The 56,053-nt window shown below is 71.4% G+C and carries 43 protein-coding genes and 2 pseudogenes; 19 read left to right on the top strand and 26 right to left on the bottom strand.

Annotated elements, in window-relative coordinates:
* Positions 1–396 precede the first annotated feature (396 nt).
* Positions 397–846 carry a PTS glucose transporter subunit IIA gene (locus ACFU5K_RS17375; RefSeq protein ID WP_384062100.1) on the top strand — a complete coding sequence of 150 codons (450 nt, stop codon included), beginning with the start codon at positions 397–399 and terminating at the stop codon, positions 844–846.
* Positions 847–922: 76 nt separating this feature from the next.
* Positions 923–2,593, top strand: coding sequence for a phosphoenolpyruvate--protein phosphotransferase (gene ptsP / locus ACFU5K_RS17370; RefSeq protein ID WP_384062097.1), 1,671 nt, complete (start codon positions 923–925; stop codon positions 2,591–2,593).
* A gap of 93 nt (positions 2,594–2,686) precedes the next feature.
* On the opposite strand, the gene ACFU5K_RS17365 is transcribed toward ptsP, so the two are convergent.
* The gene (locus tag ACFU5K_RS17365; protein ID WP_384062094.1) at positions 2,687–3,601 is read right to left on the bottom strand and encodes a hypothetical protein; all 915 of its coding nucleotides are present in this window, start codon (positions 3,599–3,601) and stop codon (positions 2,687–2,689) included.
* A 78-nt stretch (positions 3,602–3,679) separates the two neighbouring features.
* On the bottom strand, positions 3,680–5,656 hold the full coding sequence (locus tag ACFU5K_RS17360) for an acetoacetate--CoA ligase (protein ID WP_384062093.1): 1,977 nt from the start codon (positions 5,654–5,656) through the stop codon (positions 3,680–3,682).
* A gap of 223 nt (positions 5,657–5,879) precedes the next feature.
* Between ACFU5K_RS17360 and ACFU5K_RS17355 the strand changes: the two genes are divergently transcribed.
* Positions 5,880–8,249: a glycoside hydrolase family 31 protein gene (locus ACFU5K_RS17355; RefSeq protein WP_384062090.1), complete on the top strand. Its 2,370-nt coding sequence runs from the start codon at positions 5,880–5,882 to the stop codon at positions 8,247–8,249.
* Between the two features lie 72 nt (positions 8,250–8,321).
* Here the strand turns inward: ACFU5K_RS17355 and ACFU5K_RS17350 are convergent, their stop codons facing one another.
* Positions 8,322–8,819 carry an NUDIX domain-containing protein gene (locus ACFU5K_RS17350; RefSeq protein WP_384062087.1) on the bottom strand — a complete coding sequence of 166 codons (498 nt, stop codon included), beginning with the start codon at positions 8,817–8,819 and terminating at the stop codon, positions 8,322–8,324.
* Between the two features lie 60 nt (positions 8,820–8,879).
* Here ACFU5K_RS17350 and ACFU5K_RS17345 point away from each other — a divergent pair, with 60 nt between their 5' ends.
* Together ACFU5K_RS17345 and ACFU5K_RS17340 are read left to right on the top strand one after the other, a co-directional pair.
* On the top strand, positions 8,880–9,686 hold the full coding sequence (locus ACFU5K_RS17345; RefSeq protein WP_384062085.1) for a M15 family metallopeptidase: 807 nt from the start codon (positions 8,880–8,882) through the stop codon (positions 9,684–9,686).
* A gap of 123 nt (positions 9,687–9,809) precedes the next feature.
* Entirely contained in the window at positions 9,810–10,157 is a 348-nt protein-coding gene (locus ACFU5K_RS17340) for an Mpo1-like protein (RefSeq protein ID WP_384062082.1), read from the top strand.
* Between the two features lie 142 nt (positions 10,158–10,299).
* On the opposite strand, the gene ACFU5K_RS17335 is transcribed toward ACFU5K_RS17340, so the two are convergent.
* The 4 genes from ACFU5K_RS17335 to ACFU5K_RS17320 are packed head-to-tail and all read right to left on the bottom strand — an operon-like array spanning position 10,300 to position 14,559.
* A complete protein-coding gene (locus ACFU5K_RS17335; RefSeq protein WP_384062079.1) occupies positions 10,300–10,905 on the bottom strand; it encodes an ATP/GTP-binding protein in 606 nt (201 codons plus the stop codon).
* Complete coding sequence (locus tag ACFU5K_RS17330; RefSeq protein WP_384062076.1) at positions 10,886–11,323, bottom strand: DUF742 domain-containing protein; 438 nt, start codon at positions 11,321–11,323, stop codon at positions 10,886–10,888. The genes ACFU5K_RS17335 and ACFU5K_RS17330 overlap by 20 nt, the downstream gene beginning before the upstream one ends.
* A 9-nt stretch (positions 11,324–11,332) precedes the next feature.
* Positions 11,333–11,776, bottom strand: coding sequence for a roadblock/LC7 domain-containing protein (locus ACFU5K_RS17325; RefSeq protein ID WP_384062074.1), 444 nt, complete (start codon positions 11,774–11,776; stop codon positions 11,333–11,335).
* A complete protein-coding gene (locus tag ACFU5K_RS17320) occupies positions 11,773–14,559 on the bottom strand; it encodes a nitrate- and nitrite sensing domain-containing protein (protein WP_384062072.1) in 2,787 nt (928 codons plus the stop codon). The genes ACFU5K_RS17325 and ACFU5K_RS17320 overlap by 4 nt, the downstream gene beginning before the upstream one ends.
* A 508-nt stretch (positions 14,560–15,067) precedes the next feature.
* Here ACFU5K_RS17320 and ACFU5K_RS17315 point away from each other — a divergent pair.
* The gene (locus ACFU5K_RS17315; RefSeq protein WP_384062069.1) at positions 15,068–15,532 is read left to right on the top strand and encodes a hypothetical protein; all 465 of its coding nucleotides are present in this window, start codon (positions 15,068–15,070) and stop codon (positions 15,530–15,532) included.
* Positions 15,533–15,550: 18 nt separating this feature from the next.
* On the opposite strand, the gene ACFU5K_RS17310 is transcribed toward ACFU5K_RS17315, so the two are convergent.
* The 6 genes from ACFU5K_RS17310 to ACFU5K_RS17285 form a co-directional block, all read right to left on the bottom strand.
* Positions 15,551–20,290, bottom strand: a complete 4,740-nt coding sequence (locus tag ACFU5K_RS17310) for a hypothetical protein (RefSeq protein WP_384062066.1) — start codon at positions 20,288–20,290, stop codon at positions 15,551–15,553.
* A gap of 66 nt (positions 20,291–20,356) precedes the next feature.
* Entirely contained in the window at positions 20,357–21,268 is a 912-nt protein-coding gene (locus ACFU5K_RS17305; RefSeq protein ID WP_384062063.1) for a hypothetical protein, read from the bottom strand.
* A 67-nt stretch (positions 21,269–21,335) separates the two neighbouring features.
* On the bottom strand, positions 21,336–22,862 hold the full coding sequence (locus tag ACFU5K_RS17300; protein ID WP_384062061.1) for a hypothetical protein: 1,527 nt from the start codon (positions 22,860–22,862) through the stop codon (positions 21,336–21,338).
* A gap of 119 nt (positions 22,863–22,981) precedes the next feature.
* Entirely contained in the window at positions 22,982–26,593 is a 3,612-nt protein-coding gene (locus ACFU5K_RS17295) for a hydantoinase B/oxoprolinase family protein (protein ID WP_384062058.1), read from the bottom strand.
* Positions 26,594–26,714: 121 nt separating this feature from the next.
* On the bottom strand, positions 26,715–28,133 hold the full coding sequence (locus ACFU5K_RS17290; protein ID WP_384062055.1) for a HEAT repeat domain-containing protein: 1,419 nt from the start codon (positions 28,131–28,133) through the stop codon (positions 26,715–26,717).
* A gap of 244 nt (positions 28,134–28,377) precedes the next feature.
* Entirely contained in the window at positions 28,378–28,770 is a 393-nt protein-coding gene (locus ACFU5K_RS17285; protein ID WP_384062052.1) for an ankyrin repeat domain-containing protein, read from the bottom strand.
* A 288-nt stretch (positions 28,771–29,058) separates the two neighbouring features.
* Here ACFU5K_RS17285 and ACFU5K_RS17280 point away from each other — a divergent pair, with 288 nt between their 5' ends.
* Positions 29,059–29,253, top strand: a complete 195-nt coding sequence (locus ACFU5K_RS17280) for a hypothetical protein (RefSeq protein WP_277335051.1) — start codon at positions 29,059–29,061, stop codon at positions 29,251–29,253.
* A 37-nt stretch (positions 29,254–29,290) separates the two neighbouring features.
* Positions 29,291–30,922 (top strand): hypothetical protein, encoded by a 1,632-nt coding sequence (locus ACFU5K_RS17275; protein WP_384062049.1) that lies wholly within the window; start codon positions 29,291–29,293, stop codon positions 30,920–30,922.
* 11 nt (positions 30,923–30,933) lie between these two features.
* On the opposite strand, the gene ACFU5K_RS17270 is transcribed toward ACFU5K_RS17275, so the two are convergent.
* Complete coding sequence (locus tag ACFU5K_RS17270) at positions 30,934–32,433, bottom strand: PLP-dependent aminotransferase family protein (protein WP_384062047.1); 1,500 nt, start codon at positions 32,431–32,433, stop codon at positions 30,934–30,936.
* 100 nt (positions 32,434–32,533) lie between these two features.
* Between ACFU5K_RS17270 and ACFU5K_RS17265 the strand changes: the two genes are divergently transcribed.
* The 4 genes from ACFU5K_RS17265 to ACFU5K_RS17250 all read left to right on the top strand — a co-directional run bounded on the left by ACFU5K_RS17265 (position 32,534) and on the right by ACFU5K_RS17250 (position 36,012).
* Positions 32,534–33,202, top strand: coding sequence for a YitT family protein (locus ACFU5K_RS17265; protein WP_384062044.1), 669 nt, complete (start codon positions 32,534–32,536; stop codon positions 33,200–33,202).
* A complete protein-coding gene (locus ACFU5K_RS17260) occupies positions 33,199–33,963 on the top strand; it encodes a glycerophosphodiester phosphodiesterase (protein ID WP_384062041.1) in 765 nt (254 codons plus the stop codon). Before ACFU5K_RS17265 ends, ACFU5K_RS17260 begins: the two co-directional genes overlap by 4 nt.
* A 46-nt stretch (positions 33,964–34,009) precedes the next feature.
* Positions 34,010–35,374, top strand: a complete 1,365-nt coding sequence (locus tag ACFU5K_RS17255) for an MFS transporter (RefSeq protein WP_384062038.1) — start codon at positions 34,010–34,012, stop codon at positions 35,372–35,374.
* A gap of 263 nt (positions 35,375–35,637) precedes the next feature.
* Positions 35,638–36,012: an RNA polymerase-binding protein RbpA gene (locus tag ACFU5K_RS17250; protein ID WP_266363297.1), complete on the top strand. Its 375-nt coding sequence runs from the start codon at positions 35,638–35,640 to the stop codon at positions 36,010–36,012.
* A 154-nt stretch (positions 36,013–36,166) separates the two neighbouring features.
* Here ACFU5K_RS17250 and fxsA read toward each other — a convergent pair whose 3' ends face one another.
* The 4 genes from fxsA to ACFU5K_RS17230 all read right to left on the bottom strand — a co-directional run bounded on the left by fxsA (position 36,167) and on the right by ACFU5K_RS17230 (position 40,369).
* Positions 36,167–36,760: an FxsA family membrane protein gene (gene fxsA / locus ACFU5K_RS17245; RefSeq protein WP_384062035.1), complete on the bottom strand. Its 594-nt coding sequence runs from the start codon at positions 36,758–36,760 to the stop codon at positions 36,167–36,169.
* A gap of 79 nt (positions 36,761–36,839) precedes the next feature.
* On the bottom strand, positions 36,840–37,607 hold the full coding sequence (locus ACFU5K_RS17240) for a polyprenol monophosphomannose synthase (RefSeq protein ID WP_384062033.1): 768 nt from the start codon (positions 37,605–37,607) through the stop codon (positions 36,840–36,842).
* 536 nt (positions 37,608–38,143) lie between these two features.
* Positions 38,144–39,784 (bottom strand): amidohydrolase, encoded by a 1,641-nt coding sequence (locus ACFU5K_RS17235; protein ID WP_384062030.1) that lies wholly within the window; start codon positions 39,782–39,784, stop codon positions 38,144–38,146.
* A gap of 144 nt (positions 39,785–39,928) precedes the next feature.
* Positions 39,929–40,369 (bottom strand): Lrp/AsnC family transcriptional regulator, encoded by a 441-nt coding sequence (locus ACFU5K_RS17230; protein ID WP_384062027.1) that lies wholly within the window; start codon positions 40,367–40,369, stop codon positions 39,929–39,931.
* A 202-nt stretch (positions 40,370–40,571) separates the two neighbouring features.
* On the opposite strand from ACFU5K_RS17230, the gene ACFU5K_RS17225 reads away from it, so the two are divergent.
* Positions 40,572–40,982, top strand: a complete 411-nt coding sequence (locus tag ACFU5K_RS17225) for a hypothetical protein (RefSeq protein WP_384062025.1) — start codon at positions 40,572–40,574, stop codon at positions 40,980–40,982.
* 412 nt (positions 40,983–41,394) lie between these two features.
* Here the strand turns inward: ACFU5K_RS17225 and ACFU5K_RS17220 are convergent, their stop codons facing one another.
* Positions 41,395–42,567 (bottom strand): acyl-CoA dehydrogenase family protein, encoded by a 1,173-nt coding sequence (locus tag ACFU5K_RS17220; RefSeq protein WP_384062022.1) that lies wholly within the window; start codon positions 42,565–42,567, stop codon positions 41,395–41,397.
* Between the two features lie 230 nt (positions 42,568–42,797).
* Here ACFU5K_RS17220 and ACFU5K_RS17215 point away from each other — a divergent pair, with 230 nt between their 5' ends.
* On the top strand, positions 42,798–43,574 hold the full coding sequence (locus ACFU5K_RS17215) for a glycosyl hydrolase family 18 protein (protein ID WP_384062102.1): 777 nt from the start codon (positions 42,798–42,800) through the stop codon (positions 43,572–43,574).
* 197 nt (positions 43,575–43,771) lie between these two features.
* Here the strand turns inward: ACFU5K_RS17215 and ACFU5K_RS17210 are convergent, their stop codons facing one another.
* Together ACFU5K_RS17210 and ACFU5K_RS17205 are read right to left on the bottom strand one after the other, a co-directional pair.
* Positions 43,772–44,704, bottom strand: a complete 933-nt coding sequence (locus tag ACFU5K_RS17210) for a M56 family metallopeptidase (protein WP_384062019.1) — start codon at positions 44,702–44,704, stop codon at positions 43,772–43,774.
* A 3-nt stretch (positions 44,705–44,707) separates the two neighbouring features.
* Positions 44,708–45,109: a BlaI/MecI/CopY family transcriptional regulator gene (locus tag ACFU5K_RS17205; protein WP_384062016.1), complete on the bottom strand. Its 402-nt coding sequence runs from the start codon at positions 45,107–45,109 to the stop codon at positions 44,708–44,710.
* Between the two features lie 275 nt (positions 45,110–45,384).
* Between ACFU5K_RS17205 and ACFU5K_RS17200 the strand changes: the two genes are divergently transcribed.
* From ACFU5K_RS17200 to ACFU5K_RS17185, 4 genes are all read left to right on the top strand, one after another.
* The gene (locus ACFU5K_RS17200; RefSeq protein WP_384062013.1) at positions 45,385–46,770 is read left to right on the top strand and encodes an LCP family protein; all 1,386 of its coding nucleotides are present in this window, start codon (positions 45,385–45,387) and stop codon (positions 46,768–46,770) included.
* A 262-nt stretch (positions 46,771–47,032) separates the two neighbouring features.
* Positions 47,033–47,239 carry a nucleotidyltransferase domain-containing protein gene (locus ACFU5K_RS17195; protein WP_384062010.1) on the top strand — a complete coding sequence of 69 codons (207 nt, stop codon included), beginning with the start codon at positions 47,033–47,035 and terminating at the stop codon, positions 47,237–47,239.
* A gap of 129 nt (positions 47,240–47,368) precedes the next feature.
* A complete protein-coding gene (locus tag ACFU5K_RS17190) occupies positions 47,369–47,656 on the top strand; it encodes a hypothetical protein (RefSeq protein WP_384062007.1) in 288 nt (95 codons plus the stop codon).
* An 822-nt stretch (positions 47,657–48,478) separates the two neighbouring features.
* Positions 48,479–52,195, top strand: a complete 3,717-nt coding sequence (locus ACFU5K_RS17185) for a S8 family serine peptidase (protein ID WP_384062004.1) — start codon at positions 48,479–48,481, stop codon at positions 52,193–52,195.
* 216 nt (positions 52,196–52,411) lie between these two features.
* Here the strand turns inward: ACFU5K_RS17185 and ACFU5K_RS17180 are convergent.
* The 3 genes and pseudogenes from ACFU5K_RS17180 to ACFU5K_RS17170 form a co-directional block, all read right to left on the bottom strand.
* Positions 52,412–52,567, bottom strand: a pseudogene (locus tag ACFU5K_RS17180) (transposase); the annotation flags it as partial.
* 77 nt (positions 52,568–52,644) lie between these two features.
* Positions 52,645–53,166, bottom strand: coding sequence for a GNAT family N-acetyltransferase (locus tag ACFU5K_RS17175; protein WP_384062001.1), 522 nt, complete (start codon positions 53,164–53,166; stop codon positions 52,645–52,647).
* 146 nt (positions 53,167–53,312) lie between these two features.
* Positions 53,313–53,645: a hypothetical protein gene (locus tag ACFU5K_RS17170; RefSeq protein WP_384061999.1), complete on the bottom strand. Its 333-nt coding sequence runs from the start codon at positions 53,643–53,645 to the stop codon at positions 53,313–53,315.
* A gap of 78 nt (positions 53,646–53,723) precedes the next feature.
* Between ACFU5K_RS17170 and ACFU5K_RS17165 the strand changes: the two genes are divergently transcribed.
* Positions 53,724–54,782 carry an IS630 family transposase gene (locus ACFU5K_RS17165; protein ID WP_384061996.1) on the top strand — a complete coding sequence of 353 codons (1,059 nt, stop codon included), beginning with the start codon at positions 53,724–53,726 and terminating at the stop codon, positions 54,780–54,782.
* A 193-nt stretch (positions 54,783–54,975) separates the two neighbouring features.
* On the opposite strand, the pseudogene ACFU5K_RS17160 reads toward ACFU5K_RS17165, so the two are convergent.
* Positions 54,976–55,441 (bottom strand): annotated as a pseudogene (locus tag ACFU5K_RS17160) (transposase); the annotation flags it as partial.
* 114 nt (positions 55,442–55,555) lie between these two features.
* Positions 55,556–55,786, bottom strand: coding sequence for a hypothetical protein (locus ACFU5K_RS17155; protein WP_384061993.1), 231 nt, complete (start codon positions 55,784–55,786; stop codon positions 55,556–55,558).
* Positions 55,787–56,053: the final 267 nt, after the last annotated feature.

Raw genomic sequence — 56,053 nt, 5'->3', positions numbered from 1 at the left:
CGTGTCCGATTCCCGGTCGAAGCGGGTTACTACTTGTTCCGCTTTCCAGTTCTTCGCTTTCGCGTTTCCCTTTCCGGCGAGTCCGACTCTATCAGGCCTTTTCCCTCTCCCTTGACCACGGTCTCGCAGGCATGCGAAAACACGATCACGGTTTGAGTCTGGGTTCTGGAGTCGCTGCCGACCCCGGACGTGAAGTCTTGGTGGGGTCAAGGCAGGGGTACGACAGTACAGGCCGCTGTGAGGCGAGGCAAATCGTTTCCTGAGCGCCCCCAGGCCGGTCAACCGGTAGCTGTCGGGCGGAACCGGGACTTCATATGACTTACGCTGCTGATCAGTACGCCGTCCTCCATCAGCCATGGCGGCGACCTACGGATCCCCACCCCCTGGAGGCCCTCCATGACCACCGTGACGTCCCCTCTCGCCGGCCGCGTTATCGGGCTCACCGCGGTTCCCGACCCCGTGTTCTCCGGCGCGATGGTCGGGCCCGGTACCGCCATCGATCCCGTGCGCGAGCCTTCCGAGGCCGTCTCGCCGGTCGATGGAATCGTCGTCTCCCTTCACCCGCACGCGTTCGTCGTCGTCGATGACGAAGGCCATGGCGTGCTGACCCACCTGGGGATCGACACCGTGCAGCTCAACGGCCAGGGCTTCGAGCTCCTCGTCAACAAGGGGGACACGGTCACACGCGGTCAGGGCATCGTGCGCTGGGACCCGGCAGGGGTGGAGGCCGCCGGCAAATCCGCGATCTGCCCGGTCGTCGCCCTGGAGGCCACGGCCGAATCCCTTTCCGAGGTCCGCGATGACGGCGACGTGAAGATCGGCGACACGCTTTTCGGCTGGCAGTGACAACCCCATAGCAATAGCAAGGCCAGTTGGGCGACCACTGCGGTGGCACGACCACCGCACGACCGGAGACGGTGAGATGGAGACAACGCTGCGAGGCGTCGGCGTGAGCCACGGTGTGGCGATCGGCGAAGTCAGGCATATGGGTACGGCGGTTCTCGAGCCCCCGGCCAAGCAGATTCCGGCGGAAGAGGCCGAGCGCGAGCAGGGACGTGCCCGCCAGGCCGTCGAAGCTGTCGCGGCCGACCTCAACGCGCGCGGCAATCTGGCGGGCGGCGAGGCACAGCACGTGCTCGAGGCCCAGGCCATGATGGCGCAGGACCCCGAACTCATCGCCGATGTCGAGCGCCGTATCGCCGTCGGCAGCACCGCCGAGCGCGGTGTGTACGACGCGTTCGCGGCGTACAGGGCTCTGCTGGCCAACGCCGGGGAGTACCTGGCGGGGCGCGTCGCCGACCTGGACGACGTGCGGAACCGGATCGTTGCCCGGCTGCTCGGTGTGCCGATGCCTGGTGTGCCGGACAGCGACGAGCCGTACGTGTTGATCGCGCGTGACCTGGCTCCGGCGGACACGGCCCTGCTCGACCCCACGCTCGTGCTCGGTTTCGTCACCGAGGAGGGTGGGCCCACCAGTCACAGTGCCATTCTCGCGCGAGCGCTCGGGGTTCCGGCCGTCGTGGCCCTTCCCGGGGCCGGCGAGATCGCCGAGGGCACGGTCGTCGCCGTCGACGGCAGCACGGGTGAGATCTTCGTCGAGCCGAGCCCGGAGAAGCGCGCCGAGATGGAGAGCGCCTCCGCCGCGCGCAAAGCGGCTCTGTCGGCGGTGACCGGCCCCGGTGCGACCTCGGACGGTCACAAGGTGCCCCTGCTCGCCAATGTCGGCGGTCCCGCCGACGTGCCCGCAGCGGTCGAGGCCGGTGCCGAGGGCGTCGGGCTGTTCCGGACGGAGTTCCTGTTCCTGGACGACAGCAAGCAGGCTCCTTCCGAGGAGAAGCAGGTCGAGGCGTACCGTGCGGTGCTGGAGGCGTTCCCCGAGGGACGCGTCGTCGTGCGGGTCCTGGACGCGGGCGCGGACAAGCCGCTGGAATTCCTGACTCCGGCCGACGAGCCGAACCCCGCGTTGGGTGTGCGTGGTCTGCGCAGCCTGCTGGACCACCCCGATGTGCTGCGGACCCAGTTGACCGCCCTCGCGCGGGCGGCAGACGGGCTTCCCGTCTATCTGGAGGTCATGGCGCCGATGGTCGCCGACCGTGCGGACGCCAAGGCGTTCGCCGACGCGTGCCGCGAGGCGGGTCTACAGGCGAAGTTCGGGGCGATGGTGGAGATTCCGTCCGCCGCGCTCAGGGCACGCTCGATCCTGCAGGAGGTGGAGTTCCTGTCGCTGGGTACCAACGACCTGGCGCAGTACACCTTCGCAGCCGACCGACAGGTGGGCGCCGTCTCCCGGCTGCAGGACCCGTGGCAGCCGGCGCTGCTCGACCTGGTGGCCCTGTCCGCAGACGCCGCCAGGGCGGAGGGCAAGAGCTGCGGTGTCTGCGGTGAAGCCGCTTCGGACCCTCTGCTGGCATGTGTGCTGACCGGTCTGGGTGTCACCTCCCTGTCGATGGGTGCCGCGTCCATCCCCTACGTACGGGCGACGCTTTCGAAGCACACGCTCGCGCAGTGCGAGCGTGCGGCGTCGGCCGCACGCGCCGCGGACTCCGCCGAAGAGGCGCGCCTCGCGGCGCAGGCGGTGCTGTCGGGCGAGTGACGTGCGCCGGCTCGCTGGGGCGGGCCGGGTCGTGAAGGGGTTCCCACCGTGGGCGGTGGGAACCCCTTCGTGCTTCATTCAGCGGTGCTTCATTCAGCGGTGCGCCTCGGGTTCGTCGGCGCCGAGGTCGAATCCCGCGCAGTACTCGACGCCCGACTCGGGCGGGACCGGCTCGCCGGTGTCGGCGTCGGTGCAGTAGGCGCTGAAGACCTCGCCGGCCGTGAGCGGAAGGAGGCTGCCGCGCTGCAGACGCCACCCGTGCACCCGGTCCGGGGTGTCGGGCGCGGTGGTGCGCAGGACGACGCCGCCCGGTGTCTCGAGAGCCACGCCGACGGCGAGCACGGTGACGAACTCAGCTCCCTCGGACGCCTCGATGCCGGCCGGACCATCGGTGTCCCGCGAGGTGCGGAGCACGGCGAGGAGTTGTTCCGACTGCGCCGGCGTACTGCATACGACGTGGTGGGTGCCCGGGCCCGCGGTGTCCAGGAGCCGCATGAGGAGGTGTGACGCCCGGTCGAAGGCGGCTCTGCCGATGTCCTGCCCGCAGTCGGCGCAGTCCCCCAGGTCGGCCAGCAGCATCGTGGCGTACTCCCAGGTCGCCCGGCGGACGGCCCGTGAGACCAGGACGGGGATCAGGGTGTCCATGTGCTGGCCGGTGTACTCCACGGTGGGGCCGGCCGCGGCGATCTCGGCGGTGAAGCGGCTACGGCTCGCGTGCGCGTCGGGTTCGAGGCCGGATTCGGTGCAGAAGTCGGCGTAGTCCTCGGGGTCGAAGAGGGCGACGGTGGTGTGCTTCCCCTGCGCCGCGAGTGACCGGAGGAGCCCTTCGATCTGCCGCAGGTAGACCGCGTGGTCGTCGAAGGTGAAGCTCCGGTAGCGGCACATCGCCGCGAAGTCCTCGGGGTCGACCAGGAGGCCGACGGTACTGGGTGCTTCGCGGCGGAGCGCTCGTCGCATGGACGTGTCGGAGCGTTGCCGGATGCGCTTGATCTGCTTGGTGTGCGCCATGAGTCCCCCTGTGCGCTGTCGATCGATGCTCACTCAGCGTAGTCAGGGGGACTGACAACGGGATGCGCCGTCGTCGGATCAGCGGCGTCCGCGGGCCAGCTCCTCGTAGAAGTGGAGCAGTTCGAGGTTGTCGATGGAGCCCGGGTTCACCGCCTTGGACAGCTCCGTGCCCTGGAGCAGCCGCTTGACCGGCACCTCGATGCGCTTGCCGGTGAGGGTGTGCGGGATGCCGGGGACTTCGATGACCTCGTCCGGCACATGGCGCGGGGAGAGGTTCTCGCGGATGGTGCGCTTGATGCTGTCGCGGAGGCCGTCGTCGAGCGTGGCGCCTTCGGCGAGGTGGACGAACAGGGGCATCCAGTAGCCCCCGTCCGGTTCCTCGATGCCGATGACGAGCGACTCGCGGATCTCGGGGAGCCGTTCGACCGCCTCGTAGATGTCCGCGGAACCCATGCGCACCCCCTGCCTGTTGAGGGTGGAGTCCGAGCGGCCGTGGATGACGACCGAGCCCCGGTCGGTGAGGGTGATCCAGTCCCCGTGGCGCCAGACGCCGGGGTACGTGTCGAAGTAGCTGTCGTGGTAGCGGCTGCCGTCGGGGTCGTTCCAGAAGCGGACCGGCATGGAGGGCATGGGTGCGGTGACGACGAGTTCGCCCACCTCGTCCGTCAGCGGCTCACCGTCGGGGTCCCAGGACTGGAGGTCGGTGCCGAGACAGGGCGCCTGCAGTTCGCCGATGTGGACGGGCAGGGTGGGCACCGCGCCGGCGAAGCAGCTGCAGACGTCCGTCCCGCCGCTCACCGAGGCGATCCACAGGTCCTCCGCGACCTCGTCGTGGAGCCAGCGGAAGCCGTCGGGTGGCAGCGGGGAGCCCGTGGTGGCGACGCACTGCACGCGGCTGAGGTCCTGGTCACGGCCGGGGTGGATGCCTGCCTTCCGGCAGGCCATGACGTAGGCGGCGGAGGTGCCGAAGAGGGTCGCGCCGGTCTGTTCGGCGACGCGCCACTGGGCGCCGACGTCCGGGAAGCCCGGGCTGCCGTCGTAGAGCACGACGGTGGTGCCGGTGAGCAGGCCGGAGACGAGGAAGTTCCACATCATCCAGCCGGTGGAGGTGTACCAGAAGAACCGGTCGTCGGGGCCGAGGTCGCAGTGCAGGCCGATCTGCTTGAAGTGTTCGAGGAGGATGCCCCCCTGGGACTGGACGATCGCCTTCGGGAGTCCGGTCGTGCCCGAGGAGTAGAGGACCCAGAGCGGGTGCTCGAAGGCGACCTGCTCGTAGACGGGTTCGGTGTCGGCAGCTGTGAGGGCCGACCATTCGAGGGCGCCGTCCGGCGCGTCCGTGCCGAGCAGTGGGATGTGGACGACCGCGCGCAGCGTGGGCAGTTCGCCACGGAGCTCGGCCACGGTGGCGGTGCGGTCGTGTTCCTTGCCGCCGTAGCGGTAGCCGTCGACGGTGAACAGGACGACGGGTTCGACCTGCTGGAAGCGGTCCAGGACGCTGCGGGCGCCGAAGTCGGGGGCGCACGAGGTCCAGACGCCTCCGACGGCGGCGGTGGCCAGGAACGCGACGACGGCCTGGGGGATGTTGGGCAGGTATCCGCTGACCCGGTCCCCGGGGCGGACGCCGAGGCCGCGCAGTTCCGCCGCGAGCGAGCCCACCTGGCGCCGGAGTTCGTGCCAGCCGACGGACACCTGGGTGTGGGTCTCGTCGACGTACAGCAGGGCGGGAGCGTCGGCGCGGAGCGGGTCGTCGGCGGTGCGCAAGGCGTGTTCCGCGTAGTTGAGGGTGGCACCGGGGAACCACTGTGCGCCGGGCATGGTGCGGTCGCCTAGGACGGCGTCGTAGGGGCTGGAGAAGCGCACGTCGAACCAGTCGGCGACGGCTTGCCAGAAGGTGTCGAGCTCCTCGACCGACCAGCGGTGCAGTGCCGCGTATCCGCCGTCGGCGGGAGCGCCGTAGCGTTCGGCCGCCCATCGCTGGAAACGGGTGACGGCGGCGGCCTCGATGCGCTCGGGCTCGGGCTGCCAGAGGGGGGCGTCGCCGGCTGCTGAGGTCATGGAGGCTCCCTGGCCTTTCGGGGTGTACGCGGGGTGTGCGTGCGTCGCGCGCGCACGGGCTGGGGTGTGCGCGTGAACGGCACTAACGGACGATGCCATGTGATCGTCTTGCGCACCAGGGTCCCCCGGCCATGGTTGCGTGTCCGGCTGTGTGGTGGGGCCACAGGTGAACGGAAGCTGAACGGTGCGCTCTTGTGTGCCGGCTGATGGCAGGGTGACCCGCATGGATGGTCGTGACCTGGTGCGCTCGGTGAGATTGGTCGGTTCCGTGCGGGGGATGCGTGTGGTGCGCTCCGCGTGGCGCCGTCGGCGCGCGGACGCGCGGGCGCTGGCGCCTCGCGGTGCGGAGCGGGCCCGTGTGCCCGGCCTCCTGATGAGTGCGGAGCCCGGGCCGGGCGGTGGTGTGGTGCGGTTCGCTCGCTCGGAGCTGCGGGTCCGGGTGGCGGTGGGCGGTGCGGTGTTCTGGTCGTGGGACGGCGCGGGGCCGCTGCCGTCGTACGCGCTGCCGGGTGACGAGCCGGAGCCGGATGGGCGGGCGCGGCTGGAGCCGGACAAGGACGGTGGCTGGCAGGTGGTGTCGGAGCGTCTGACCGTCGCGGTGTCACGGCACGGCGCGGTGGAACTGCGGACCCCGGGTGGTGTGGTGCTCCGCCGTGACCTGCCGCCGCGCTGGTGGGAGCCTGTGGCGGGGGGCCCGGCCCGGTGGGTGCAGCGGGCCGAGGTGCCCGCCGACGCGCGCTTCTTCGGACTGGGCGGCCGGGCCTGCGGTCCGAGGCTGAGGGAAGGCACGTACCGCCTGTGGAACACCGATCCCGGCGGCCGTTTCGGTCCCGGGGACGACCCGCTGTACCTCACGATGCCGGTGCAGGTGGTGGTCTCGGACGCGGGAACCCATCTGGCGTTCCACGACAACTCCTGGTCGGGCCGGGTGACACTCCGGGAGGGCGAGGAGGGGGCGGGCTCCGGGCACGACCGGCCGGGCATGTGCGAGGTGCGGATGGAGGGCGGTCCGCTCCGCTGCTGGGTGGTCGTGGGGACGCCTGCCAGGGTGCTGCGGGGGTGGACGGCGCTGACGGGTGCTCCTGCGCTGCCGCCTTCGTGGGCGCTGGGGCCGCAGCACGCGAGGTGGGGGTTCGGCGGCGAGCAGGAGGTACGGCGGATCGTGGCGGGGTACCGCGAGCGGGGCCTGCCCCTGTCGGTGCTGCATCTGGACATCGACCACTACGACGCGCACCAGGTCTTCACCGTCGACCGGGAGCGGTTCCCGGGGCTGCCGACGCTGGCGAAGGAGCTGTTGGAGGACGGTGTCCGCCTGGTGTCGATCGTCGATCCGGCTGTGCGGGCTTCGCCGGGGAACGCCGTGTTCGACAGCGGCTCGGAGGTCGGCACGCAGGGCGCGTTCGTGCGTGATCCGGCGGGGCGCCCGGTGCTCGGTGAGGTGTGGCCGGGTGAGTGCGTGTATCCGGACTTCACCGATCCGCTGGTGCGGGAGTGGTGGGGCGGGCTGTACGAGGAGCGGCTCGGCCAGGGGTTCTCCGGGGTGTGGCACGACATGAACGAGCCGGTGTCCTTCTCGGACTTCGGGGATCCGTCGCTGCCGCGTTCGGCGCGGCATGCGCTGGAGGGGCGGGGCGGGGACCACCGGGAGGCGCACAATGTGTACGCCCTGACCATGGCGAGGGCCGGGTACGAGGGGCTGCGCCGGCTGCGGCCCGAGGAGCGGCCGTTCCTGTTCTCGCGCTCGGGGTGGGCGGGGATGCAGCGGTACGGCGGTACGTGGTCCGGTGACGTGGCCACGGGGTGGCCTGGTCTTCGGGCTTCGCTGGCGCTGGTTCTGGGGCTCGGTCTCTGCGGGGTCCCGTATTCGGGACCCGACGTCGGCGGCTTCGACGGGTCGCCGTCGCCCGAGCTGTATCTGCGCTGGTTCCAGCTGGGCGCGTATCTGCCGCTGTTCCGTACCCATGCTGCCTTGGACGCGGGGCGCCGGGAGCCGTGGGAGTTCGGGCCGGAGGTGCTCGGCCATGCCAGGGCTGCGCTGGAGGAGCGGGATCGGCTGCACCCGTACTTCGTGACGCTGGCGCACACGGCCCGGCTGACGGGCGCTCCGTATGTGCGGCCCTTGTGGTGGAGCGCGTCGGGGGACCGCGCGCTGCGTGACTGCGAGGACGCGTTCCTGCTGGGCTACGCGCTGCTGGTGGCGCCGGTGTTCGAGGAGGGGGCGGTCCGCCGGACTGTCCGGCTGCCGCCGGGCCGGTGGTACGACACGGCGACCGGGCGGGCGTACGAGGGGCCGGGCCAGATGGTGGTGGACGCGCCGCTCTCACGTGTCCCGGTGCTGGCGCGGGCCGGCGCGGTGATGCCGGTGCGGGGCGCGGACGGGAAGCTGGAACTGGAGGTGTGGGCTCCGTCCCCGGGGCGCACCGGCCGGGGCGTGGTGGTGCGGGACGTGGGCGACGGGTGGGAGCGGGCCGAGGTCGAGCGGTACACGAGTCGGGTCGTGGCCGGCCGCGTGGTCGTCGAACGGGACGGCGAGGAGGACGCGGTGGAGTATCCGGTCCGCGTGCGGGGCCTGCCGGACGCCTCCCCGCGGTGACGACCCGCTAGTCGCCGACAGCCGGCTCACCGGTGGCGACCGTCTCGCTGCCGGCAGCCGGCCGTCGGCGCACTACCGGTATCGGCCGGCGAACCAGGCGCGCACGGCTTCGGTGTGCAGCGGGAAGGCGAGTTCCCCCGGTGCGTGGAGCACGTCGTATCCGGTGGTCTCGTCGGTCGGCACGGAGGGCGGGAGCTCTTCGGCCGGGCGGGCCGGGAGCAGCCCGAAGACGAGCAGGTGGCCGCCCGGCGAGCTGAGGGCGTCGGCGAGGCGTACGTCCGCCTCGTCGGCCGGGATGCCGGTCTCCTCCCGCAGTTCGCGGACGACGGCGTGGCGCCAGTCCTCGGTCCGGTCGATGAAACCGCCGGGAAGCGCGATGCCGCCCACGTGCGGGGGGATGGTGCGGGTGATGACGACGAGGCCGGTGCCGTGCGGCGCGGTGACCGGCAGAAGCGCGACGGCTACGGGAAGCGGATTGCGGTAGGCGGTGTGGCCGCAGGCCGTACAGGTGCGGGGCCAGGTGCCGGCGGCGTACGGGACTCCGCAGTTGCCGCAGTGTGAGTCCTTCACGGGCGGACTGTATCCGATCACTCTTCTCCTGCGGCCCCGAAGCTGATAGACGATGTGCCCATGACAGAAATCTCTCGTGTTGTCCGTGCCCTGACCGCTGCGGGCTCCGCCCTGCTCGCTGTGGCGGCGGCCGCCCCCGTGGCGGCGGCCGCCCCCGAACCCAAGGCTCCTTCGGAGTTTGTCGACCTCCGCTCCGTCGATCCGACGATCATCACGGAGATGCGTTACACCACCGCGCACAACTTCATGGGCGAGCCGGTGGACGGCTACCGGCAGCCCGTCTGCATCCTGACCCGCCCCGCGGCCCGCGCGCTTCGAACAGCCCAGCGGAGCCTGCTGCGCCAGGGGTACTCGCTCAAGGTCTACGACTGCTACCGGCCGCAGCGCGCGGTGGACCACTTCGTGCGCTGGGCGAAGGATCTCGACGACCAGGAGATGAAGGGTGAGTTCTATCCGCAGGTGGACAAGACGCGCCTGTTCACGGACGGTTACATCGCGGAGAAGTCCGGTCACAGCCGGGGCGGTACGGTCGACCTCACCCTCGTGAAGCTGCCCGCGCTGCCGACCAGGCCGTACGAGCCGGGCGAGGACCTGGCACCCTGCTCCGGCCCGAAGGCCGAACGCTTCCCAGACAACTCGGTGGACATGGGCACGGGCTACGACTGCTTCGACACCCTGTCGCACACGGACGACCCGCGGATCCTCGGCGCGCAGCGCGCGAACCGGCAGTACCTGCGGAGCACGCTCACCGGCCTGGGCTTCGTGAACCTGGCCGAGGAGTGGTGGCACTTCACCTACAAGCCCGAGGTCTTCCCGGACACCTACTTCGACTTCCCGGTGGCCAGGCGTTCCGTCGCGGGCCACTGACTGCCGCCCTCGCGCGGGGAAACGGGCGACCGGGACCACCCCCGTGGGCTCCGGCCGCCCGTTCATGTTGACGGACGCGGAACTGCCGTATCCGGTTGCCGTCCGAGCCGTTACGGTGCATCCATGCCTCAGCAGACATTCGGATCGTACGAAGAGTTCTGGCCCTATTACGTCGCCATGCACTCCAGGGCCGCGACCCGGTGGGTCCATCTGACCGGGACGCTGACCGGCCTGGCGATCGCCGCCTACGGTCTGGCCCGGGGCCGGAAGCGGTACGCGATGGCGCTGCCGCTGATCGGGTACGGCACGGCGTGGCCGGCGCACTTCCTCATCGAGAAGAACAATCCGGCGACGTTCGGGCACCCTGCGTGGTCCCTCCGGGGCGACGCGCAGATGATCGGGATGATGCTGGCCGGCCGTGACGCGGAACTGGCGGAGACCGCGTCGAAGTGGCTCGCCGAGAACGCCTGACGACCCACCCGGCGCCCAGGGTTGACGGCCCGTCACCTCGGGTGAAGACTCCTTCCACGCCCGCTGCGGGGCCGACCCGCACGCGCGGCCCGTACCCCGGTCGGCGGGGGTACGGGCCGCGTTCCGTGCGGTCGTCCGGGCGTCACGTCCTGGCGGGTTCCCTGAGCCGGTCGGCGCGGGCCAGGGCGTTCTCGACGACCGCGACCAGCACGTCCCGTACGGACAACCGGTCACGCGCGTCGCAGAGCAGCACGGGCACCTCGGGGTCGAGGTCCAGCGCCGCCCGCACCGTCTCGGTGGGGAACTGCCCGGCACCGTCGAACAGGTTGACGGCCACCGTGAACGGAATGCCGCGGCGCTCGAAGTAGTCGACCGCGGCGAAGCAGTCCTCCAGCCTGCGGGTGTCGACGAGGACCACCGCCCCCAGGGCTCCCAGGGCCAGCTCGTCCCACAGGAACCAGAAACGGTCCTGCCCCGGCGTGCCGAAGAGGTAGAGGACCAGGTCCTCGCGCAGTGTGATGCGGCCGAAATCCATGGCCACGGTGGTGGTGTTCTTGCTCTCGACCCCGGCGACGTCGTCGACGGGGCGGCCCGCCTCGCTCAGCCGCTCCTCCGTGCGCAGTGGTCTGATCTCGCTGACCGCCCCCACGAGGGTCGTCTTGCCCACACCGAAGCCGCCCGCTACCAGTATTTTCAGGGTGACGGGCTCGACGGGCCGCTTCTTGCGGCTAGAGCGCCCGAAGGCCATTGATCACCTCGCGGAGAATGTTCACGTCCGGCAGCTCAGCCGGTGGAACGGGACGGGTGACGTGCACCAGTTCGTCCTCGACGAGGTCACCGACCAGGACCCTGACCACCCCGACGGGGAGGTCGAGGCCGGAGGCGAGTTCGGCGATGGACTGGGGCATGTCGCTGCACAGTTCGACGATCTCCACGTGCTCCGGGGAGAGCGTCTGGTCCCGGCCGGGATCGTCGGCCGCCGGTTCGGGGACGACGATCGCGATCAGGTCGAGACGGTGACGGGTGGCACTGCTGGTACGCCCCCGGGTCATCGCGTAGGGCCGGACCACCGGCCCCGCTTCGGCGTCGTACCAGCGCGAGGCGCCCGCTCCGGCGCTTGGGGGCGGTGTTCCGGACGCGGCGTACCGGGAGGAGTCGGCGCTCATGCCCTGCCCTCACCCTCCGGCGGGCATACCGGTGGTCCGGGGGGCATTGGCCAGGTGGGCGCCGACGCGCTTGACCATGAGGGTCATCTCGTACGCGACCTGGCCGACGTCCGAGTCCGCGTCGGCCAGGACGGCGAGACAGCTGCCGTCGCCGGCGGCCGTGACGAACAGGAAGGCCTCGTCGAGCTCGACGACGGTCTGCCGTACCCGGCCCGCCTCGAAGTGGCGGCCGACGCCCTTGGCGAGGCTGTGGAACCCGGAGGCGACGGCCGCCAGATGCTCGCTGTCCTCTCGGGTGAGGTCCTGTGACGTGCCGGTGGCGAGACCGTCGCTGGAGAGGACCAGCGCCTTGCGGATGCTCGCGACGCGCTCGACGAGCTCGTCGAGGAGCCAGTTGAGCTCGCCGGATCCCTGGCGTGCGGCGTTGTGTGCTGCGGCGTTCGGTGCGGTCATCGACCGTCCCCTCCCGGAGTGGTTCCTGGTGCTGTCTCACCGTGGCCGGTCACGTCCTCGGCGTTCTGCCGACGCCCGCGCTGCCAGCCGCGTTGGAGCGAAGCCATGCGATTGCGTACTTCGTCCGCGTCACGTTCGAGGTCGTCGTCGGTTTCGGCGGAAACGATGCCGGGAGCCCGCGCCGCGGAGTCCTCCCGGAGCTGTGGGGCGAGGCTGGCCTGCCGGATCCTCCGTGGGAGCCCGCCCACGGTGTCCGGGGCGGCCGGCCTCGATGCGGTCGTCCCGGGCCGCCCCTGAACGCCCGCGTCCGCGGGGCCGCTCCCCCGGGCACCCGGGACGGTGGTGAACGCGTCGGGGGCCACGGGGTGGGAACAGCCGCCGTCGCCGACTCTGCGGCCCTGGTCCGTGACGAGCGTCGGGGGCTTGCGGCGGGGAAGCGGGACAGGGCCCGATGGCCGCATCGGCCGGACGTCGGCGGAGCGTTGCCCGGCGGGGTCGGACGCCATCTGGTGCTGCTCGCCCTCGGCGGCCCGGCGCAGATCACGGGCCCGGAAGATGCCGCCCCGCTCGCTCTCGGTGTCCTCCAGATCGGACACACCGTCCAGGACGGGGCCGAGTGCCGGATCGAGCGCCCGGTCGAGCGCCGGGTCGTCGGTGAGTTCGAGCGCGCCCACCGGGCCGTCGAGCTCGATGGGGCCGTCGAGGACCGCGGGGTCCGTGAGCCCCGCGGGCACCGGGGCCAGTCCGGCCGGCCTGCCCGGGATGTTCTCGTCGGCGATCCCGTCCCTGCGGGCTTTGTCGCTGCCGGGCACGCGGGAACCGGCCCGGCCACCGCCGATCGCCTTCTCCGCCCGGCGGTCGAGGCGAAAACCCGCGCCACGGGTGTCCGGGGCGTCGGTCAGCAACTGGGACGGGATGAAGACCACGGCGGTGGTGCCCCCGTACGGCGATGTCTGGAGCGACACCCTGACGTTCTGGCGCTGCGCGAGGCGACTGACCACGAAGAGGCCGAGCCTGTCGGTGTCGGACAGTTCGAATTCGGGCGTCTCGGCGAGCCGCAGGTTGGCGTCCAGGAGGACTTCAGGTGCCATCCCGAGCCCCCGGTCGTGGATCTCCAGCGTGAAGCCGTTGGCGACCCGTTCGCCGTGCACCTGCACAGCGGTGTGCGGGGGCGAGAACACCGTGGCGTTCTCCAGCAGTTCCGCGACGAGGTGGGTCAGGTCGGCGACGGCGGGACCGCCCACGCCGATGCGGGGAAGGCGCCTGACCTCGATCCGTTCGTAGTCCTCCACCTCCGCGACCGCGGCCCGCACCACGTCCATCAGCTGGATGGGCTTGCGCCACTGCCGGGACGGTGCCACCCCGGAGAGGATCACGAGGCCTTCCGCGTGGCGGCGCATGCGGGTGGTGAGGTGGTCGAGGCGGAAGAGGTCGGCGAGTTCGTCGCCGTTCTCCGTACGCCGCTCCATGGTGTCCAGGAGCGTCAGCTGACGGTGCAGGAGCACCTGGTTGCGGCGGGCGAGGTTGACGAAGACCTCGGAGACACCGCGTCGCATGTCCGCCTGCTTGACCGCGGCCTCGACGGCGGCCCGCTGGAGGGTGTTGAGCGCCTGCCCGACCTGGCCTATCTCGTCACGCTCGTAACTGAGGTGCGGGGCCTCCGTCTCGACGTCGACGTGTTCGCCGGCGGCCAGCCGCCGCATCACGCTGGGCAGTCGCACTCCGGACACCTCGTGGGCGTCCTTGCGGAGCCGGGAGAGGTCGCGCACCAGATCGCGTCCCACCCGCACGGAGACGAAGACGGAGACGAGCAGGGCGACGAACCCGAGGACACCGGCGACGCCGGCCCTGATCAGGACGCGGTAGCCGGCGGGCCCGGCGCGGTCCTGGAAGCGGTCGGACATCTCCGTACCGTCGTTGGCCAACTGCTCCAGGGCCGGCGAAGCGGCCTCCTGCCAGCGTTCGGCGTCGACGGCACCCGGCTTGGTGAAGGGGCCCGCGGCAATGAGCTTCTGCTCCGCGCTGCGCAGGGGCTCGGAGTCGGGGCTGCTCCAGTACTGCTCCATACGCGCGCGCTCGCTCTCCGGCAGGAGTTCGAGGTTGACGTCGTAGAGGAGGGTACGGCTGGCAGCGAGGTCGGAGACTACACGCAGTTCGGGGGCGCCGAGCCGCCCGGCGACGAGGCCCGACGCGACCAGGGCGTCCTCGCGGGAAAGCATCTCGCGGGCACGGGACACGCCGACCAGGGCGCGGACCTGCTTGTCCATCGAGACGTTCTCCATCTGGTGGAGACCGTTCAGGAAGCGGTAGCAGGGGTCGACGAGGCCGTTGTAGAAGTCGAGCGCCCTGGTGCGGTCGATGGTGCGCTTCTCCACCGATCCGCGCAGCGCGTCCAGCCCGTCGACCTCACCGAGGATCGACTCCAGCCGTGCCTCGGATTCGGGGCTCAGTTCGTCGCGGACGTCACCGCTCTGCGCGCTCAGCCGGACATCGGCCACGATCCGGTCCGTCGCCGCGCGCTGACGGCGCAGCAGGGGGAGGGCGTCGGAGGCCCGCGGGTCGGCGAGGTAGACGAGGGTCTGCCGGCGTTCGTCCTGGAGGGCGCGGATGGTGTCCTCGAGAGGGTGCCCGACCTTCTCAACGATGGCGCTCGCGCCCATCAGCTCGTCGGCCTCACGGCCGGTGACGTAGGTGGCGAAGACCCACAGGCCCGTAAGGGAGGCGAGCGGCACCAGGAGCAACGCCACGATCTTCCTGCGGATGGACTTCCCGCGAAAGCGCATGGCCTCCCCCAGCTCGGCCCCGCGTGACGCGGGTGGTTGTGTCAGTGTTCCGGTTGGTGCGGTGTTCCCTGGCTCGCCGGTTGTCCTGTGTTGCCTGTCGCAGTCCGCCGAGCGTGTGCCGGTGTTCCGTCAACAAACGGCGCGAGCCTACTACTGACCTACGGGTAACTCGAAGACGTGTCCGGGCGACTTCCCGCCGCTCAGGCCTGATTTACTCACCGGTTGTCCCGGTATTCCGGGTGAAGAACTTCACGAAAGCGACAGAGAAGCCCTGGCCGGAGACGGTGCATCCGCACAGGGCAGTTGGCTGGAATTCTCCCTTACGTGACCTTTCGGGGCCGGATGGGGCGCACGGCGGGAATCTTCATGTCCCGGCGTTCGTCCAGATGTACGGGGCAGAAGGACCTCACGGGGGTACGTGCGACAGGCAAGAGGCTGCGTCCGAGTAGAACGGGCGCCGACCGGGCAGCCACCCCTGAGTCGGACTGTGGTGGGGAGTTGAAGGTCCTTGGATACGGAAGAGCGCCGGGGGGCAGCGCGGCCGGAACAGCCCGGGACGGCGTCCGGGGAGGCGGGCGGCACGGTCCCGCGGCAGCTGTGGATCGAGGAACCCGCGATACGGCGGAGGATGCCGGATCCGGTGCGTACGGCGGCCGTGCGCGCGGTCCTGATCATGTCGTTGACGGTCATTCAGGCCATGGTGGCCTTCCTGTGCACCCTGGCGGGATCCTGGCTCGCCTTCCCGATGGTGCTGACCGGTGTGGCGGGCACGGTGGTCGCGACGTGGTCGGTGCTGGACGTCTGGGTGACCCGGCAGGTGTGGAACCAGCGCCACGGAGTGGTCTCCGTGCCCGCCAGCACGGCCCGCCGTATGCGCCGGGAGCGCCGGGCGGCCAGGCGCTCGGCCAGGTCGCGGATGCGCGGGGAAGACCGGATACGGCGCCGGGGCGAAGGCCGGCTCTCCCGGGCCTGACCGGCGCCCCGGTCACCGCTACGGCTTCTCGGCCGCCTCGGTGGGACGCGCCGGTGCGCCGGTCATCTCGGAGCGCATCTCCGGAACGGCCGATCCGGCGGCCGCCTGGCCGCTCCCGCTCCGCTTGAACATGCGGGTGGCCGTGATCTCACCGTGGACGGTCTCGCCCTGGGGGTCCTGCTGAGGAAGTCCGGGCCTCAGGTGTTCCTCCACGCTGATGTACTTCAGCCCCGCCCGCAGGTCCGCGTCGTTGCGGAGCCGGATGACGAGCGGGAACTCTGCGAGCGCCGTGGTGTCGAACAGCCCCGTCGTGTAAAGCAGCTGGACCCCCAGCGCGTCCGAGACCGCGCGCTGCAGCTCCAGCAGGTACGTCGCGTTCGCGCGCCCGATGGGGTTGTCGAGGAACAGCGTGCCCGCGTGGCGGTGCCGGTCGCGGCCCCTGTCGTTGCTGCGCAGGGCCGCCATCGTGCAGTACAGCGCGATCGCGGCGGTGAGGAGCTGTCCGCCGGAGAAGACGTCGCCCATCTGCCCGACCGGAACTCGCTCGGCGCGCAGCACCGCGTCCGGCTTGAGGATCTCCACGGCGATGCCCTTGGGCTGCAGCGCCGCCTGCACACCGCGCAGCAGGAGGGACATGCCGTCCCTGCGCAGGTCGGAGTTCTTCTTGAGAGCCGCGTGTGTGGCCTCGTCGATGACCTCGCCGAGCCTCTCGGTCAGCGTGGCCTGGTCGGGTTCCTCGAAGCGGATCCGCAGGAATTCCTGCCCGGACCACTCCCCCAGCCCTTCGGGGAGCTGGGACAGTCGCTGGGCGGAGCGGAGTGTCGTGAGGGCGGAGTCGACGAGGCCCCGGAGCCGGTCGACGATGGAGTCCCGGTTGCGCTCCAGCTGGGCCAGCTCGTCGGTGAGGACGCGCAGCCGGGGTGCGAAGGCCGCCGCCCACCTCTCGGCGTGGTCGGGCAGCGCGGCCGCCGGGAGTTCCCGGATCTGCTGCCGTGCCGGCGTGCGGACCTGCTCGTAGCGTGTGGAGTTGGCGTGCCGCACGAGGATGTCGCTCGCCTCCCGTACGGCTGTCTCAGCGGCGGAGAGGTCGGTTGTGCAGCCGCGCAGGGAACGGCGGGCCTCCGCGGCGGACTGCCTGGCCTCCTCCAGCGTCCCGGCGTACGGGTCGGGCGATCCGGTCTCGTCGTCCGCGCCATGGTCCCTGAGCAGGTCGCGCAGGAGCGCGGCCGTCTCGTCGAAGCCGCCGGCCGAGTCCTCGGCGGTGCGGTGCGCGCTCAGCAGTCCGGCGTGGACGCCTCGCGCGGTGTCCAGCGCCTCGGTGGCGGAGGCCAGTTCGGCAGTGGCCGTGCGCAGCAGGGTCTGGGCCTGTTCCGCGTCGGCGGGGACCATGCCGTCGGGGAGCTCGGTGTGGCGGGACGTCTCGTCGGCGGGGGCGAGGCGCTCGGCCTCACCGCGCAGCCGGCCGAGCTGCTCGCTGGCCGTGGACGCCCGGGTCTCCAGGAGCTGTACGTGGGATTCGGCGCGGGCTGCGGCCGCCTGCCGCGAGGGCCCGTCGGCCCCGTCGGTGCCTTCGAGGAGCTGGGCGGCGCGGGTGCGCACCTTGTTGGTGAGGCGGTCGAGTTCGGCCAGGGCGGCGCTCTCGTCGCTTTCGGCCCGTGCCTGTTCGGCACGCAGGTCGGCGCCGACACCCACCTTCTCGTAGAGCTGCGAGGCGGCGCGGTAGGCCTCGCGCAGCGCGGGAAGGGAAGTGCGGGCGGCCGGGGCCGCCGGCTCGGGGAGGGTTTCCGGGACGCCCGCGATCTCGGCACGCTCGGCGCGCAGGGCGCGCGCGGTGCGGTGGGCGTCGTCCGCGGCGCGCTGGGCCGCCCTGCGGTCCTCGTCTGCGGCGCGGGCCCGCTCCAGGAGGGTGGTGGCGCGCGCCTCGGACTCGGCTGCCTCGTCGGTCAGTTCACGCAGCCGGGCCTGCCAGCCTGCCCGGTCGCGGAGGCGGTGGGCGAGACCGGCGAGCGCGTCTGCGGCGCGGCGGGCCCGCTGGGCGGCTTCCTGCCGCTCGTCGCGGACGCGTGCGGCGTCGGCGGCGGCCTCGTCGGCCTCGGCCCGGACGGTGCGGGCCTCGGCGAGCGTGGCTTCGGCCGTCTGTGCGGTGGACCGGGCGGTGTGTGCGGCCTCGCTGAGCTCACCGAGCATGCCGGGCGGGCAGTCGGCCCGCCAGGAGCCGATGCGGGCAGCGAGGGCGCGATCGGCGGTGAGCCGCGCCGCGAGCGTCCTGATGTCCTCGTCCCGTGCGGCGGCGCGGGCCCTGAGTGCCTGGCGCTCCTCGTCGGCGGCGTGTTCGTCGTGCATCGCCGGGTTCGGCGGCACCAGGAACACGTCGTCGGCCGCGGAACCGCCGGGCGCCGGGACGGGAGCCAGGAGGGCCGCGGTCGTACCGACGGCCACGGCCGACCGGGGCAGCAGGGCGGCGGCGGCGAGCACTTCCCGGGCGCGGGTGTGGGCGTCCGGGGCCGTGATGACGACACCGTCGACCAGTTCGGGGCGCGCGGCCAGCACCGAGGCGTGGTCGGCGGGGTCGACCGCCTGCGCGAGGTAGCGCCAGCCCGGCAGCGCCGGGATGCCGTGCTCACCAAGGTATTCGACGGTTGCGAGCACGTCGGGTCCTGGGGGCAGCAGCCCGCCGTCGCCGAGGGCGCCGAGGATGCGTGAGTCGTCGGCCGCGGCGGTGCGGAGGTCGAAGAGCCTGCGCTCGGCCGCGAAGACGCCTTGGTCGAGGAGGTCCCGCAGTTCGTCGGCGCTGTTGTCGAACTCCTCGGCCGTCAGGTGCCGCACGTCACCACCGGTGGACTCGTGCGCGCCGTGACCGCTCTCCTGTGCACCGGCGGCAGTGAGGGTGCGCGGGACACCGGTGCCGGTGACGGCCGGCAGTCCCAGCAGGTCACCGAGGCGGGGGTCGCCCGCGATCGACTCGGCTGCCCTGCGTTCTGCCTCGTAGGACTGCTCGGCGGCCTGTGCGCCGTCGGCGGCTCGGGCCGCGGCGAGTTCGGCGCGGCTCTCCGCTGCCGCCGCCTCGCGTGCGTGGTCACCGGTGGCGCGGGCGGCCTCCCGTGCGCTGTCCCACGCGGCGACTGCGGCCTTCTCGGCGTCGTTCGCGGCAAGGGCGGCACGGGCCGGGTCGGCGTCCGGCGCGGTGTCGTCGAGCCAGCCGGCCCGTACGGCCTCGGCGGTCTCCTGCTCGACCTCGGCGAGCCGCTGGCGCAGGTGTCCGGCCTCGCTGCGGGCCCGCTGGGCCTCGGTGGCGGCGGTGGTGGCGTCCCGGTGTGCCGTCTCGCCGGTGGCCTGGAGGACCGCGGAGCGCTCCTCCTCCTCGTTCGCCACGCCCTCGCCCGCCTCGGCCGCGGTGTGGAGGGCCCGTACGAGGTCGGCGGCGGCGGTGGCGCGTGCGGCCAGTGCGGGGGCCGCGTCGCGCTCGGCCTCGCGGATGGCGACGGCCACACGGGCGGAGCGGTCGGCGGCGGCGCGGTGGCGCAGGACCGCTTCGGCGGCCTGCCAGGCGGCGTGCAGGGTGCGCGCGTCGCCCAGTTCGCGGCGCTGGGCCGCCGCCGACCGCTCCGCGGCGGTCAGGGCCAGGGAAGCGTGCCGGTAGGCGAGTTCGGCCGCGATCAGGTCACGGTCGCCGCGGGCCGACTCGGCCTCGGTGACGGTGTGGGCGGCGGCGGTGACCTGCTGAGACAGCTCTGCCGTGCGGCGGCGCTCCTCGGCCGCGCGGCCGGAGAGCCTGCGGACCAGGGTCCGGGTGCGACGCTCGGCTCCGGCGTGAACGTCGCGGCTGCGGGCCCGGGTCGCGGTGGCCTCGACGATGCGGCCCAGCAGGTCGACCGAGCCGGCGGTGAAGTCGCATTCGGCGGTAAGTTCGGCCCGGCGGCCGAGCTTGTTGCCGAAGCCGCTGACCAGGTCGGCGAGACCGTCCGTGTCACGGGTGTCGGTGACCGCCCGGAGCAGGAGGTCGGTGAAGTCGGAGTCCTTCTTGACGGCGAAGAGCCCGGCCGCCTCGCCCTCGTCGGCGTTCATCTCCCGCTGGTAGCGAAAGAGTTCGGGGTCGAGCCCCAGGTCGCCGAGGTGCTCGTTCCAGCGGTCGTGGATCTCCTCCCAGTGCACGTCGAGGTGCGGGTAGAACTTGCCCGCGTCCGTCAGTGCGTCGCGGAAGCCCTTCATGGTGCGGCGCCGGCCCCGGGCGCCCGAGACGCCCTCGGCGGGCCGCCCCACCGCCGTGGCCTCGGCGACGGGGAGGCTGTCGAGACTGAGACCCGGCCCGGGACGGAAGGAGTACCAGGCCTCGGCGAACTTGCGGGGGTCGTTGGAGACCTGGCGCCCGCGCCATTCGCTGACCTTGCCGACGACGACGCACTCACCGGTGAGCGTGTGCTGCCATTCCAGGGCGACGTGACCGCAGTCGTCGGCGAGCAGGAACTTGCGCAGGACGCCGGAACTGGCGCCTCCCAGGGTGTTGCGGTGCCCCGGCAGCATCACGGAGAAGATCAGTTTGAGCAGGACGGACTTGCCGCCGCCGTTCTCCAGGAACAGCACACCGGCCGGCGCCGGGCGGCGCGGCGGGCCGACCGGCTCGTCCTCGAAGAACTCCGCCTGCGCCGGAGCAGGGCTGGGTACGGGCCTGCCGACTCCGCGCAGGTCGAGCACGGTGTCGGCGTAACGGGCACCGGCGGGTCCGATGGAGTAGAGGCGGACCCGGGACAACTCGTACATGGCGGCGGACTCTCGTCGTTCAGGCGGCGGGCGGTCAGCTGCGGGGGCAGCGGGCGCGGGGCGGGGTCAGGAGTGGAAGGGAAGACCCGCGTCGGCGGCCAGCTCCAGGCCCTCGGCGTCGGGCGGGGGCAGCAGGGTGGCCGAGCCGTCCGTCACGGGGACGACTCCGAGCTCCAGCAGTTCGGCCATCGCGGCGCTGCCGGCCATGTCGCGCACCTGGAGCTGGTAGCGGGCGGTGGTGCGGTACGCGCCGCCCGCGTCGTCCCCGGTGCGCTGGAGGAAGCCCGAGTCGGTGAGGAAGGCGACGGCCTTGCCGATGATGCCGGTGGTGGATCCGGCGAGCCTGCGGGCGTCCTTGGTCGCCCCGGTGGAGCTTCGGCGGGCGTAGACCCTCCATCCCGACTCCAGGCCGGGGGCGTCGGTGGCGGGGTCCGTGTTGTCGCCCTGCTCCTCGGCGCGTTCCTCCAGTCGCCGGCACGCCTGGCGGACGAAGGCGTCGACGCCGTTGACGGTGATGCGGCCGATGTAGGAGTCGTCGGCCAGGTCCTCGGGCCGGGGGAAGGCCATGGCTGCGACGGCGAGGTGGGCCAGTCCGTGCAGGAAGCGGTCGGCGGAGTCGGAGGACGCGCGCCGGGCGTAGTCACCCATGCGTACGGCGAAGACGGAGTCCTCACCCGCGGTCACGGCCATGCCTGCGCGGGTGGAGACCTCCAGCACGATGAGTCCGAGCCCGGTCGCGACGGCGTCGGCCAGCCGGGCGAAGGCCGGCTCCTCGCGGTAGCGGCGGAGCAGCTCGGTGTACTCGGCGTCGCGGGCGGGCATCAGCTTGGGCTGCAGCCCGAACGAGACCAGCCGGGCGGCGTCGGCCGCGTCGGCGGGTGTCACGGCTGCGGGAGCGGCCGGCCGTGCGGCCTCGGCCGCGTACGTGGACGGCTGATCGCCCCACGCTTCGGTGTGCTCGGCGTGCTGCTCGCTCAACTCGGTGACTCCTCGGTGCGGGTGCCGCGCTCGGGCGGCTTCGGTCGGGTGCTCGGTCCGTGGGCGCTCACGAGGCGTCCTTGCGGTCCGCGGCCATGCCCGCCGCGTCCAGCAGGGCCATGCCCACTATCAGGTCGGCCCCGCCGAATTCGTGGTCCTCCAGGAGCGTGCCGTCGTCGACGGCGAACAACAGCCGGCGCTCGCCCTGGCGATACGCCGTGCCGACCGGCGGACTGGCCGCGTGAACGGCGAGCAGGGCCACCAGATACGGCAGTTCGGGGTCGCGCAGCCGGGCTTCGGCGAGGAGCCCTGAGAGCCGGCGGGGGGCGTCGTGCTCCAGATCGAGCAGTTCCATGGCACTCGCGAGCTGCTCCTCGCTGAACCGGCTGTCGTCCGGGGTGGCGATGAGATCGGGCTCGGGCATCTCGGCCCCCAGGTGCTCCCGTTCCACCGGGGGCGCCAGGAGCAGGTCGACGAGGTCGCCGACACGGACCGAGGTGGGGGTGCGCAGTCCGGTGCCGTGCGCGAAGAACGCGTCCGTGGCCCGGGTGGCCTCCTCGACCGGGAGCGGGAGGAGGGGGACGACGAGCTGGCCGTACAGGTCGAGGCCGGCCTGCGCGGTGGGGGTGGCGAACGCCTGCCGGTCCTGCTCGGCGCGGAACAGCGGACCGGCGTCCAGCAGCCTGGACTGCAGCTGGGTGTGCCGGCGGATGCAGTCCTTCACGATGTCGACGAGCTCCGCTGCGCGGCGCTTGTTCTCGGGCTCCTCTGCCTCGTCCCTGGCCTTGCGGATGTTGGTGAGGATCGCGTTCTCGTGGCGGTAGCGGTCGGCGACGTGGTCCAGCGCCTCGGCGATCATGTCCGGGACGGCGTTGAGCCAGTCCACCGCACGGACGTTTCGACGGGTCGCGTCCAGCGTCCTGCGGAGCGTCTCGGCGTACTGCACGGTGCGGTAGCGGGCCTGCTCGGCCGCGAGCTGGGCGTCGGCGAGGCGGCCCCGGCTGATGAGGACATCCAGCTTCACCTCGGCGGCGATCTGGGCGCTGGTGACGTCCGTGTCCAGGGCGCCGACCAGGACGTTCACCGCCTCGTCGGTGGCGCGGAGGTAGACGGTCCCGCCGTGGCCGGGCACTTCCTCGACGAGCTTGAAGTCGTAGTCCCTGCGGACGTAGACGCCGTCCGGCCCGAAGGTGCCGTAGACGGCCCGGAAGCCGCGGTCCACGCTCCCGACGTTGATCAGGTTCTCCAGCACCCAGCGGGCGACCCGCTCGTGCTCGGTGACCGGCCGGCGCGGGGCCTGGGCCGCGACCCTGGGGAGCAGCCTTGCCACTATCTGGTCGTGGTCGGCCCCGGTGTCGAAGTCCATGTTGAGGGTGACCAGGTCGATCGCGGCGAGGGCGACTTCGGCCATCGCGTAGACCGTGTACTCGCCGGCCAGATTCGCTTTGCGTACGTCGAGGTCGTGCAGCGGGGCGGTGCAGGCGAGCGCGCGCAGCCGACGCGAGAGCCCCTCGTCGGCGGCGGGGCCCGGGGCGGGCCTCGGTCCCCCGCTGAGCTGGGGCGCAGCACTGAAGGTGTCGGCAGGCGAAGTCACGCTGCACAGATTAGGTCCTCGCACCGACAACGGTCGAAACGGCGCAGAAGCGACCGGTCACCCGAGCCGGTGAACGCCCCTCCCGATCTGCCACCGGCGTGCGTGCGCGCCCCGACCGGTCAGAGCGACCCGTAGCCGCCCCCGCCCGGGGTGCGCACGACAAGGACGTCCCCGGCGGCCAGCTCGGCGGTGTCGCAGCCCTCGAGCGGGGTGACGGTCGTGCCGTCGGCACGTTCCACGTGCTGATCCCCGAGCGCGCCGGGGCAGCCGCCGGCCATTCCGTACGGCGGTACCCGGCGGTGTCCCGACAGCAGGGCCACGGTGACGGGTTCGAGGAAGCGGATCCTGCGCTCCACCCCGTCGCCGCCGCGCCGGCGTCCCCGGCCGCCGCTGCCCTGGCGTACGCGGAAGCTCTCCAGCAGCACCGGGTAGCGCCACTCGAGGATCTCCGGATCGGTGAGGCGCGAGTTGGTCATGTGCGTCTGCACGGCGTCCGCGCCGTCGAAGTCGTCACCGGCTCCGGATCCGCTCGCGATTGTCTCGTAGTACTGCACGCGGTCGTTGCCGAACGTGAGGTTGTTCATCGTCCCGGAGCCCTCCGCCTGGACGTGCAGCGCGGCGTAGAGGGCGCCGGTGACGGCCTGCGAGGTCTCCACGTTGCCGGCGACGGTCGCCGCCGGATGGACGGGGGCCAGCATCGAGCCGTCCGGGATGCGGACGTCCAGGGGCTTCAGGCAGCCGCTGTTGAGCGGGATGTCCTCGTCCACGAGCGTGCGGAACACGTAGAGGACAGCGGCCATGACCACGGATCGGGGGGCGTTGAAGTTGCCGCTCCGCTGGGGCGAGGTGCCGGCGAAGTCGAGGACGGCGCCGCGTGTCTCTCGGTCCACCGTCACGGCCACCTCGATGAAGGCTCCTTCGTCCGTCTCGTAGCGGCAGGAGCCGTCACCCAGCCCCGCGACGATCCGGCGTACCGATTCCTCCGCGTTGTCCTGGACGTGGCCCATGTACGCCTCGACGACGTCACGGCCGAACTGGGACGTCATGCGCCTGAGTTCCGCGATGCCCTTCTCGTTGGCCGCGATCTGGGCGCGCAGGTCGGCGAGATTGGTGTCCGGGTCGCGCGAGGGGTGGGGGGCGGCGGTGAGCAGGTGCCTGGTCTCCGCCTCGCGGAGCACTCCGTCGCGCACGAGCGGCCAGTTGTCGAACAGGACTCCTTCCTCGTGGATCGTGCGGCTGAAGGGGGGCATGGAGCCGGGGGTGATGCCGCCGATCTCGGCGTGGTGGCCGCGCGAGGCCACCAGGAAGCGCAACTGCGGCTCCGGGCCGTCGGCCGGCTCGTCGAACACTGGGGTCACGACGGTCACGTCGGGCAGGTGGGTACCGCCGTGGTACGGGTCGTTGACGGCGTAGACGTCACCGGGGCGCAGGGAGCCCGCGTTGCGTCTCAGTACCTCCTTGATGGACTCGCCCATCGATCCCAGGTGGACCGGGATGTGCGGCGCATTGGCCACCAGGTCGCCGTCCGCGTCGAACAGTGCACACGAGAAGTCGAGCCGCTCCTTGATGTTGACGGAGTGTGCCGTGTTCTGGAGCCGCACGCCCATCTGTTCGGCGATCGACATGAAGAGGTTGTTGAACACTTCGAGCATGACCGGGTCCACCCGGGTGCCGACGGCGGTGCGTCCGGGCCGGGGGTCCACCCGCTTCAGCACCAGGTGTCCGGCCGGTCCGGCCAGGGCCTGCCAGCCGGGGTCGACGACGGTGGTGGCGTCGTCCTCGGTGACGACGGCCGGACCGGTCACGGTGTCGTCGGGGCGCAGTTCCGCGCGCCGGTACAGTCCCGCTTCGCGCCACCCGCCCCCGGTGAAGACGGGGACCATGGCGGGCGGCCCGGGCGGTCCCCCGCGGTCGCTCGTGCCGGTGTCGGGCAGCGTGTGGGGTCCGGCGGTTCCGGTGGCTTCCACGGAGACTGTCTCGACCACGAGGGGTTTGTCCATCGTGAACCCGAAGCGGGCCCGGTGCGCCTCTGTGAACTCCCCGGTCATGGCCCGGGGTGTGCCGTGGCCCACGGGCAGCGCGGCGTCCGTCCCGGCGTAGCGCAGGAGAATCCTGGCCCGGGTGCGGATGGCGTCGTCGGGTACGCCGTCGGCGCGGAGGTCTGCGCGCGTCCGAGCGGCCAGTCCTTCGCAGATGTCGCCCACCCGGGCCGCGCTCCCGTCGTCCAGTTCGGCCTCCACGGACTGCTCGCGCATCGCCGTGGCGTCGGCGAGGCCGATCCCGTACGCCGAGAGGACCCCGGCGAGCGGCGGGACGAGGACGGTGTCGATGCCGAGGGCGTCGGCGACGGCGCAGGAGTGCTGGCCGCCCGCACCGCCGAAGCCGGTGAGCGCGTAGCGGGTGACGTCGTGGCCCCGCTGGACGGAGATCTTCTTGACGGCGTTGGCCATGTTCAGCACGGCGATCTCCAGGAAGCCCGCGGCAACTTCGGCCCCGGTGCGGGACCGGCCCGTGGCGGACGACACCTCCTCGGCAAGTGCGTCGAAGCGTCTCCCCACGAGTTGCGCGTCGAGGGGCTGGTCGCCTCCCGGGCCGAAGACCGCGGGGAAGTGTTCCGGGCGGATGCGGCCGAGCATCACATTGGCGTCGGTGACGGTGAGCGGCCCGCCGCGCCGGTAGCAGGCGGGTCCCGGGTCCGCCCCGGCCGAGTCGGGGCCGACGCGGTAGCGCCGTCCGTCGAAGTGCAGCACGGACCCGCCGCCCGCGGCGACGGTGTGGATGCTCATCATCGGGGCGCTCATCCGCACCCCGGCGACCTGTGTGCCGAGCTCGCGCTCGAACTCCCCGGCGTAGTGGGACACATCGGTGGAGGTGCCGCCCATGTCGAAGCCGATGACCCGGTCGTACCCCGCCTGCTCCGACGTCCGGGCCATGCCGACGACGCCCCCGGCCGGTCCGGAGAGCACCGCGTCCTTGCCGCGGAAGTGGGCGGCCTCGCGCAGCCCGCCGTTGGACTGCATGAACATGAGCCTGATTCCCGCGAGTTCACCGGCGACCTCGTCGACGTATCGGCGCAGGATCGGTGAGAGGTAGGCATCGACGACGGTGGTGTCACCCCGGGGCACGAGCTTGATCAGCGGGCTGACCTCGTGCGAACAGCTGATCTGGGTGAAGCCGGCGGTTCTGGCCTCCTCGGCGACGGCCCGTTCGTGCTCCGGGTGGCGATAGCCGTGCATGAGCACGACGGCCGCGCTGCGGATGCCCTCGCCCGCGGCCGCCCGCAGGCCTTCGGCCACCGCGGTCCGGTCGAGGGGCCTCACGACCGCGCCCCTGGCGTCGATGCGCTCCGGGACCTCCACGACCCGGTCGTAGACGGCTTCCGGGAGCAGGATGCGGCGGTCGAAGAGGCGGGGCCTGTTCTGGTACGCGATTCTGAGGGCGTCCCGGAAGCCCTCGGTGATGACCAGGACGGTCGGCTCGCCCCGCCGCTCCAGCAGGGCGTTCGTCGCGACGGTGGTGCCCATCTTCACCCCGGCGACCCGGTCGGCCGGGACCGGCTCTCCGGGGCGCAGCCCCAGCAGCAGCCGGATACCGGCGACGGCCGCGTCGCGGTAGCGGTCCGGGTCCTGCGACAGCAGTTTGCGGGAGACCAGGCGTCCGCCGGGGTCACGTCCCACCACGTCGGTGAAGGTGCCGCCGCGGTCGATCCAGAACTCCCACCGTCCGGTCATCCCTCCATTCTCCCGTGAGGGACGAACCCCCGCAGGGAGGGCGCGGGCAGCGAGGTGCCCGGCGGTCCGCAGGGGACGGTCGACACGCGGCTCCGGCCCCGGGCGTCCCGGAGCCACCGGCTCAGACGGCGGGTGCGTCCGGTCCGATCCTGCTGCGTACCGCCGTCTGGACCTCGGCCTCCTCGGCAGGGTCGGCGGCGAGCCTGCGCAGGCGTTCGGCGACCCGGATGTCCCCGGTCTCGGCGTGCAGCGCGGCGAGTTCCCTGGTGGTCTCCTCACAGTCCCAGAGACACTCGACGGCGAATCCGGTGGGGAAGGACGGGTCCGTGGCGGCCAGCGCGCGGGCGGCCCTTCCCCGCAGGTGCGACGAGGACGTCTCCCGGTACACGTGGCGTAGTACCGGCGCCGCGCAGGCGATGCCCAGGCGTCCCGTGCCGTCGACGAGGGTCCACAGGCGCTGGGCGTCGGGTCCGTCCCCGCGTACGGTCTCGCGCAGGGCGCCGAGGACGAGCGGGGCGTCCCGTGCCACGCCCCGGCAGGCGAGCACTCCGGCCGCCGAGGCTCCGAGGGCGTCGGGCCGGTGGGCCCAGCGCCGTGCCCGTTCGACGGCCACCTCACCGGTCATGCGTTCGAAGGCGGCCACGGCCGCGTCGGCGACCACGGGCGACGGGCCGACGACCGACTGTTCGACGAGGTCGAGCACGGCCGGGTCCTGGACCTGAGCGAGATAGTGCAGGGCCGCGCACCGGGCGCCCTCGGAGCCGCTGCGCGCGGCCTCGATGATGACGGGCCGGTCCTCGGCACCCGCTACGGCGGAGAGGCAGCGGGCGGCGGGGACGTGGAGCACGCTGCCGCGCTCCAGCCCTTCCTGGGCCCAGTCGAGTACCGCCCGGACGCTCCAGCCGGGACGCGGGCCCCGGGGGTTCATCTGGCGTTGCCACCGGTCGAAGGAGCCCTGCTCCGTCGCCGCCCGGATGCGGGCGCCGACCGCTTCGCGGGGGTCGTCGGCCCAGAGCCGCCAGGGGCGGGGTTCGAAGGCGTCCCGTACGGTGGCGGCCAGTTCGGCGGAGCCCTCGGCAGTGGCGGGGAACCGGGCGAGTACCGGTTCGGCGAGGGAACGCAGCCCGGCGTCGTCGTCGCGCAGGGCCAGCTCGTCGAGCGCCCAGACCCAGTTGGCGCCGGTCGCGGCGTAGCGCCGCAGGAGGGCAAGGGCGTCGTCGCGCCCGTACGAGGCGAGGTGCCCGAGTACGGCGAGGGCCAGGCCCGTGCGGGATTCGTCGGTGTCGAGATGGTCCTCGGGATCCGACAGGTGCCGCTCGATCTCCTCGGTGCCGCCGTCGAGGTCCAGATAGAGGCGGGCGTAGTAGAGGCTGCGGTTCTCCACCTGCCAGTCATGACGCGGATCGCTCAGGACGCAGTGGTTGAGAGCAGCGAGGGCCTCGGGGCGCGGTGCGGCGAGCGCGTGGAGCGTGCCGTCGCCGCGGCCCCTCTGCAGCAGGCCGAGCAGTGTGCCGCTCGGCGCTATGAACGGATCGAACATAGGGAAAGCCTCACATCAAGCTGTCGACGCAATCGGGACTGTGCTGTTCCATGTGCCGGGGAGAGACATCTCCTAGGCCGCGCAGCAACATGATCGGCCGACCGCCGTCTTCTGCCTGGTGCTCATCTTCCTCTGCCTCTCGTCGGTGGCCCGGAGCGGGCCCGCGACGTCATGATGACCCAGCCATTTCGCCGACGCGACCACATTTACGGCGCAACGCCCCGCGGGCGGTCCGGACGGCGCCTCAGCGCGCACCGAAGAGTTCCAGCAGGTCGTCCTTGCCGAACATGCGCGCGGTGTCCACCGCGGACGGTGTTCCGGCGGCGGGATCGGCCCCCGCCGCGAGCAGTGCGTCGATCACCGGGCGCTCCCCCTTGAAGACGGCTCCGGCCAAGGGTGTCTGCCCCCGGTCGTTGGCGCGGTCCGGGTCCGCACCGCGGTCCGCGAGTGCCACGACGGCGGGGGCGTGCCCGTGGTAGGCCGCGAGCATGAGCAGGGTGTCGCCCCGGTCGTTGGTGAGGTTGGCGGGGACGCCCGCGTCGACGTAGGCCGCGAGCGTGTCGCTCTCGCCCCGGCGGGCCAGGTCGAAGACCTTGGTCGCCAGTTCGATCACCTCGGGACCGGGGGTATCGCTCATCGGACGGACCGCCTTCCGTTGCCGTTGCCGACCTGGTGGGGAGTACGGCGGGGGGACCGTACGAGTGAATCGACAGGGTACTGCTCCCGGGCGGTCGGCAGCCTGCCCCGATGCGGCGAAGGATCGGGTGGTGTGTGGGCCGGAGGGTATCCAGGGGGACTCGCCTTTTATCCTCCGTTCGGGTGGAAACAGAGGATATTCACTCACTTGCACCTTTTGTCGTATTGATACATGTTGTGATCCTGGAAGTACTCATGGTGACTGTCCCCTCAACCAGGAGAACCGCTCATGATCCTCTCCATCTCGGGCGTGGTACTGCTCGGCATCATCGTCTTCCTGTTCTTCAAGAAGGACGGGCTCAAGGCCTCCCACGGCCTCATCTGCGCGCTGTTCGGCTTCTACCTGGCCGGCACCGCGATCGCCCCCAGCATCACCGCCGGCGGCGCGAGTCTCGCCAGCATGCTGGGCGGGATCAAGTTCTGACGCTCCGAAACCGTCCCCACCTCTCCAGGAGACCGAAGTGGCCCGGCGACCTCTCCCCCGCATTCTGAGCAGCGGCAGCGCTTCGATCACCCGCAGTCGGGAGATCGCGCGCACGGCCGCCGACAACGCCACCGACGTCCTTCATCCGCTGATCACGGTCACCCGTGGACTGCGGCTGCTGGCGGGAGCAGGGCGGCAGAAGTGGGCCGCAACGCCCAGGGAACGGCGCGGGCAAGCGCTCTTCCTCGTCGCGGCCTGCGTACTGGTGGTGGCGCTCATCCCCTACGGGCCCCTGCTGGCCCTCATCTCGGTGATGGGCGCCGCCGCGTGGCAGGGGCGCGACCGCACCCCTGCGAAGACCGGCCCCGACGAAGCCGGGGCGGCTCGCCTGCGAGCCCTGTACGAAGCGCTGGTGCCGCACTTCTCCGTGGCCGACGACCCCGGTCCGCTGTTCTCCCACGGCGGCGACTGGGAGAAGGCCTTCGACACGTCGTACGCCTTCGACGACGACGGCCGGCTCACCCGGCTCCGGGTGAACTACCCCGCGTACTTCACGGACGGCGACCCCGGGGCCCGCGCCCGGGTCGAGCAGGTGCTGCACTCGAAGTCCGGGCGGGGGCGCGAGTACCACTTCGCATGGGACGAGGAGGGCAACCACCTCCTGATGACCGTGCTCCCCGCCCTCCCCACCACGATCGCCGCCCAGCGGTTCGTCACCGCGCCCGGCGAGGCCGTACTGGGCTTCACCGACGCCGACGCGGTGCCGCGCACCGTCCCGGTCCAGGACGGCGACGCGACACGCGACGCCTCTCCGGCGATCTGGCGGACCGGCGCCCGTTCCACGGAACCTCACCTGCTGGTCGCCGGGCACCCGGGCAGCGGGGCCACGACCCTGCTGCGCTCCCTGGCCCTGCAAGCGCTCCAGCACGGCGACGTCCTCGTCGTCGAGGGCAGCGGAACGGGAGAGTACGGCTTCCTGAGCGGACGCGACGGCGTACTGGCCGTGGAGCGCGGTCTCGCCGGGGCTCTCGCGACGCTCGAATGGGCCGCGCACGAGACCGAACGCCGTCTCATCGCCGCGAACCGGGCCCGCCAGGCGGGACACGCCGAGCCCGAGGACATCAGGCGTCCTCTCTGGATCCTGCTGGACCGGCCGAGCGCGCTGGGACATCTGGCGGCGGCGGACGGCAGGCAGGACCCGCAGGAACTGCTCCAGGTACCGCTGCGCCACGGCCGCGCCGCCGGTGTGACGGTGGTGGTCGCCGAGCAGCTCGACAGCCTGGACACGCTCACCGAGGCAGTGCGCACCCACACCAGGGCGCGCGCCGTCCTCGGCGCCGCTACCCGCGAACAGGTCGAGTCGGTACTGGGCGTCCAGCCGCACACCACGCCGACCGACGACGTACCTCCCGGGCGCGGCTACACCCGGCTGGGCACCGGGCCGGTGCTGCGCCTTCAGGTCCCGGCGACTCCGGACCCGTACGACGACGCCACGAGCGACGCGCACCGGCAGGCCGTGCTCCAGCTGCTGCCGGGCGGAGCGCCGGCCGCCGGGGGGGACATGGGCAAGGGCAAGGGCACCGAGAAGGCTCCCTCCGGGCCCGCCGGCGAGCCCTCGCCCGTGCAGGCCGATTCGCTCGTCGCGACCCCCGCCGTCGCGGAGGGATGAGCGCGGGCGCCTCAGGCCACGAACGACCGGGGTGTCTCCGCCCCGGCCGCGACTCCGGAGCGGACCAGTTCGGCGGCGGCGGAGAGCCGCAGGGCCGCCTCGTCCGCAACGGGCCCTCCCACGGTGAACGGCAGGCGCACGTAGCCCTCGAAGGCACCGTCGACCCCGAACCGGGGCCCCGAAGGAACGCGCACTCCGACCCGCTCGCCCGCCACGGCCAGCCGGGAGCCGGAGAGCCCGCCGGTGCGCACCCACAGCGTGAGGCCGCCGCGGGGCACCTCGAACTCCCACTCCGGCAGTTCCCGGCGCAGCGCCCGCACCAGGTCGTCCCTGTTCTGCCTCGCCTGCCCGCGCCGTACGGCCACCGCCTGCTCCCAGCCGCCGGTGCGCATCAGCCAGTTGATGGCGAGCTGCTCCAGGACGGGTGTGCCCATGTCCGCGTAGGCGCGTGCCGCGACCAGGCTGCGGATGACGTCGGGCGCCGCCCTGACCCACCCGATCCGCATCCCGGCCCAGAACGCCTTGCTGGCGGAACCGACGGTCAGGACGGTGCTGCCGGCGGGATCGAAGGCGCAGACCCGGCGCGGCATCTCCACGTCCGCGTCCAGATGGAGCTCGTGCATGGTCTCGTCGACCACCAGGACCGTGCCCGCGGAACGGGCGGCCTCGACGAGGGCGCGCCGCTGCTGTTCGTCCGCAAGGGCCCCGGTGGGGTTGTGGAAGTCGGCGACGACGTACGCCAGCCGCGGGGCCGCGTCCCGCAGCACCTGCCGCCAGCGATTCATGTCCCAGCCACCCAGCCCCTCCTCCATCGCCACGGGGACCAGCCTGGCGCCGGCCTCCCGCATGAGCTGGAGGATGTTGGCGTAACTCGGGGACTCGACGGCGATGCGCTCGCCGCGTCCGGCGAAGAGGTGGCAGATGGCGTCGATGGCGCCCATGGCCCCGGTGGTGACCATGATCTGTTCCGGCATCGTGGGGATGCCACGCTCCGTGTACCGGTCCGCGATCATCTGGCGCAGCGCGGGGAGCCCTGCCGGGTAGTCCCCGTGGGTGTGCGCGTACGGCGGCAGCTCCTCCAGGGCGCCCTGCACGGCCCGGGTCAGCCACGGCTCGGGGGCGGGCAGCGAGGCGCAGCCCAGGTCGATCATGGAGCCGAGCGATTCCGGGGGCAGCGGTTCCAGGCCGCGGGCGGGCAGCGGGTTGCCCGCCGGGACCGCGGTCCAGCTTCCGGCCCCACGGCGCGACTCCAGGAACCCCTCGGCGCGCAGCGCCTCGTACGCCGCTGCCACGGTGGTCCGGCTGTGGGAGAGCGCGAGTGCGAGCTCGCGCTCGGCGGGCAGCCGGGCGGCGACCGGAACACGGCCTTCCAGCACGAGCAGGCGCACCCCGTCGGCGAGCGCCCGGTAGGCGGGCGGTTTGCGGCCGCCCGGTACCGGGGGACGGGCCTGCTGCGCCCGGAGCTGCCGGGCGAGCTGAGCCGCACCGACCGTCGAAGTCCACTGAGCCATGCAAATCAGTCCACCTTCCTCGGATTGGCCGTAGTTGGCGGCCGATCCCCCGCCACACAGTGACATGCAGCAGTCCACTACGACCATACGGGGGCACCACTTGTCCGACATGACCGCCCGGCGCGGCTCCCGGCTCACCCGGCGGCTGACTCACCTGTATGTGGGCCTGGCCCTGTACGGGGCGAGTTCGGCGCTCCTGGTCCGCGCGGGGCTGGGACTCGAACCGTGGGGCGTCCTGCACCAGGGGCTGGCCGAGCGGACCGGCATATCGATCGGGGTCGTGTCGATCATCGTCGGCGCGGTCGTCCTCCTCCTGTGGATCCCCATCAGGCAGCGCCCCGGGCTCGGCACCGTGTCCAACGTCTTCGCCGTCGGACTCGCCATGGACGGCACCCTCGCCCTCGTACCGGACGCGCACGGCCTCGCCGCGCAGATCCCGGTGATGACGGCGGGCATCGTGCTCAACGGGGTCGCCACCGGGCTTTACATCTCGGCGCGCTTCGGCCCGGGGCCGCGCGACGGCCTGATGACCGGTCTGCACCGGCTGACCGGCCGTTCCATCCGGCTGGTGCGTACGGCGATCGAGGTGGCCGTCGTGGCGACCGGCTTCCTGCTCGGCGGCTCACTGGGCGTCGGCACGGTCCTGTACGCACTGGCGATCGGCCCTCTCGCACAGCTCTTCCTGCGCGTCTTCGACCTCCTGGCGCCGGACGCGGGCCGTGCGGACGTCGCCGGACGGCCACCGTCGAAGGCGATACTTCCGCGGTGACCTCTGGACGCCATCCCTATCTGGACCATCCCTCGCCGATCCCCTTCGCCCACCGCGGCGGGGCGGCCGGCGGCTTGGAGAACACCGCCGCCGCGTTCCGGCGGGCGGCCGAGACCGGCTACCGCTACTTCGAGACCGACGTCCACGCCACTGCCGACGGCCGTCTCGTCGCCTTCCACGACCCGACGCTCGACCGGGTGACGGACGCGCACGGCCGAATCGCCGAGCTCCCCTGGGACGAGATCCGCCGGGCGAGGGTCGCGGGCAGCGAGCCCCTGCCGCTCTTCGAGGAACTGCTGGAGGAATTCCCCGAGGCCCGCTGGAACGTGGACATCAAGTCCGAGCGGGCCCTCGTCCCGCTCGTCGAACTGATCCGCAGGACCGGCGCCTGGGACCGGGTGTGCGTGGGGTCGTTCTCCGAGGCCCGGGTCGCCAGGGCCCAACGCCTCGCGGGTCCAGGTCTGGCCACCTCCTACGGGGTGCGCGGCATCCTCTGCCTGCGCCTGCGCTCGTACGGCATCCCGGCAGCGCTCCGGTCCGGGGCGGTCTGCGCGCAGGTCCCGGAGAGCCAGAACGGCATCCGCGTGGTGGACCGGAGGTTCGTCCACACCGCGCACGCGCTCGGGCTGCGGGTCCACGTCTGGACGGTCAACGAACCGGAACGGATGGCGGCACTCCTGGACCTCGGCGTCGATGGCATCATGACCGATCACATCGAGACGCTGCGCACGGTGCTGAGCGGGCGTGGGGCGTGGGCCTGACGCCGGGACCTGCCGCGTCCGCACGGGACGAGCGAGGGGGCGCGGCGTGAGCACCGACACCGCAGGAACGGCGGGGCCCGCCGAACAGCCGGCCGGGACCGTCGAGCGAAGGCGTGAGCAACGGGGCTGGTACTTCTACGACTTCGCGTGCTCCGTGTACTCGACCAGCGTCCTCACGGTCTTCCTCGGCCCCTATCTGACGTCGATCGCCAAGGCGGCCGCCGACGGGGACGGGTTCGTGCATCCGCTGGGCATACCCGTGCGGGCGGGCTCACTCTTCGCGTACGCCGTGTCGGTGTCCATCGTCGTGGCCGTGGTCGTCATGCCCGTCGTGGGCGCTGCCGCGGACCGCACAGGACGCAAGAAGCCACTGCTCGCCGCTGCGGCGTACACCGGCGCGACGGCGACGGCCTGCATGTTCTTCCTGGACGGGCACCGCTATCTGCTGGGGGCGTTCCTGCTGATCGTGGCGAACGCGTCGATCTCCGTGTCGATGGCCCTGTACAACGCCTATCTGCCGCAGATCGCCACCCCGGACGAACGCGACGCGGTCTCCTCCCGCGGCTGGGCCTTCGGGTACACCTCGGGGGCGTTCGTCCTCGTCCTGAACCTGGTCCTCTACACGGGCCACGACTCGTTCGGGCTGTCGGAGTCCGACGCGGTCCGGATCTGCATCGCGTCCGCCGGGGTGTGGTGGGGCGCCTTCTCCCTCGTACCACTGCGGCGGCTGCGCGACCGCCGTGTGGCCCCAGGCGGTGCGGGCGCGGTCGGCTCGGGCTGGCGGCAGTTGCGGGCGACCTTGCGCGACATGCGGCGCCATCCGCTCACGCTGTCCTTCCTGCTCGCCTATCTGGTCTACAACGACGGTATCCAGACGGTGATCTCCCAGGCCTCTCTGTACGGCTCCGAGGAGCTGGGCCTGGACCAGACGACTCTGATCACGGCGGTACTGCTCGTCCAGGTGCTCGCGGTGGCGGGTGCGCTGGGCATGGGGCGGCTCGCCCGGCTGTACGGCGCGAAGCGGACCATCCTCGGCTCACTGGCGGTGTGGACCCTGATCCTCGCGTCGGCGTACGTGCTGCCCGCCGGCGCGCCGGTGTTCTTCTACGCGCTGGCCGCGGCGATCGGCCTCGTACTGGGCGGCAGCCAGGCCCTGTCGCGGTCGCTGTTCTCGCACCTGGTCCCGCGGGGGAAGGAGGCGGAGTACTTCTCCGCCTACGAGATGAGCGACCGGGGACTCAGCTGGCTGGGGCCGCTGGTCTTCGGTCTCGGCTATCAGCTGACCGGCAGCTACCGGGATGCGATCATGTCCTTGGTGATCTTCTTCGCGCTCGGTTCGGTCCTGCTCGCGAGGGTCCCCGTACGGGCCGCGGTGGCCGCCGCGGGCAATCCGGTTCCGGAACGGATTTAGGCGTTGAAGTGAAAGGCCGGTAGTGTACGCCTTTGGCCTGCCCGGAGGACCGTTACTGCGTGCGGAAGAAGTCAAACCGTTGGGTGACAACTTCGACCAGATGTGACAAACCGGGCACCGATGGGTAAGCACCCAGACAAAGGCAGCGCACGACGGGCGACGCATGACCGGCAACGGGAATCTTCACCGCCGACCGGACGTTGACCGGATGACGACGACAGCGACTTCTGTCCTGTGGGCGACAAGCCCGGGAGGCACGATTCATGAGTGAGCGAGCTCTCCGCGGCACGCGACTCGTGGTTACCAGCTACGAGACGGACCGCGGCATCGATCTGGCCCCGCGCCAGGCGGTGGAGTACGCATGCCAGAACGGACATCGATTTGAGATGCCGTTCTCGGTAGAGGCGGAAATTCCGCCGGAGTGGGAGTGCAAGGCGTGCGGCGCCACGGCACTCCTGGTGGACGGGGATGGCCCCGAGGAGAAGAAGGGCAAGCCTGCGCGTACGCACTGGGACATGCTCATGGAGCGGCGCACCCGCGAGGAGCTGGAGGAAGTGCTGGCCGAGAGGCTGGCGGTCCTGCGCTCCGGCGCCATGAACATCGCCGTGCACCCGCGTGACAGCAGGAAGTCTGCCTGACCGCGACAACACCGCACAGATCAAGAGCCGCGGGCCGTGACACAGAACGTGTGTCACGGCCCGCGGCTCTTTTGCGCGGCTTTCGAATCTCCGGGGACACGTCTCGTCGCACGGCAGGAGTGCGAGCGCCCGCAACCAGGGGCGCGGGCCCGGCTCAGGGGGTCAACGGCGGACGGTCCCCGTCCGCGTCGTCGGGGCGCGGCCGACCGGTAGTCCCGTCCTCACGGATGACCTCACCCTGCACCACCTTGCCGTCGGGCCGGTGGATGCGGGCCTGCTGGAAGGCGTCGGAGAATCCTCCCGGGGCCACCGTGCGCATGCGGCGTTCCAGCGAGCGCTCGGCATAGCGGCCGAGCACGGCGCGGACCGGGGGCAGCAGGAGCAGGAGCCCCGCCGCGTCGGAGATCACCCCGGGGATCATCAGGAGCAGCCCGCCCAGCATCAGCAGGCCGTTGCCCTTGCTTCCCGTCCGGCCGGCCTGTGCATCGGCGGCGCCGGGCTGTCCGGGCATCTGCTGGAGGGTTTCGGTGAGGTTACGGAAGGCCCGTCGGCCCGCCCTCTTGATCACCACGGCGCCGAGCACTGCACCGGCGACCAGGATCAGCAGCACGGTGAAGCCGTTCGTCGCACCCGCCACCACGATCAGCAGCCAGATCTCCAGCACGATCCAGGCGGCGACGCCCAGCGGCAGGAGGGTGCGGGCGCGTGAGCGCCGTGGACGGTTCGGAGGCGGTGTGCCGGTCGTCATGACCCCAGTGTGCCTGTAAGGGCGTGCAAGCGGCGTAAGGGGCTGATCTTGGCGCCGCTACGGCGCAGGCGGGCGCCGGTCAGGACGTCTTGCGCCGCAGGACCTTGCTGGCCCTGCCCGTAATGCCCCAGCCGGTGACCCGCCACAGGGCCTCCACGAGGATGTCCCGGCTCATCTTGGAGTCGCCGATCTCGCGTTCCATGAACGTGATCGGCACCTCGACGACGTGGTATCCCGCCTCGACGGCACGCCGGGCGAGGTCGACCTGGAAGCAGTACCCCTGCGAGGCGACCTCGTCGAGGCCGAGGCCGTCGAGCGTCGGCGTACGGAAGGCCCGGTAGCCGCCGGTGACGTCGCGCACCGACAGGCCCAGCAGCATCCGGGAGTAGAGGCTCCCGCCGCGCGAGATCATCTCGCGGTGCCTGGGCCAGTTGACCACCCGGCCGCCGGGCACCCAGCGCGAGCCGAGGACCAGGTCGGCCCCCTTGAGGGCGGTGAGGAGGCGGGGCAGTTCCTCCGGCTGGTGGGAGCCGTCGGCGTCCATCTCGACCAGGACGCCGTAGTCGTGCTCGGAGCCCCAGCGGAAGCCGGCGAGGTAGGCGGCGCCGAGCCCTTCCTTGCCCTCGCGGTGCAGGACGTGCACGTGGCTGTCGCCGGCCGCGAGTTCGTCGGCGGCCTTTCCCGTGCCGTCGGGGCTGTTGTCGTCGGCGACGAGGATGTCCGCTTCCGGGACGGCGGCGCGCACCCGGGCGGCGATGAGCTTGATGTTCTCGGCCTCGTTGTAGGTCGGAATGATCACCAAGACTCTGCCGAGCGGGCCGAACTGCCTCTGACCGCCGTCGTTCACTACTGCCCCTTAAAGTCCGTACGCAGGTGCACACCATATCCAGCGCGCGGGGGCCGTTACTCCGACGCGGTCACGGGCCGGCGTGCGGCGTGCGGACAGATGCGTGGAACTGCGGACAGAAGAACAGCACCGCGGATCGGGGCCCGGTGTCCTTCGGGCCGACCTGGGACCCGCTGGCTGCGGGTCGACCGAAAGCCGTTGTCTACTGAACCTCCGGGCCCCACCCGGGTCACACCTGCCGTCCGGACGAAACCACCCCTCGCCCCCGAGGCGCGGGCGCTGAACCTGGCTGTCAGTGGTGGTGCGCCGGTGCGGCACACCACCTCATGACCCAGCGGCGTTCGACGACTGCGTGGAGGTTTGACCCGGTCGGACGTCCAGTGGTGGACCCGGCCGAACCTACCGGCCAGTGGGCGCTTTCTGTCAACAGCCGCGCGACCTGCGGTTTCCTTCGAAAATGCCTGGTCAGTGACGCGGGCTCACAGGTCGCGGCAGCGCACCCGCGCCTTCGATCGGCGGTACGAAATCCCAGGACGTCACTCGTTCGGCCTTACGTAGACGGTGTGTCCGAACACCACCGTGCGGAGGCAGACCGGGAGTTCGGCTCCGGGCGTGAGATCGGGCAGGCCGGGGGTGCCGGAGCGGGGATCGGTCGACCAGCGCGCCACCCGGTCGTCGGGGGCCTGGACCAGCAGTTCACCGGTACGCCAGACGGCGTAGTCGGCCGGGGCTCCCGGCACGAGCACACCCGCGTCGTCGCGGCCGACGGCCCGCCACCCTCCCCGGGTGTGGGCGGTGAAACCGGCACGTACGGAGATGCGGTGCTCCGGTGTGCGGTGGTGGGCCGCGGCCCGCACGGTCCCCCAGGGGTCCAACGGGGTGACGGGGCTGTCCGAACCGAAGGCGAGGGGCACGCCGGCGCGCAGCAGGGCGGCGTACGGGTTCAGGGTCGCGGCGCGCTCCGCTCCCAGGCGCGCGGCGTACATCCCGTCGGCCCCTCCCCACGCGGCGTCGAAGGCGGGCTGGACCGAGGCGGTGAGGCCCAGTTCGGCGAAGGCGGCGATGGTCTGAGGGGTGAGCATCTCCGCGTGCTCGACCCGGTGACGTGCGGCCCTGACGCGGGCGAGCCCGAGGTTCTCCGAGGCCGTCCGGACTCCGTCCACGACGGCTGTGACCGCCGCGTCGCCGATGGCGTGGAACCCGGCCTGCAGCCCCGCCTCGGTGCACGCCGTCACATGCGCGGCGATCCCGGCGGCGTCGAGCCGCCCGGTGCCGGTGTGCGGGGCGTCGGCGTACGGCTCGTGCAGCAGGGCCGTGTGCGAACCGAGCGAACCGTCGACGAAGAGGTCACCGGCAGCGCCCACGGCACCGAGCTCACGGACGCGAAGGGCGCCCTTCGCGTCCTCGATCCGCTCGGCCCAGTAGCCGAACACCCGGGGGCCGGGCTGCTCGGCTGCGAGCTTCAGCAGGCCGGTGAAGTCGTCCTCGTCCGAGATGTCGGGGCCGGCGCACTCGTGCACGGTGCCGATCCCGAGCGACGCGGCGTGCGCCAGTGCGGCCCGCTGGGCCTCCCGGCGCTGCGCGGGAGTGACCGCGCCGTGAGCCGCCGCGCGGACGGCGTGATGGGCGTCGCCGGTCAGGGGCGCCTCGGGGTGGTAACCGGGCATCGAGGTGACACCGGGAACGAGGTCGAGGAGCGCCGTGCTCACGACGGCGGAGTGGACGTCCACACGGGGCAGGTAGAGGGCGCGGCCGCCGGCGGCCTCGTCGAGCTCACCGCGGGACGGGGGCCGCTGTCCGGGCCAGCGTGCCGCGTCCCACCCGTGACCGAGGATCACCCGGTCCCCCGGGTGACCGTTCACGAACGCGCGAACGAGATCGAGGGCCTCGGCGAGTGTGCGGGCACCGGAGAGGTCCAGCCCCGTGAGGGCGAGTCCGGTCGACGTGGTGTGGACGTGGGAGTCGGTGAACGCCGGGGTGACCAGAGCCCCTTCCAGGTCGATCACCTCGTCGACGCCGCTCGCGAAGGCGTCTGCGGCCCCCTCGGAACCGACCCAGGCGACATGGCCGCGTTCGACGACCATCGCGGTGGCGAACGGATCGGCGGGGCTGTGGACGTCTCCACCGCGCAGAAGTACGGTGCGGTGTTCGCTCAGGGGGGCGGCGCTCTCGGTCATGGGACCAGTCTGGCGCCTGCCGGAAGCGGTTCTGCCCGCACCCCCTCCCACAAGCAGCGTTCCGGTCCGGCCGAGCCGCCGTTCAGGGAGGTTCCGGCCGGTGCGGACTGCCGGAGATCGAGGGTCCGGCCCCTCCCGCACGTCTCAGATGCGCGGCGGGCGCGCCTCGTACGGGGTGGAGAGGACGACGGTCGTACGGGTGGACACGCCGGCCAGCGTACGGATGCGCGTGAGCAGGTGCTCCAGCTCCAGGGGGGTGGAGACCCGCACCTTGAGGATGTAGTTCTCGTCCCCCGCGACGCTGTGGCACGCCTCGAGCTCCGGTACACCCGCGAGCCGTTCGGCGATGTCGTCGGCGGCGCTGGGGTCGAAGGGCTTCACCGAGATGAACGCGGTGAGGGGCAGGCCGAGCGCTTCGGGGTCGACGACCGCGGCATAGCCGCGGATCACCCCGCGCTGCTCCAGTCTGCGGACACGCTGATGAACGGCCGAGGTGGACAGGCCCGTGGCCTTGCCCAGGTCGGTGTAGCTCATCCGCCCGTCCTTGACGAGCAACTCCACGATCTGACGGTCCAGCTCCTCCATGCGGATCAACCTATGGCCCCGGGTCCCTCCAAGCACAGCCGTAGGAGGTTCCGAAGAGCTCGTTCGAGGGGCATGTGACGAATACCACAAGTTTACGGGTGGGTAGCGGCTGGGTGTGCGATTACGGCAGACGCGCGGAGGGAAGTGCTTGCTGTGGCCGAGGCCGTGGCGCCTGGCCGGTCCACCTGAGGGGGAAGATCCCATGCAGAGCCTGAAGCTCACCGGACGTACCGAACCGGATCCCGACGAGTACGCCGCCCGCGACGAGGACAGCGCTCCCGACGCGTACGACACATTCGAGATGTACCGGGTCATCTGCCCGGACTGTGCCCAGCCGATCGCCCTGCTGGCGGACGAGGACGTGCTTCCCGAGCACGCCCTGTGCCCCTCGCCGTGGAACCCGTTCGTCCTCACCGTGTGCCCCGGAACGAACCGTGACGCCTCCCACGCACGCCCCGCCGACGAGACCCTCGAGGTCCAGGAGCAGGAGACGGCACTGCTGCTGACGCTCCCTCAGGGCCTGGACTGGCGGATGCAGCCCTTCTCGCACGCCGGCGGACCGGGGTCGCGTCCCGTCAGGTACGTACCCCTGACGCGGCCTCACGCCGCCTGACAACGCTGACAGGAGACGGCACGCTGTGCGCGCCACGCCGGGCGCGCCGACGTGGTGCGCACAGCCGATCGCCCCGTGGCGGGCGTGATACCCGAGGAACGGGCGCACGATTCGGCGGGACAGTGACCCTATGCCCCGTACCGGCGTTGGACCTGTATGACCACGCTGCATCCAACGGCCGGCCCCGTACGTCGCCGGCTCGCCGCGCCCACGACCGGAGAATCGGTTCCGCAACCCGGACCGCTGCCCCGGGAGCACGCCCGGCAGTCCGTGCCGCACCCCAACGATCCGCCCATCTACCGCGCGATGCTGCGCCATTGGGAGAACACCGGCCGGACGCTGCCGGGGCGTCACGATCAGGAGTGGAACCGGATCATGACGACCCCCGTCTGGTCGGACCGTCCGGTCCGGTTCAGCGCGTCTCGGGACCTGCGAGGTGACGGGCGATGACCATGCGCTGGATCTGGTTGGTGCCCTCCACGATCTGCAGCACCTTGGCCTCGCGCATCAGTCGCTCGACGGGGAAGTCGAGCGTGTAGCCGTACCCTCCGAGCACCTGCACGGCATCGGTGGTCACCCGCATGGCCGCATCCGTGCAGAACAGCTTCGCCATCGCCGCCTGCCGGGAGAAGGGCAGGCCGGCGTCGCGGAGCCGCGCCGCCTCCAGGTAGAGCGCCCGCCCCGCCTCGATCTGGGTGGCCATGTCGGCGAGCATGAAGCGCAGCCCCTGGAAGTCCGCGACGGGCCGGCCGAACTGGTGGCGCCCGGTGGCGTATCCGACGGCCTCGTCCAGGGCCGCCTGCGCGACGCCGATGGCACACGCGGCGATACCGAGGCGCCCCGAGTCGAGGGCGGACAGAGCGATGGCGAAGCCCTGCCCCTCCTCGCCGATCCGGCGGTCGCCCGAGATCCTTACGCCGTCGAAGTGCATCTGGGCGGTGGGCGAGCCCTTCATGCCCATCTTCTTCTCGGGCAGGGCAGCGTCGAGTCCCGCGGCGTCTGCGGGAACCAGGAAGGCGGTGATACCTCGGGGGCCCTCCACACCGGTCCGGGCCAGCACGGTGTAGAAGTCGGCCACGCCGCCGTGGGTGATCCAGGCCTTGGTGCCGGTGAGGACCCAGCCGTCGGCGTCGCGCACGGCCTTCGTGCGGAGCGAGGCCGCGTCGGAGCCCGATGACGGCTCGGAGAGGCAGTAGGCGCCGAGCAGTCCGCCTCCGAGCATCGCCGGAAGGTGGGCGGACCGTTGCTCGTCCGTGCCGAATCCGGCGAGTGCGTGACAGGCCAGCGAGTGAACACTGACGCCGAGGCCGACGGTGAGCCTGGCCGCTGCCAACTCCTCCAGGACCTGCAGGTAGACCTCGTAGGGCTGATCGCCGCCGCCGTGCGCGGAGTCGTAGGGGAGGCCGAGCAGTCCGGCCTCCGAGAGCAGGGTGAAGACCTCGCGCGGGAAGACTCCCGTTTCCTCCTCGTCGGCCGCCCGGGGAGCGATCTCCTTGGACACGATGTCGCGGACGAGCTCGATGAGCTGCCGGGACTCCTCGGTGGGCAGTCGGCGTTCCACGGGCTGCGGGGCACGGTCGGACATGACGGTGCTCTCCTCCCTGTCGGGGGTTACGACGGTCGCGCGCGCGGGGTGTGAGCGGCTCCGCCGGACGGTCCCGGGCGATGCCCGGAAATCTACGGCTCCCCAGCCGATCCTGCCTTCCCGGATCACGGGAGGCGCTGGCCAGCGGCTGTGGCGCGTCGAGTATGCCCGATCGGAGCGCTTCCGTCACCGGGGGTTTGCTCCCTTGATCACCGAAATTGGTCCGAACCATTGGCCCAACTGGTCTAGCCCTTCTACGGTCTCCCTCACCACCTCATCGCGTCCATGCCAACGTCCAGGGCGGCAAGTGCACCATCGGCGACAGCTACGCCGACCACGAGAAGGCCTACACGGCGGACCAGCCGGTCGACGGGGTCGCGGACACCTGGGACCAGGAACTGCGCGGCAACTTCAACCAGTTGCGCAAGCTGAAGAAGCTCCACCCAGGCCTGAAGGTCATCTGGTCTTTCGGCGGCTGGAGTTGGTCGGGCGGCTTCAGCGAGGCCGCGCAGGATCCGGCCACCTTCGCGGAGTCCTGCCACAGCCTGGTCGAGGACCCACGCTGGGCCGACGTCTTCGACGGCATCGACATCGACTGGGAGTACCCGAACGCCTGCGGCCTGACCTGTGACACCAGCGGCCGTGACGCCTACGGCGACCTCCTGTCGGCGCTCCGCTCGAAGTTCGGTACGGACAGCCTGATCACCTCCGCGATCACGGCCGACGGCTCCGTCGGCGGCAAGATCGACGCGGTGGACTACGCGGGCGCGGCGGAGTACGAGGCGGGCATCGGGGACTACAAGGTCCTGAAGAACAGCTGCCCCGCCACCGGCACGGTCGCGGGCACGGCGTACGCCCACTGCGGCACGAACTGGTGGAGCTACGACACCCCGGCCACCATCGGGACGAAGATGGCCCACAAGGCCGATCAGGGCCTCGGAGGCACCTTCTTCCGGGAGCTCAGCGGCGACACGGCCGACGGTGAGCTCATCAAGGCCATCAACTAGCCCTGACGGGGTACACGCACCGCAGGGCGGGTCAGGGGTGGGGTGCCGGGCGGGCGCTCCACCCCACCCTTCGTAAGGGGCCGTGGGGGCATCCGGCCGCCGGGGGACGAGGTCACCGTCGCTGACCGGCAGGCGCGTGCGGTCGGCCCGTCGGGCCCGGTCCGGGGTCGCGTCGAGTCCGGCCCCGGCGGGCACCGTCAGAGAGGCGTGGCGGCCTTCAGGATGAAGAACAGGGTGACAGCCGAGTTCGCCGACGCCAGGGCGGAGAACGCCGTACCGGCCGCCGCAACCCACACGGCCAGCCCCACGGTTGTCGACAGCGGCGGCCATGCCCGCGCCGCGGGCGCGGGACCGAGCAGGGCCGCGACCCGGCGCGGGACGGGCCCGGGCGCCGCCAGCGCCGCGAGCGTGGAGAGCGGGGCACCCGGGGACATCAGGGCCGCCTTGCCGATCGCCCGGGCCACACTGCGCCGGTCCCCCACGGCGAGCGCCGCCTCCTCGTCGGCCCAGCGCTCGCTCGTGTACCCGACCGCCGTACCGAGCGGGCGAAGGAACGGGTTCGCCCTCGCGGCCAGTTGCACCGTCAGCAGGAAGCGGTGGTGCGCGCCGGCCAGGTGCGCCCGCTCGTGGGCGAACAGTGCCCGCCGCTCCGGTCCGCCGAGGGCCGAGAGCATGCCCGTGGTGACGACGACCCGGCCGTGCGGCCTGCCCGGGAGGGCGTACGCGTACGGTGTCGCGTCCGGCAGGAGTACCACCTTCCTGGGCGGCAACCCGGCCAGCGCGAGATGCGCCCGCCGGCGTACCAGGAAGTGGCGTGCCGCCGTCCATCCGCAGGAGGCGAACACGGCGAGCAGGAGCGGGATGGCCACCCTTCCGGCGAACTCGTCGTACGGGACGGCCTCCCGCACCTCGGGGTCGGACCATCCGTCGGGCAGGGGGTTGCCCGGCAGTTGCGCGGTACCGACCACGACCATCAGGACGAGCGACAGCGTGCTGCACACGGCGAGCACCGTCGCGACACCCGACAGGAGCCAGGTCGCGGTGCGCGGATGCAGGTGCTGCTCGGCCAGGCGTGCGACCGGCCAGGCGCTCAGGGGCAGCACCATCGGCAGGAAGACGAAGATCCCCATGCGTCAGTCTTCCCCTTCGCCCGCCGCCCCCGCCAGCAGTTCCCTGAGCAGCCGCTCGTCGCCGGGCGGCAGCGCGGTCACGAAACTCGCCAGCACCGCCTCGCGGTTCGCCTCGGCGTCGAGCACCTTGCGCATCCGAAGGGCCGCCAGGCCCGACTCGTCCGTCGTCGCCGTCCACGCGAACGAGCGGCCCGAACGCTCCCGCTCGACAACGCCCTTGACGTGCAGCCGGGTGAGGATGGTGATCACCGTCGTGTAGGCGAGACCGCTGCCGAGACGCTCCTGGACCCAGCCGGCGTTCACCGGGTGCGGGGCACGGCGCAGCTCCGCCAGCACCTGGCTCTCGAGCTCTCCCTGACCCCTGCGGCGGGGCTGCCGGGCACCGCCCTGGTTCTGGCCGGTCATGGCGTCTCGCTCCTGCCGCGGTGCCCGGAGATGCCCGGCGCCTGGGCCGTTCATCGTACTGAGATACGACCCGCCGTCCGCAGTCGTCCCTGCCACGCCGCCCGGCCCCGGGTGGTGACGCCCTCACCCCGGCAGGAGGAACAATGTGTGCACCGGGGGCGGAAAGGCGGCCGGGCGGACAACTTCTACAGGAATGTAGATGCTCCGCCTCGGACCGCGCGAGAATACACGGGGGCGCATGGGTCACATCCATGCCCATGACCGGAGGGAAGCGCATGCAAGGGGCACAGGGGCGGGGGCGCCGTGGGCGCGGCGGGGCCCACGGGCCGGTCCGCCTCACACGTCGCGGCAGGTACCTCGCCTGGACCGTCGGCGTCCTGGCCGTACTGCTCGCCGGTGGCGGCGGCGCCGGAGCGTGGGTCTACCGGAGTCTGGACGCGAACATCCACGCAGGCGACATCGACGGCAAGATCGGCGGGGACCGGCCCGACAACCTCAGCCCCGGGGCCCTGAACATCCTCGTCGTGGGCTCGGACAGCCGCGACGGGGCCAACGCGAAGTACGGCAAGGACCTGGACACCATGCAGTCCGACACGCTGATGGTGCTGCACCTGTCGGCCGACCGGAAGTGGGGCACGGTGGTCTCCATGCCGCGGGACTCCTGGGTCCCGATAGCGGCCTGCGACAGGGGCGACGGCACCACCTCGGCGCCGCACCGGGCGAAGATCAACGAGGCGTTCGCCATCGGTGGCGCGAAGGGCGATGTCGGAGGCGCCGCCGCCTGCACCATCAGGACCATCGAGCAGAACACCGGTCTGCGCATCGACCACTTCCTTTCGGTCGACTTCCAGGGGTTCAAGGGAATGGTCAACGCCGTCGACGGGATCGAGGTCTGCCCCGAGCAGGCGATGCGCGACGAGAAGGCCCACCTCGAACTGGAAGCGGGCTGCCAGACGGTCAAGGACGAGGAGGCCCTCGGCTACGTCCGCACCCGTTACAGCGTCGGTGACGGTTCCGACATCGGCCGGATAGGGCGCCAGCAGGAGTTCATGGAGGCACTGGCCGCGAAGGCACGGAAGAAGCTGACCAGTCCCGGCGCCATGTACGGCGTCCTGGACTCGGCGACGAAGTCCGTGACGACGGATCCGAAGCTCGCCGGGATCAAGCCGCTGACCTCACTCGCGTCGGACATCCGGTCGATCGCGTCCGACAGGCTGGCCTTCCTCACCGTTCCGAACTACCCGCGCGAGCTCGACGTCCCGACGGACAAGGCCAACATCTCCTGGCAGTACCCCCAGGCACAGGATCTGTTCACCGCTCTGGCCAGGGACGAGGAGGTCGACAAGGACCGGCTGACGACGCCTGCACCCCTGGCCGCGCGGACCATCCGCGTGCAGGCGCTCAACGGCACCGGCGAGGCCGGCGCGGCCGCCGGAGCAGCGGAGCAACTGCGCCTCGCGGGCTACTCGGTCACCGGGACCGCCAACGCCGGGGAGACGGGCGGGAAGACCTCGGTCACCTGCCCTCCCGGCCTGGAGGAGCAGGCGCGCGCGGTGGCTCAGCGCCTGCGCAGGCCGGTGAAACCCCGGGCGGACGCGGACGCGGCACCTGGCCTCGTCACCCTCACGATCGGCACGGACTTCGAAGGGGTACGCGGCTGACGCGGACGCGGACGGGCGGGGACGCGAGCCAGTAGACGTAACAAACCCGGCGGGCTGCTGCGCCTGGCTTCGAGCGCGCGCCCCGGGAGGATCGTGGCACAAGCAACCGCGACGCCGCTCCCCATTTGCCGGTCGGTCTTAACGATGTCCGTCGGTGCCCCTGATACTCATGGACGTCTATGAGCGCAAGGGGTCAGCGAGCAACACGGCACCCCAGCCAGAACGTTGACAGCGCCAGCCTGGTCACCGGGAGTATGGGCCGGTGAGTGCTGACGTGTTGGGACGCTGGGTGCCGGATCGTCCCGAAGATGTGGCCTCGGTCTTCGCCGAGGCGGACTTCCCGTGGTGGATCGCCGGTGGCTACGCGATCGAACTCGCGGTCGGCCGCGAGCTGCGCGCACACGGCGATCTCGACGTCGTAGTTCTATGGCGTGACCAGGCGCTCGTACGTGAACTGTTGGCCACCTGAGACCTGTAGGTGGCGGACCCGCCCGGCCAGGGAGAGCTTCGACCGTGGTGTCCTGGAGAGGTCCTTCGGCCGCCGCTCCATGACATCTGGTGCCGCCGCACGTCCAAGGCGCCCTGGTCGGTACAGCTCATGCTGGACGAAGCCGAGGGCACCAAGTGGGTCTCGCGGCGCACCCCGGTAGTCCGGCTCCCGATCGACCAGCTCGGGCAAACGAACAAGGCAGACAGCCCCTACCTCGCGCCCGAAGTGCAGCTCTTCTACAAGGCAAAGGCGACCCGGGACAAGGACGAGACCGACTTCGAAGCGGTACTGCCGCTGCTCGCCGCTCCGGCACGCGCCTGGCTGGCGAACGCGGTCAAAGTGATCGCGCCCAACCATCCCTGGCTTCGCCGGCTCCTTCCGGTCAACCGAACGTGAGCAGCGGAACGTCGTAGGGGTCAGGGTTTCGGGGCCGGGTGATGGTGAGCGACGTGACCGCCACGATCAGCAGCTCGCTGAGGAACTGGACCTCGGCGCTGAGGAGATGGCTCGTCCTGCCGTCGGCCGGCTGGGCCTTCGGGCCGACGGAGACGCGGATGTGCGGAAGGTCCCGCCGACGGCCGGGTCGTGGGCGAGCGTGCCCGCGCCGAACGCCTCGACGTTGGTGACCACGTCTTCGCCCAGACCGAGGGCGGTCTCCGGCACGGGGACCGCACCCTCTGGAACGCACTCGACCTCGACGTGGCGCCCGGGGAGTTCTGGCGGTCTTGGGACCGAGCAGCTCCGTGCAGAACCAGCTTGATCCAGGCCCTCCTTGGCCGCCGGCCACTCTCCCGCGGCGCCTTGCGCGTGCTCGGCGCAGATCCCCGGCGCGCCGCGCGTCACATCGGGTACGTGCCGCAGCAGGGCGCCGGCCCCGCGCCCGCCGTGCGCTTGAGGCACCGCGTCACCAGCGAAGGGGGCCGCCATGCGTCAGGCGCTTGCCATCCCGGCGCTTCGGCCCCCGGCCTGCCACCTCACACCACGGAGTGGCGGCGACACCCCCCCCCTTTGTAATGGAAATCATTTTCATATAACGTGGCCTCGACCTTATCGAGGTGTAGCAGCCGCCCGAAGCGCACGACCCATCCAGGCCCCAAGTCCGCCCACCAGCTTGCGCGTAGCTGCCCTCCTCATCCAGTCAAGCCTTTCATCCTTCGATGTGGCCACAGTCGCCTCTTCGATGCCTTTCACTGCACGTTTCTGTTCCGGAGCTCCTTCATGTCCCGTATCCCTATCCCCAGACCTGTTCCGTCCATCGTCGCGATAGCAGGCGTTCTGGCGGTCGGTATCGCGCCGGCCACGGCCGCCGTATCCGCGGACCAGACCGGTCGCGGGCCCGCCGCCGGTGCCGCACAACGCCCACCCGGCAGCGGCGGCACGCACACCGTGACCCTGATCACCGGCGACAAGGTCACCATCGGCACGGCGTCCGACGGCACCGTCATCCGGTCCTTCGAGGGCGTGAACGGGACCACCACCGGTTTCCACCGCGCCGTCGTCGACGGAGCCACGTACGTCTACCCCGACGCGGCCCTGCCCTTCGTCGGCGCCGGCACGCTGGACAAGCAGTTGTTCAACGTGACGAAGCTGATTGCCGACGGCTACGACGACGCGCACTCCTCCCGGTTGCCTCTCATCGTCGGCTACACCGACGCGGCGGCCCGGTCCCGGACCCAGCGGACCGTGGCTGGTTCGAACATCGTCCGGCAGTTGGACAGCATCCAGGGCGCGGCCGTCGCCCAAGACCGTAAGAAGGCCGCGACGTTCTGGTCCGCGCTCACCGGCGGTTCCGGGGCAGATGTGGTCCGTTCGGCAAAGCCCTCCTTCGCGGGCGGGATCGCCAAGGTCTGGCTCGACGGCAAGGTGCAGGCCAACCTGGCCGACTCGACCGCGCAGATCGGCGCACAGAAGGTCTGGGCGGAGGGCAACACCGGCAAGGGCGTCGAGGTCACAGTCCTCGACAGCGGCATCGACGCAGAACACCCCGACCTCAAGGGCCAGCTCGACGCCACCGCCAGCTTCGTCCCCTACGAGGAGGACGTAGCCGACTACAACGGTCACGGCACCCACGTCGCCTCGACCATCGCGGGCACCGGCAGCGCCTCCGAGGGCAAGGAGCGTGGCGTCGCCCACGGCGCCCGGCTGAACATCGGCAAGGTCCTCGATACCGAGGGCAGGGGCCAGGAGTCCTGGATCATCGCGGGCATGGAGTGGGCCGCCCGGGACCAGCATGCCAAGGTCATCAGCATGAGCCTGGGCGGCGGCGGTGACGCGAGCGACCCGATGAGCCAGACGGTCGACCGGCTCAGCCGCGAGACCGGCGCACTGTTCGTCATCGCAGCGGGCAACAGCGGCCCGAACTCCATCGGCAGCCCCGGCGCAGCGGATGCCGCGCTGACCGTCGGCGCCGTGGACTCCGCTGACCATCTCGCCGACTTCTCCAGCACCGGCCCGCGTTCCGGCGACGGCGGTCTGAAGCCGGAGATCACCGCCCCCGGCGTCGACATCCTGGCGGCCCGTTCCCACTACAAGCGCGGCGCAGGCTACTACACCACGATGAGCGGCACCTCGATGGCGACGCCGCACGTCGCGGGCGCGGCCGCGCTGCTGGCCGCCGAGCACCCCGACTGGACGGGCTCCCAGCTGAAGGAAGCCCTGGTAAGCAGCGCCAAGGCGACCCCGTCGTACACGCCGCACCAGGCAGGTGCGGGCCGTCTCGACGCGGCAGCCGCGGTGCACGCCTCGGTCTTCGCGACCGTCAGCGCCTATTCCGGCTTCCACACCTGGCCGGCCGAGCCGGGCGAGACTGAGGTCCGGAAGGTGACGTACACCAACGTCGGCGACGCGCCGGTCACCCTCGACCTCGCGGTCGAAGGCACCGTTCCGGCACAGCTGTTCACGCTCTCCGACAGCCACGTAACTGTCCCCGCGCACGGCACCGCCTCTGTCGACGTCACGGCGGCCGTGGACCGGTTGACGGCCGACCAGCCGGTGAGCGCCATAGTCACCGGTATGGACGGCTCCGGGAAGGTCAGGGCGCGCACCCTGATCGGCGCCGCGCTGGAAGGGCAGCGGCAGAACCTGAAGGTCGTCGCGAAGGACCGCTCGGGCAAGCCGCTGGCTGGCCGGGTCACGCTCTCCGCCGAGGGCATGTTCACCGTCATGGACCTCGACGAGTCCGGCACCGGCTCGGTGCGGCTGCCCGTCGGCACCTACAGCGGCTGGCTCACCTCCGACGTCCCGGGGGCGGGCGGTCCGCACTCCCTGGGCATGGCGCTGCTGGCCTTCAACGACGTACGGCTGAACCAGGACCGCACGGTCACCCTCGATGGCCGCAAGACCCGTCAGGTCCTGGCCCGGGTGCCGCAGCGGACCACGGCCGTCGCACCGCGCCTGGACGTCCACCGGTCGTTCTCCAGTTCCCTTGTCGAGTCCTCGATGCTGCCCAACGAGACGTACGACAGCATCTGGGCGCTGCCGACCGGTAAAAAGGTCACCGACGGCGAGTTCGAGTTCGGCGCCCGCTTCCGCCTGGAGCAGCCGGCGCTGACCCTCGCCACGAAGTCGAAGACCTACGCCGACCCGCTGGTCAAGCGCGGGGCCAAGCCCCTGCCAGCCGGCACCCGCACGCTCACCGCGGTCTACGCCGGTGATGGCACGGCCGCCGAGCTGGCCCGCCACAAGCCGCGCGGCAAGGCCGTAGTGGTGCGGGGCGGCGACCCGGCCGCGATCAAGACGCAGGCCGCGGCCGCGGCGGCCGCGGGCGTTCAGGTGCTCCTGGTGGTCAACGACGGCATCGGCCGGCTGCAGCCCTGGGACGAGAACCCCTGGAGCCCGCAGAGCCCGGCACCTCTGACGGTGGCCACCCTCAACGCCGACCAGGGCGCCGACCTCATCGGAGCGCTCAGGCATGGCCCGGTCAAGCTGAAGGTCACCTCCAACCCCACCACCGACTACCTCTACGACGTGGTGCACCACTGGACCGGCGCCGTCCCGGCAGACCCGACCTGGCGGGCCACGCAGCGCGACCTGGGTAAGGTAGCCGTCTCCTTCCGCAACCACCGCCAGGGCAAGGCGATGGAGTTCCGCCCCGACCTCTGGCGGGGCTGGGTGGTCGGCAACCAGCTCACGGCACCCGCGCAGGGCGACCGCACCGACTGGGTCACCGCCGGCGCAACCTGGCAGGACGACGCCTTCATCCAGGGCGAGACTGGGCAGCACTCGATCGACGTCCTGCGCTACCCGGCCGGGAAGACCGGCAAGGTCTCCTGGTTCGGCCCGATCCAGCGCCCCCGGATGGGCCCGATCGGCTACCAGCCGGTCCGCTACCTCGACGGGGTCTACATCCCGGCGCCCGGCTGGGGCGACTCGGGCTCGGGCCACGTCGGCGAGGCCTACGCCAACTACAAGGCAAAGAACTGGATGGCGCTCTACCAGGGCGACCAGCAGCTCGACTGGGGCAACGCCGAGTACCTGCCTGTCACGGGCCTCGCCCCCAAGCGACTGCCCTACCGGCTGGTTGTCGACAACGACCGCGCGGAGTGGACCCACCCGTACTCCACACACACGCTGACGAAGTGGAACTTCACCTCCGCGGCCACCGGCAGCGAGGCGGCAGAGTCCCTGCCGCTCATCCAGCTCGACTACGGCGTGGACACCGACAAGGCCGGCCGCGCTGACCGGCACGCCAAGCTGACCGTGACCGCCTCGCACCTGCCCGGCACGACCGCCGCGATCGGGAAGCCCTCACTCGAAGTCTCCTACGACGACGGCAAGACCTGGCAGAGGACCGGCCTGGACCGCAGCGGCAGCAGTTGGCGGACGAGCCTGCGCGCCCCGAAGTCCGCGGGCTTCGCCGCACTCCGGGTCACCGCCCGGGACAATGCGGGCAACACCGTCTCACAGACGATCACCCGGGCCTTCGGCCTGCGCTGACACCACCGCAGTACCCAATGCGGGGCGGGACCGCGACCAGCGGCTCCGCCCTGCGTGGTTGGAGCCCGGGCACGACGGCTTCGAGCGCCACCTATCGCGCCCGATGCCCCGGCCCAGGGCCTCGCGAGAAACAGGCGCCAAGGGGCTCTCGGGCACGAAGGAACAGGGATGACGTTAGCGAAGATGATCGGGCTCTCCTGTCGGATCCGTGGGTGGTCAGTTCGGGAGTTGACGGCCTGGTAGGTGGGGGCGGTGGCCGCCGAGGCTGAGCATGGCCAGGGCGATGAGGGCGGTGGCGTCCTTGAAGCCGAAGGCCATGCGGGTGATCAGTCGGATCTTGGTGTTCATGCTCTCGACCAGGCCGTTACTCAGTGCTGCTCCGCGCAAGTTCGTGAAGGGGTGATTGTGGCTGAGCGCTCCGGCGGGCATTGTGTGGCGTGCTCAGGGTGTCAGTGGTCACCTGGGCGTGCTGGAGTGTCATGGGCCCAGGTGTGCAGGATGAAGGCCCGGCCTTTCCCTTCGACTCGTTCTGGCTCGTGGTTGGTGAGGCGGAACTCCAGGGCTCGTGCGACAGCGATGCTGGGGGCGTTGTCAGCCTCGATTTCCAGAAGCACGCGGGGCAGTTCCAAGATCTGGTGGGCGTAGTCGGTCATGAGCTGTGCGGCACGCAGGGCCAGGCGTTGTCCGCGGTGGGCGGTTCCGACGGCATAGCCCATGGTGCCTCGGGAGTGGTTGAGCAGCACTTCGCCGAGGGGTTTGTGGCCGTCGGTTGTGATGGCGAGGTGGAGCCGTTGTCCCTCGGCTCGGGTGCGGTGGATCATCTCCAGGTACTCGCGTGCCGCCTCCATGTCGAAGGGCGAGGACAGCGGGGTGCGGTCAGCGATTTCGGGCTCGTCGAACAGTTCGACCATGGCAGGCAGGTCCGCGTTCTTCCACTCCCGCAGTATGAGTTCGTGGCTGGCCAGCCGCACGGGCTAGACGGGCAGCGGCATGGGATTCTCCAGGTGGATCGAAGACGGGGCGTTGATCCCACGCTGCCCGGGCATCGTGCGGCCGCGGGTGCGGCTTCGCTGGCTGAAGCTTGAAAAGCGTCACGCGGGCGGTTCGGTCTCAGTGGTCAGGATGTCGGGTCGCCGAGGTAGAGGCCGCAAGCACAGTCGAGGGCTTCTTCGGGGGAGCCGAAGGGCAGGCCGGTCGGCAGGAAGTTGTCCTGGTACTTGCTGCTGCTGGCGAGGTAGATGGCGAAGCCCCAGGTGTGCAGGACGCCGGTGAAGCGCAGGCGGCACAGGGGAAGTACTTCCGCCTCGTCGGGCGACTCCCCCGCCACGTAGGCGAACCCGGCTCGGAAGCGGACCTGGACGCCGGTGAGCTGGGGCCAGCGCTCCTTGGCTCGGGCGTTCAGCCGGTGGCTCAGGTGGTGCTGCATCGACTCGGGCGGGTTCTTCGGCACGGGGTCCATCCTGCAGGGTTCCGCCCCGACACGCCATGATCATCTCTCGAGTTGGGGCGGACGGGCGGGGTGCCGGGCATGGATGCGGTGGTGGTGGAGCTGGACCAGGAGGTGCGCAAGCGCCTGACAAGGGTGGCTGTCTCGGCAAAAGCGCAGGTGAGAGAAGTCCTCCGGGCCCGGATCGTGCTGGCCGCCGCCGAGGGCTCGAGCAATGGCGCCATCGCGCGGAAACTGGCGGTCGCCGTGAACACAGTCCGCAAGTGGCGCGGCCGGTTCGCGCGGCAGGGGCCGGACGGGCTCAAGGACGCCGACCGCTCGGGACGTCCCAAGACCTACGGCCCCGAGGTGCGGGTAGCCATCGTGGCCGCGGCCACCAGCGCACCTCCCCACCCTGAGGCGACCTGGTCGCACCGCACGATCGCCGCCCGGGTCGCCGGCACCGTCTTCGCCGCCATCTCAGCCTCCCAAGTCGGCCGGATTCTGGCGGACTTGGACCTCAAGCCGCACCGGGTCCGCGGCTGGCTCACCCGCCGCGACACCCCCGACTTCTGGGACCGCGCCGCGGACGTGTGCGACCTTTACCGCAACCCGCCCCAGTGCGCCGTGGTCCTGTCCATCGACGAGAAGACCGCGATCGCCGCCCGCTCCCGGCGACACCCCGGCCGCCCCGCCCGGCCCGACGCCCCCGCCCGCCAGGAGTTCGAGTACCGCCGCCACGGCACCGCCTGCCTGCTCGCCGCCCTCGACGTGCGCACCGGCGAGGTCCTCACCGAGGTCATCGCCCGCAACGACGCGGTGACCTTCACCGCCTTCCTCGACCAGCTCGACTCGGCCATCGCCCCAGGCCAGGACATTCACATCGTCCTGGACAACGGCTCCTCCCACACCGCCAAGCACACCAAGAAGTGGCTGGCCGCGCACCCGCGCTGGACCGTGCACTGGACCCCGCCGCACGCCTCCTGGTTGAACCAGATCGAGCTGTACTTCTCCGCCATGACCCGCCGGGTCCTGCGCCACGGCGACTTCTCCAGCCGCGACGACCTCATCGACAAACTGGAGACCTACGTCATCGGCCGCAACGAAACCGCCAAGCCCTACAAGTGGACCTACGACGGCACCCCGCTCAAGACGGCCTGATCGGCCCGAATATCCCTCCACGAACTTCCGCGGAGCAGCACTCAGTCCGTGGTCGGCGGCTGCGGTGATGGCGTCCCAGTGTTTGACGATGGAGCGCTGGAGTTTCACGAAGGGTTCCACGCCCGCCCGGCGAAGGGCCGCCGTCGGCGGTGCGGGATCTGCGGGCGGCGGTGCGCCAAGTTCGACAACGGTGAGGCCATCCTCAAACCCTCCTTGAGTAGGTAGGCGCGGTGCAGGACCGGGTGGGCCTTGGCGATGAACGCGAGCTGGGCCTGCTGGCCGGCGGTCAGGTCCTCGGGCCGCTTCCACAGCGCCCAGCGGGCTTTCTTCAGCGACTTCGACCCTGCGGTGACGCGGCCCTTGCCGCCTCGCTCGGCGTTCCATACCTGACGGCGGACCGCGTCCAGGGCATCGGTCGCCCACTGGACCACATGGAAGGGGTCCATGACGCGGACCGCGCCCGGGCAGCGCTCGGCGACCACAGAGGCAATCCACTCCGCGGCATCCGCGCTCACATGCGTAATCCTCGCCGAGCGCTCCTCGCCGAGCAGGTCGAAGAACCTCCGCAGGGTGGCCTTGTCCCGCCCGGCCGCCGCCCACACCAGGCGTCCTGACTCGTGGTCAACAACGATAGTGAGGTACTTGTGGTGGCGCTTGTGTTGGGTCGGGGACGGGACGCCGTGCGTCCTCTAAGACGTCGGTCTTCCCGTCCCCGCCCGCCGAACCGGACGTGCCTGTTGGCCAGGCATCCGGCTCTCCACGTGATCCGATGTTCAGGTGACGAGTTCGCTGACCTGGCCGACGAAGGCCACATCGTCATGACTGGTCCGGCGGAAACGCGCTCCGTCCGGATCAACCTCATCGATGTTGTACGGCGTGCTGATCTGCGCACCGCGGAAGCGGTAGCGTTCGACCTTCATCTTCGCCGGGTTGTAGAGGACCACGTCGTCCTCCGTGATGCGGTCGGCCCCGTAGAAGCGCCGCCGCAGTTCTTTCCAGGTCATGTGCGGGTGCTTGCGGCGGATCCAGAGGAGCATTCTCCACCACGCGTACCAGCCGAGGTAAGAAGCTGTCCTCTTACCGATCTTGACGTGTGTCAGTCGCACGGGAGTGTGGGGCGGGCCGCCGGTTCGGATGATCTTCCGCTCGTGTGCGCATGAAAGCAGGGCCTCCTGGTAGTAGGGCTTTGTTAGCTACCCCGGTTGATCGTCGTCAGGTACGTTGTGATGTCCTGTCAGGTGTGACACCTGAGGAGATGGAGAGGGTCCGCC

It is taken from the genome of Streptomyces sp. NPDC057428 (assembly GCF_042803195.1).
Taxonomy (GTDB): domain Bacteria; phylum Actinomycetota; class Actinomycetes; order Streptomycetales; family Streptomycetaceae; genus Streptomyces.
This window is presented reverse-complemented; position numbering and strand designations above follow the sequence as displayed.

Coding starts and splice junctions, on each gene's coding strand:
- ACFU5K_RS17220 (WP_384062022.1), bottom strand. CDS start 42,567: ATGTCCGACCGTGCCCCGCAGCCCGTGGAACGCCGACTGCCCACCGAG.
- ACFU5K_RS17280 (WP_277335051.1), top strand. CDS start 29,059: ATGATCCTCTCCATCTCGGGCGTGGTACTGCTCGGCATCATCGTCTTC.
- ACFU5K_RS17310 (WP_384062066.1), bottom strand. CDS start 20,290: ATGTACGAGTTGTCCCGGGTCCGCCTCTACTCCATCGGACCCGCCGGT.
- ACFU5K_RS17185 (WP_384062004.1), top strand. CDS start 48,479: ATGTCCCGTATCCCTATCCCCAGACCTGTTCCGTCCATCGTCGCGATA.
- ACFU5K_RS17155 (WP_384061993.1), bottom strand. CDS start 55,786: ATGACCTGGAAAGAACTGCGGCGGCGCTTCTACGGGGCCGACCGCATC.
- ACFU5K_RS17290 (WP_384062055.1), bottom strand. CDS start 28,133: ATGTTCGATCCGTTCATAGCGCCGAGCGGCACACTGCTCGGCCTGCTG.
- ACFU5K_RS17340 (WP_384062082.1), top strand. CDS start 9,810: ATGCCTCAGCAGACATTCGGATCGTACGAAGAGTTCTGGCCCTATTAC.
- ACFU5K_RS17200 (WP_384062013.1), top strand. CDS start 45,385: ATGCAAGGGGCACAGGGGCGGGGGCGCCGTGGGCGCGGCGGGGCCCAC.
- ACFU5K_RS17285 (WP_384062052.1), bottom strand. CDS start 28,770: ATGAGCGATACCCCCGGTCCCGAGGTGATCGAACTGGCGACCAAGGTC.
- ptsP (WP_384062097.1), top strand. CDS start 923: ATGGAGACAACGCTGCGAGGCGTCGGCGTGAGCCACGGTGTGGCGATC.
- ACFU5K_RS17330 (WP_384062076.1), bottom strand. CDS start 11,323: ATGAGCGCCGACTCCTCCCGGTACGCCGCGTCCGGAACACCGCCCCCA.
- ACFU5K_RS17250 (WP_266363297.1), top strand. CDS start 35,638: ATGAGTGAGCGAGCTCTCCGCGGCACGCGACTCGTGGTTACCAGCTAC.
- ACFU5K_RS17270 (WP_384062047.1), bottom strand. CDS start 32,433: ATGGCTCAGTGGACTTCGACGGTCGGTGCGGCTCAGCTCGCCCGGCAG.
- ACFU5K_RS17355 (WP_384062090.1), top strand. CDS start 5,880: ATGGATGGTCGTGACCTGGTGCGCTCGGTGAGATTGGTCGGTTCCGTG.
- ACFU5K_RS17320 (WP_384062072.1), bottom strand. CDS start 14,559: ATGCGCTTTCGCGGGAAGTCCATCCGCAGGAAGATCGTGGCGTTGCTC.
- ACFU5K_RS17335 (WP_384062079.1), bottom strand. CDS start 10,905: ATGGCCTTCGGGCGCTCTAGCCGCAAGAAGCGGCCCGTCGAGCCCGTC.
- ACFU5K_RS17345 (WP_384062085.1), top strand. CDS start 8,880: ATGACAGAAATCTCTCGTGTTGTCCGTGCCCTGACCGCTGCGGGCTCC.
- ACFU5K_RS17235 (WP_384062030.1), bottom strand. CDS start 39,784: ATGACCGAGAGCGCCGCCCCCCTGAGCGAACACCGCACCGTACTTCTG.
- ACFU5K_RS17205 (WP_384062016.1), bottom strand. CDS start 45,109: ATGACCGGCCAGAACCAGGGCGGTGCCCGGCAGCCCCGCCGCAGGGGT.
- ACFU5K_RS17375 (WP_384062100.1), top strand. CDS start 397: ATGACCACCGTGACGTCCCCTCTCGCCGGCCGCGTTATCGGGCTCACC.
- fxsA (WP_384062035.1), bottom strand. CDS start 36,760: ATGACGACCGGCACACCGCCTCCGAACCGTCCACGGCGCTCACGCGCC.
- ACFU5K_RS17190 (WP_384062007.1), top strand. CDS start 47,369: ATGCTGGACGAAGCCGAGGGCACCAAGTGGGTCTCGCGGCGCACCCCG.
- ACFU5K_RS17325 (WP_384062074.1), bottom strand. CDS start 11,776: ATGACCGCACCGAACGCCGCAGCACACAACGCCGCACGCCAGGGATCC.
- ACFU5K_RS17295 (WP_384062058.1), bottom strand. CDS start 26,593: ATGACCGGACGGTGGGAGTTCTGGATCGACCGCGGCGGCACCTTCACC.
- ACFU5K_RS17225 (WP_384062025.1), top strand. CDS start 40,572: ATGCAGAGCCTGAAGCTCACCGGACGTACCGAACCGGATCCCGACGAG.
- ACFU5K_RS17165 (WP_384061996.1), top strand. CDS start 53,724: ATGGATGCGGTGGTGGTGGAGCTGGACCAGGAGGTGCGCAAGCGCCTG.
- ACFU5K_RS17210 (WP_384062019.1), bottom strand. CDS start 44,704: ATGGGGATCTTCGTCTTCCTGCCGATGGTGCTGCCCCTGAGCGCCTGG.
- ACFU5K_RS17360 (WP_384062093.1), bottom strand. CDS start 5,656: ATGACCTCAGCAGCCGGCGACGCCCCCCTCTGGCAGCCCGAGCCCGAG.
- ACFU5K_RS17230 (WP_384062027.1), bottom strand. CDS start 40,369: ATGGAGGAGCTGGACCGTCAGATCGTGGAGTTGCTCGTCAAGGACGGG.
- ACFU5K_RS17365 (WP_384062094.1), bottom strand. CDS start 3,601: ATGGCGCACACCAAGCAGATCAAGCGCATCCGGCAACGCTCCGACACG.